Source organism: Corynebacterium suranareeae, from assembly GCF_002355155.1.
GTDB classification, from domain to species: domain Bacteria; phylum Actinomycetota; class Actinomycetes; order Mycobacteriales; family Mycobacteriaceae; genus Corynebacterium; species Corynebacterium suranareeae.
On record NZ_AP017369.1, the window covers coordinates 1036823 to 1093145 of the forward strand.

Consider the following 56323-nt stretch of genomic DNA (forward strand, 5'->3'; position numbering starts at 1 on the left):
CACCCTGGCACGACTGCTGCTCATCGAGCTGTTGTCCTGGCAGTTCGCATCTCCTGTGCGTTGGATCGAAACCCAGGCGCTGGTCATCGACTCTGTCGATCAGATCATCGAGGTCGGTTTGGCTGCATCGCCAACACTGACCAACCTGGCACTGCGCACCATGGATGTCATTGGCAAGTCCCGCCCAGTCTTCAACGTTGAGCGCGACCAAGACACCGTTATGCTCAACGATGTCCGCCAGGCTCCTGTTGCTGAGGTAGAAGAAGAGCCAGAAGCACCTGCTGCAACTCCGGAAGCTCCTGCAGCAGCTGCTCCAGAAGTTGCTGCCGCTCCAGTAGCCGCCGCAGCTCCTGCACCAGTTGGCAACGCACCTGAACTGAAGTTCAACGCTGCAAACGCCATCATGGTTCTCTTCGCTGTGCAGAACAAGATCAACATCGATCAGATCACCGCAGCAGATACCTCTGAGACCCTGACCAACGGTGTATCTTCACGCCGTAACCAGATGCTCATGGATATGTCCACCGAGCTTTCTGTCCCAACCATTGACGGTGCAGCAGATGCTGATGTGGCAACCCTGCAGGGCCGTGTTGTTACCGCAGCTCCTGGCTACAAGCCTTTCGGACCAGTCCTTTCCGAGACAGTTCGTGCACGTCTGCGCGCACTCACCGGTGCTGCTGGCCTGAAGACTTCCTACATTGGTGATCGCGTGACCGGCACCTGGGGTCTTCCAGAAAGCTGGATCGCACACGTTGAGGTGGAATTGCTGCTGGGCACCCGCGAAGGCGAGTCCGTCCGCGGCGGCAACCTGGGTAGCCTGCCAGCTACAGCATCCAGCAAGTCCGATGTCGATGCGCTTATCGACGGCGCCGTGCAAAACGTCGCTGCAGCCAACGGCACCAGCGTTTCCATGTCTTCCGGCGGCGCTGCTTCAGGTGGCGGAGTTGTTGACTCCGCAGCACTTGATGCTTACGCATCCACCGTCACTGGTGAAGAAGGCGTGCTGGCAAATGTTGCTCGCGGCATTCTTTCCCAGCTTGGTCTAGACACCAAGGATGAGGTTGAAGGCGCAGAGATCGACACCGAACTCTACGACGCTGTCGAGGCAGAACTAGGCACCGGCTGGCTCAAGCTTGTCACACCAGTGTTCTCCGCTGAACGCGCCATCTTGTTCGATGACCGTTGGGCTTCCGCACGTGAAGATCTGGCACGTCTGGCAAACGGTGACGATATTGCCGTCGAGCGCTTTGCTGGAACGGGGGAGGTCGTCGTCAAGCAAGCTGCATGGTGGGCTGACCACGTTGAAGACACCGCTCTCGCTGCAACCTTAAAGCAGGTTTCCGAGGTGGCTGCGAAGCCAGCCAACGAGCCACACATCGACGATGTTGCACTGGTTACCGGTGCGGCTCCTGAATCCATTGCCGGTGCTGTAGCAGCTCGCCTGCTGTCCCAGGGTGCAACCGTCATCTTGACTGCATCCAATGTGTCCCAGGCGCGTAAGGAATACGCACGCAAGCTTTATGCTGAGCACGCAACTCCAAACGCAAAGCTATGGATTGTTCCAGCGAACATGTCCTCCTACCGCGATGTCGATGCAGTTATTGATTGGATCGGCAACGAGCAGCGCGTCACCGTTGGCAGCACCGTCACCGTGACCAAGCCAGCTTTGACCCCAACCCTTGCGTACCCATTCGCAGCTCCATCTGTCTCCGGCTCCCTGGCTGATGCTGGCCCACAGGCAGAAAACCAGGCACGTTTGCTGCTCTGGTCTGTAGAGCGCACCATCGCAGGTCTTGCAGATCTTGCATCCCGCGGTGTCGATGGACGCGTCCACGTTGTACTTCCAGGTTCCCCGAACCGCGGAATGTTCGGCGGCGACGGAGCATACGGTGAGGTCAAGGCAGCATTCGACGCCATCCTTGCCAAGTGGGGATCTGAGACCGGCTGGCCACAGTTTGTCACCCTTGCTCAAGCTCGTATCGGCTGGGTTGCAGGAACCGGACTCATGGGCCGCAACGACGTGCTGATCCCTGCCGCTGAAAAGCTGGGCATCCACGTGTACACCCCTGAAGAGATCTCCACTGAATTGGTTGGACTTAGCTCCGCTGAATCTCGTGAAAAGGCTCTGCAAGCACCGATCGATTACGATCTGACCGGTGGACTGTCCGGTGGCGTATCCATCGCAGAACTGGCAGCATCCCTGGAGGCTGACGCAGCAGAAACCACCGTTTCTGCCGAAGACACCATCAAGGCGCTGCCTTCACCTAAGCACCCAGAGCAGCCAGTTGGCGCTCCAGTTGGTGAGGTAAAGACAGACCTTGACGACATGGTTGTCCTCGTCGGTGTCGGTGAAGTGTCCTCATGGGGCTCCGGACGTACCCGCTTCGAAGCTGAATACGGCATCCAGCGCGATGGCTCCGTTGAGCTGACCGCAGCAGGCGTTCTTGAGCTAGCTTGGATGATGGGTCTGATCTCCTGGAGCGAGGATCCAAAGCCAGCCTGGTACGACGCTGACGGCACCGAAGTGCCAGAAGAAGAGATCTACGAGCGCTTCCGCGACGAAGTCATCGCACGATGCGGCATCCGTGAGCTTGTCGACGACGCCTTCCTCGTCGACGGCGGCTCCCTCGACGCAGCTGAAGTCTTCCTAGACCGCGACATCTCCTTCACCGTTACCTCCGCTGAAGAAGCTCAGGCCTACGTTGATGCAGATGCAACCGTGACCGTCGAAGAAGCAGACGGCGAATGGATCGTGACCAAGAAGAAGGGCTCCACCTCCTTCGTGCCACGCAAGGCAACCCTGACCCGCTCCGTAGCAGGCCAGCTGCCAACCGACTTCGACCCAGCCAAGTGGGGCATCCCAGCCTCCATGATCGATGCGCTCGACAACATCGCAGCATGGAACCTGGTTACCGCAGTCGACGCATTCCTGTCCTCAGGCTTCAGCCCAGCAGAACTCCTGCAGTCCATCCACCCAGCTGATGTGTCCTCCACACAGGGCACCGGTATCGGTGGCATGCAGTCCCTGCGCAAGCTGTTCGTCAACCGCTTCCTCGGCCAGGATCGTCCATCAGACATCCTCCAGGAGACCCTGCCAAACGTTGTGGCTGCACACACCATGCAGTCCTACGTCGGTGGCTACGGTCAGATGATCCACCCAGTGGCAGCATGTGCAACCGCAGCTGTCTCCGTGGAAGAAGGCGTGGACAAGATCCTCCTCAACAAGGCAGACTTCGTTGTCGCCGGTGGTATCGATGACATCCAGGTTGAATCCCTGACCGGCTTCGGTGACATGAACGCCACCGCAGACACCCAGGCAATGCTGGACAAGGGCATCGACCCACGCTTCATCTCCCGCGCAAACGATCGTCGCCGCGCAGGCTTCCTCGAAGCAGCAGGTGGCGGAACCGTCCTTCTGGCTCGTGCATCCGTTGCCGCTGAACTGGGACTCCCAGTCTTGGCAGTTGTTGCACACGCACAGTCCTACGCCGATGGTGCTCACACCTCCATCCCAGCACCAGGACTTGGCGCACTGGGTGCAGCACGTGGTGGCAAGAAGTCCGTACTTGCCCGCGAACTAAACAACCTGGGCCTAACCCCAGATGATGTTCGCGTGGTCTCCAAGCACGACACCTCCACCAACGCCAACGATCCAAACGAGTCTGAGCTGCACAACCTGCTGTGGAAGACCATTGGTCGCGACACCGACAACCCAATGTTCGTTGTCTCCCAGAAGTCCCTTACCGGACACTCAAAGGGTGGCGCAGCGCTCTTCCAGATCGGTGGACTTGTATCCATCCTGGAAACCGGCAAGCTGCCTCAAAACGCATCACTTGACTGCGTTGACCCAGAGATGGAAGCAAAGGGCGAAAACTTCGTCTGGCTGCGCAAACCACTGGATCTTGGAGCAGGCTCCATCAAGGCTGGTGTGCTGACCTCCCTCGGATTCGGCCACGTAGCAGCAGTTGTTGTCCTTGCAACCAGCGGCATCTTCGAGCAGGCAATGCGCAACGCAGGCCTTGACGTTGATGCATGGCGTGTACGCGCAACCCAGCGCCTACGTGCCGGTGCAAACCGCCTGGAAGCAGGCATGGTTGGTCGAGCACCACTGTTCGAGCAGGTCGACGGACGTCGTCTGCCAGAACACGGCGCTCACCAAGCAGAGATCAACTTGCTTATCGACGCTGACGCTCGCCTCGGTGCTAACGGCATCTACCAGAGCTAAACGCTAGATAAAAAAGGCTGTATTCCCTTGACGGGAATGCAGCCTTTTTTAGTCGGGTTTTAGATGGGTTCAAACAGCTCTTTCAGGTGCTTATCAACCTGCGGGATGTAATTTTCTGAAAGGTTAAACAGTCCTAGGTGTCCGCCGATGTCTTCAATCACTCGAAGCTCACTGCCGGGGATAAGTTCTTGCTCAGCAGCGCAGTCACGGACAGGGAAGAACATATCCTCACTAATCGGCATGACGAAGGTCTTTGCCTTCACTCGGCCTAAAGCTGCCGCAAGGTCGCCATCAGTATGACGTGAGACATCGCCACGCTGCCACTTCCACGCATTGTGCAAAAGCGTGTTGGGATCCATTGACATAAACAGCGGATCCAAGAAGTCTGCAAGCACAGATTCTTTAGTTTCTAACCCAAGGCGACGCCACGCCTCCTGCTTCCAAAACTCCGTCGAAAAGCCCATTACCGCCCACAGATGTGACTGACGACGAAGCCCATCCGCCACCTCAGTATGCGAAGAATATTCACCACCGTTAAACCCTGGATCGGCCTCGATGGTCTCATTCAAGGTTTGGGTGAAAAGGAAATCATGCGGAGTATTCTTTGCCGTTCCTGCAATCGGTGCAGCGCGGTGAACTTTGTCTGGGAAACGCACAATCCACTCATAGGTTTGTTGCGCACCCATTGAACCACCCACGACAGCAAAGAGCTCGGTGATGCCAAACTCTTGGCGAAGAAGCCTCTCTTGAGCCACGACATCATCACCAATGCGCACCTTGGGGAACTTAGACATCGAAATGCTGGTATCAGTTGTATTGGCAGGGGAGACCGACAAACCATTACCGATTTGGTTGATGGAGATAATGAAATACTTTGATGGATCTAAAGCATGATCGGTGCCAATGTACTGCTGGAACCACGTCTGGTGAGTTCCCGAGTACCACGTCGGAATAAGAATGGCGTTCGACTTATCCTCATTAAGCGTTCCGGCTGTCGCAAAAGCCAACCAGCAATCATCGATCACACCCCCTTCTTCTAGTTCCAGCCGTCCAATGGATGCTGTTTCGTATGGGCCCTGTACCTCTGCGGTGTAAAAACTGTTGTCGAGCATGCAAACTCCTTAAAAATAAGGGATCTAAGTCACACTTAGTGGTGACGCCAATCTACATAACAGTTTTTATTGATTCAAGTGTGCGAAGTATTTTTCCAGGGCGAAGCTGACTCTAGTTTGGGGCTAAATTCTCAGAAAAATCCCATGAACAGCTTTAGGGCTAATGTCTGGGCATTTTGTTCAAGGTGGTCAAGTTTTACGTTGCTAGAAATTGGAGAATAGCAGGTGAGTTGTAAAAAATTCACGCCATTATACCTGACCTTGAGGGTCGATTAGATGTCTTGAGAATGAGTGGCTCTAAAATCCGCTAACCCCTTATCATTTTCCGACATTTATGGAAGGACAAGCTGTGTCATTTCGGGTGGAGGCTCTTATGGCACGGTTTGAGGTGAGGGGTGACCAGGCTCGAAGATCCACTGGCGTTGTCTGTGCAAGCTAATGGCACGAGCTAGAAGTAAATGAGAAATAATGTCCAAAAATTCGGTTAATTAAGTTTTGAGGATCACGCAATGACGTTGCGAGACGATCAATTGAACTAACAACTAGCTGGTCGCCAGCACGTAGGTAGTCGATGCAGTCTTCTAGCCCTTGGCGCTCAGCTCGTGAACGAGCAGAGATTTTGTCCTGAAACTCGCGGTCAACCGGTCCGATTGCTTCTCGCTGGCGTGCGAGATTCTGTTCTGCTGTGGAGACTCGAATATAGGACACCCTCTGTCCTGTGTGCTGCGTGCTTTTAGCAGAAGATTTTGGTGTTTGAGTCTTTGCAGCAGGGGCTGCTTGGTCAGTTTTCTCTTTCGGCCATGCTTCACCAGCGTCGAAGAGAACTTGATCCGGAGGGAAGTCTTCTACGTTGCTCCATTGACCACCGCCTTCATACAGTCTTGCCTTGATGACATGCTTACGGACTCTGTGCACGCTCAAGAATCAGTTAGGCTGTTTCCCGAACGTTAGCCACGTCGCCGCATCGGGTGTGCGTTGATATTTCTCCCAGAGTTTGCCATTGTCATCGAGCACAGATGCTGAATCGACGAGTTTTGCGGTGGGGTCCCACGTCTGACCATTATCGGTGGAGAAACTCACTCGGGTGTTTTTGGGTCCTTTGCGGATGATGAGGGCACGGTGTGTGGGCTGTCCGTGCGACCCCAGTAATGTTCCGTAGCGCTTCATAGTTCACTGTCTCGTTAGGGTTAATAAGATATGGATACAATGTATCAAAATTAGGCTTTAGGGCATGGTGAGACAGTAGTTGCTGGATCGGACTGCCTGTCTCACATGGGTATACCCCAGAGCAGCAGTGGGACGGACCCTAAACAATGCAGTCGTGGTAACCCCAAAACACCTGTTTCTCGGCAGATGGGGGCACCCCTCTAGGGCATGACGCAACACAATTCGTCTCCCGGTGACCTCCTGATTGGGTACTGCCGAGTCTCCACTGCCGCCCAGAACCCGGATCGCCAACTGGAGACCAGCGGACCGGTCGACCGTGTCTTCATTGATAAGGCCTCCGGCAAGAGCGGCGCACCACGCCGAGGACTCGAGGATTGCACCGACTGCCCCCGCGATGGCGACGAACCTCGGGTTACCTCGATGGGCCGGCTCGCCCACTCCCTGATTGATCTTCGCCAGCTAGTGGCGGCGCCTGCTGGAGCTAGGTATTCCGCCGTGCTTTGCGCGGACCGAAGTGCCGGTGTCAGGCACATCAAAGTCCTGAATGCTTGTCGGCTCGAAGGGATCGGCCATGGCATAGCGCTCGATGCGTCGCTGCCAACTGCGATCTTCCCGTCTGGCCCGGCGGGTGCTCCCAGTTTTCCTGCCGGACTTTGACTCTGACCGGGTGGGTTTAGAGGATTTTCTATGTGGCGTGTACTGCTGCGGTGCGTGCTGGTGGGCCTTGTCCGCCAGAGTCAGGCGGGGCTTAGCGGGACGGGGGTTACTGCTGGAAGGATTTTTCAGCTCCGTCCCATCCGGGAACACAAAGGCGACACCGTCATATGAGGGACGACACCACTGATCGCCCTTTTTCCGGGGTGCTGTGCAAACGCTCGGAGGTCAGCAAGAAATTGGACCTTCTTACCGCATTCATGGCAATAGGCACGACCTTTTTTCACGAAGGTTCTTCTGCGGATCCCGGGCCCTAGAGACATAGATCAAACTATAAGAAATATTGACATCTCTCGCACAGTTTATATTTACATTCCTCTCTAAGTGTGGCTCTTTATCTAGAATTTCTACGCCAAGACTATCTCCGCCCTCCAGCTCCCCCGGCAATCCGGGAGGCCACCGTTGCTCCCCTAAAGGGCCTGAGTGTGACTCGAACGGCGGACTCTAATGGCCAACACAGAGCTTTCTGCCGCAAAGAAGCATTGCTTTCTGACATGATTGACTCATGGCGAAGACACTGTTTCGGGATACCTCCTTTGGCCTGCTGCACCTGGTGTCCAGCATCGAGCGTGGCGATATTGCCCTGCCCGAACTACAACGCCCCTTCGTGTGGAAAAACGCCTCAGTCCGGGATCTCTTTGACTCGATGTACAAGGGATTTCCCGTCGGCAACCTCCTGATGTGGGAAACCGGCGCAGATGCCAACGCCCGACAGATCGGCACAGGAGACAAGGAATCCCGCGCACCCCGGTGGCTAGTCGTGGACGGTCAGCAACGCCTGACGTCGCTGTTTTCTGTTTTCACCGGGCAAGAGGTCGTCCGCGAGGACTACAGCACCTCTCGCATCGTGCTGTCGTTTCGCCCCCGCGACGAGTCCTTTGAGGTGGCCGGCGGGATCACCCGCAATGACCCCGAGTATCTGCCCGATATCACCCTTTTGTGGTCGGATGACTATAAAAAGGTCAAGCGCGAATTCTTCCGCCGGCTCCAGGACGCCAAGGGTGAGCTCTCCGACGATGAGGTCGACGCGATGGACGATGTGCTCGACCAGGTGCGCAGCCTGCAGAGCTTTCCCTTCCATGTCATCGAACTCGATGCCGCCATCGACGAAGAACAGCTCGCCGAGGTCTTCGTGCGGATCAACTCCGGTGGTGTGAAGCTCAACCAGGCGGACTTCATCCTCACGATCATGAGCGTGTTCTGGGACGAGGGCCGCAAGGAACTCGAAACCTTCGCCCAAGCCTGCAAAACCCCGGCCAAAGGCACCTCCTCGCCGTTTAACTGGATGATCGCACCCCAGCCCGACCAACTCCTGCGGGTGTGTATTGCCCTGGCATTTCGCCGCGCGGTCATGCGTCACGCATACTCGGTGCTGCGCGGCAAGGACCTGGCCACCGGGATAGTCTCCGCTGAGGCGCGGGAGTCGCAGTTCGCTCGGCTCCAGGAGGCCCAGAAGCACGTTCTCGATGTCACCTTCTGGCATGAGTACCTCCGCTGTCTGGAGCGGGCGGGATTCCGCGGTGAGAAGATGATCACCAGTGAAAACGCCGTGATCTTCAGCTACGTCATGTGGCTGGTCGGGCGCATCGATTACCAGGTGCCGGTCGATGAGCTGCGCGAGGTCATCGCCCGCTGGTTTTTCATGGCACACACTACCCGCCGGTATACCGGCTCGTTTGAGACCCAGGTCGAACGCGACCTGGCCTCACTAGGGACCGTCACGGGCGCCGATGGTTTCATTCGTCATCTGGATCAGATCATCCGGGAGCAGCTGACCAACGACTTCTGGACGATCACGATGCCCAACGAACTCGGTACCTCCGCCTCGAGGAGCCCCGCCCTGTCGGCGTATCTGGCCGGGTTGAACATTCTCGATGCGGAGTCGTTGATGTCCACCGGCCGGGTCCGGGACCGGTTGGACCCGGCCGTTACCTCTACCAAGGGTATTGAACGCCACCACCTGTTCCCCAAGGCCTACCTGTCGAAGAAAATAGGCATTTCTGATCCCAAGAAGATCAACCAGATCGCCAACATGGCCCTGGTCGAGTGGAACGTCAATATCGACATCTCCGATAGTGCGCCCTCGGAGTACTGGCCGAAGGTCATCGAGGCGAAGGGCCATCTCACGGAGGACAGGATCGCTGAGCAGCGCAGACTTCACGCACTCCCGGACAGCTGGCCTGAGATCGATTACAAGGAGTTCCTTGAGCAGCGTCGACATCTGATGGCGGCCGTTACCCGCGAAGCATTCGAAAAGCTTGCTTCCGAACAATAAAGCAGGGTAGTAGGTCACATCGTCTCAGCCTGAAGAAACGAGCTAAGGAACTCGGGTCTTGCGACGAGTACGGGGTTAGCCAGATGCACCCGTGCTATCGGGTGTAGGTGATGTGGTTACTCCACTGTTTCCTCAGTCGGAGAGTTCTTTTTGAACCTGGATGTCACGGGGGAAATGCGGACCGGAGAAGATGCTCATGGCTCTGATTATTTCACGTCGCTCTTCCTACTGCGCCAACTTTGCAACAGCACCTTGCTTTCGGCAATCTTGCTTGTGGGTGTGATCGGTAAATTCATGGCCGAGCTGGGTGAACTTACCGTCCTGTTCAAAGCGGGACTGGGCTGCCCGACATGCATGTAGACACGGATGTCACTGTTACTGGCGAACGTGAGCTCCGGATTGATGGTTATGGCCCCTGCGAGTGGCTCTTTGGTGCGGATGGTCAGTGGGCCACCCGATAGGTACCGGCTCCGATTCGAGCCGACTGGACCCAATCACTTTACGAGTGTTAAAGTTATTGTATGGATGTAAACAGCATTTCTATTCATAATGCAACCCGTATGGTCGCCGTGGGTGAGAAGGCTGCTCATGACGCGCGGCGGACCACTCGCTGGTTCCGTGTCTTTGTGATCATGCAGGTGGCCTACGCTTTGGCGCTCACCCTGTCGATCGATGTCGCTGGTGTAGACTACTGGAAGGCCTTCGCGCCGTTCGTGCTGGTGACGCTGTGTATCTGGATGATCGCGTTCCAGTACCGGAGGACGGTTCCGCGACACGGGCTACGGAACATGGGGATCGCGGTGGCGACGTGGTTTGTGCTGTACACCCTGATGTTCGATCCGGCGCTGCAGTTGTTTGGGCTGTCGTCGCCATGGTGGTGGGTGCTGGCAGGCGTGGTTGCTGTCACTCCGATCCTCGCGTGCCTATTCGCAAGCTCACGCCGATGACCACACCCAAAACGACAAGGTCACAACAATCTGAGTCAAAGTATGGGGGTCATCCACGCAAAGACCTCGATGCCCTCGTCCATTCCCCTGTGCGGTTTTCGTTGCTCGCCGCGTTACAGAATTTGGAGGATGTGGACTTCCGGTTCATTGCAGACCTTCTCGAGGTGAGCGACTCTACTCTCTCCCAGACGCTCACTGTGCTGGCAGATGCAGGCCTTGTGACGGTGCGCAAAGAAGCAATGGGTAGACGGACTCGTACCTGGGTCGGTATCACCGCCACCGGACGCATTGCGTTTGAACGGCACCTGGAGACATTGCAAGCCATCGTCAGCACCGGCACAGTGGAGCAACCATCGGAGGAAACCACATGAACACGAGCATTCGAGTACGCGTCGCAGACGCAGATGATCTTGCTGCTGCTGCCGACACCCTCGCGGCTGCGTTCGAGCACTACCCCTGGACCCGCTACGTGATCCCGCAGGAGCACTATCATGAGCGTTTGCGTGCCCTGCAAAAGCTATACCTGGAGTATGCCCAGGCGAACGGCATCGTCGGCGTCGCAGGCCACTGCGATGGTGTGATTGCGCTCCTTCCCCCTGATGCACCTGAACCAGAGCCGGGGATGGTCGATGAGGTGATGCGCCTGCATGGTGACAGGATCGGCAGGCTCCAACAGGGCGACCCGCCCGCGGGTGCGTGGCGTGTGGAGACCCTGGGCGTGCGCCCGGAACGACAAGGGCAACGGCTGGCATCGACACTCCTTGTCTTTGCGCTGGCCGAGGCAGTCCGCCGGGGCGGCGAACAGGTCGTGCTCGACACCTCCGATCCGCGAAACGTCCGCCTCTACGAACGCCACGGCTTCCACACCACGACCCACTCCGATAACGGTGATGGCCCGCTAATATGGACCATGACCGCGACCTTTGAAAACTCCACGACAAGGGAAGCTTCCCTATGACAACGGCTGCCACAGTGTTAGAGGAGTATCTAGCTGTCGCGAATATGCACGACTTTGACCAAGTGTAGAAGATCGTCGCTCCCGATGCGGTCAATTTCTTCGGGGATGCGAGCTGTGTAGGTCTGGCTGAGGTGCGGACCTATTTCACGCGCACCTGGGCAATGAATCCTGTCGAGTAGTATTGGGCCGAAAACACCAAATGGGTCACGCGCACACAGGACGCTGCTGTGCCAATCTACGCATACCACTGCAAAGGCACGATCAACGGAGTGCAGTGTTCCGGCGCCGGGCATGCCATCAACGTCTCCGCATACACTGGTCACAGATCGCAACTCACACACGAACACCTCAACCCAATGCCTCTCACTCGAATAGTCCAGCTGGGTACGGAGGTCGGAGAATGGGAAGGCTATATTTCGTGCCCCATCCCGAAGCTACACGCCACATCGACGGTCTCGTCGGCGGCTGGCACGACTCCGAACTCACCGCCACAGGCAGAGAGGGTATCGGCGGGGTCGGAGCTTCGTTGAGAAACAGGATCCCTTCTGGTGAACACACTGAGCTGTACTCGTCAGACCTGAAGTGCGCTTCGCAGACCGCAGAAGCTATCAGTGGGCACCTGGGAATCCCGCCTGCCTTCGACGCACCCTTACGTGAGAAGTCGTACTGAGTTGCCGAAGGCAGGTCGCAGGCCTGGCTTGATGAGCATTGTCGGACTCCACCAAAAGACGAGGAACGTATGAGCCACGACAAAATATCGAGGGGGCCGAAACTATGTGTGCACTCGGCACCTGCATCTATGAAGTTGTCTAGCTTCAGATCGTCTGTGAGGGCCGTTAGCTATTAATTATGTGCTCCGTAAGGAAATAAACGTTGAAGGTTGAACTGTCATTCTAACAACAGTTTCTGTCGCCCCTCTTATAGCTTCAGCGAGAGCGTCACGCCATTTGAAAAATAAGTTCTTGTGGCGATCCGTGCTTATTCCCAGTGCTTTTTAAAAGACAGTTACGGAGCTATTCAATTGATCTTTAATAACCCTGCAGCAGTCGATTATGGTGCCTTTTAATTGCCAGGTAATCGCCTCGTTATTGACCGATAGGGGGCAATAGGAATTATGCAGTATCGACAGTTAAGCAAAATTTTTCATGCAGCTCATCATGCACAGGCTCGCGAGCTCGTAGAAACTACTTATCGTGAGCGGCTCAATCGTCCCGAGACAGTAAATACCGGCGTGCTGGTGGGTGGTTTTCCGCTGTTTTGTGTCGTTGACGAAGAAGTCGAAGCGTTAGTTTCTGAGCTGAAGCGGCTCGATGCACAGCTGTCGCAGCAGATTAATGGGCAGAAATTGCATGATCTCGCCGGCGAGGAAGTCGTTGCGAGTAACGGTGCTGTTGCAAAGTTGGGGCAGGTCAGATCTAACGCTGAAGACAGCTGTTTGGCATTTGCTAAACTTTGCGAATTGGGTGTTTTTGATTGGATGTTTTAGATACTGGTTGGATTCATTGTGGATTGGATCACAGCTACTACGTTAGACGGTTTGGTAGTTTTCTAGAATCTCTTCCGGCTCGACATCATAGAACCGCCTAAAACTGTTCGTCTTTCGCTCTGTACTTCGCTGAACTCTTCCGAATTCTGACGTGAGAAGCTTTCACGGTCAAGAGCTTTTTCATCTCCTGTGCGAATCCTTTTAGCACGAAGTGCCGAAGTAACGTGCCCATTGTAGGCTTTGATCTGGTACCCATCTAGATCGGGTTCGCATGGTTCCCCAGTAGCGGTGAAAGTGTGAGGTAAAAAATTCATTATCGATCTGTCGAAGAAAATGCTTTTATAACAATTAGGACAATAGCCTCTGCTGCCGATATTAAGTTTGATTTCTGGTTTCAAGCGTGGCGCTCGTTTACTGGAGCGGTTTCTTTTGGCTAAGGGTTTCTTACGTGAGCCACGGTTCTTAGTCATATTGCTATCGTAATCAGTCTGGTATTTTTACAACCAGAGGATCGGACTCGTAAAACCTAGCTAGATTGTGCCCAGTCTGGTTAAGTCTAAGTATTTCAAGATTGGTTATCGCTTTAAAGATCGAAACTACTATTTCGTTCGAAGCTGGCAAAGGAACTGCTTAAACATTAAACAATTCCAATGGAACCAACTATTCAAGCGCAGTAGTAACAAAGAGCATTTCAAGAAGCGGTTGGCATTGCTACCTGCGACTGACCCGTCTAGTCCATGTATTTGGAACTTGTCGCTTTGGTTGATTTTCAGCTAGAAATGCTGCGGCATCCTCGCGCTTGCTAAAACTTAAACGTGCATTCTCGCCCAGCTCCTCGCGGTCTAAGAGATTAGCTACGCGCCTGTGGCTCTTTGGAAATAGCTCGGTGCTCAAATCAGCGAAGATCAGATCTCGAACACCGAAACGACCGTTAATTGGTTGCTGATGTGACGCCGGATCATTTGCGTCACATGTAATAGCGAGGTGCCACTTTTTACAAGAACACTTTTTCAGGTCTTCTGTCTCTGCAAAGAGTGCGGGTAATTGTGCGCGGTTCAGTGTTCCAGATGGGATCTCAGATGCTAGAGCTTGTTTATGGACAGTGCCAATCCACTTATTGGTGGAGGTTAAGATAATGTCAGCTGCTCCTGGGACAACGTCCGTGAAACGGTACATTTTTTCAGGAGTTGAGTTGTGTGTATGGTGCAATTTTTGAGCGGTTCCTTTCAATAAGTGGGATAACCTGAAGCGGATATAGTCTCGTACTTTCTATACCGCTACAGTCATTGGACTCTTCTCTCGGATTGGCCCCTATAGAATTCTCCACTGTCTAGAGGATAGCCTCGATCGCATCAAGCCTTAAGCGATTAAACCGCTGCTTTGGACGAGCTTAACAGGTTTACATCAGACAAAGTTCAGTAATCGCGTGGAGGAGAAAAAGATGCCGCAGATAGTTTTTAACATCACCCCGGAACAGGAGCGGGCTCTGAAAGGTTGGACGGTCCACATATTCGCCAGGGAACTGGCGGTGTCTTATTTGCCGTGGAAGTCGTGGACGACAGAGAAGTGAATGCTTACACAATCGCGGTTGACGGGACGCTCGTCTCCGAGAGACTGGAAGGATTTGGTCAGGGCTGGTCTCAGTTTTAGATCGAGGTATCAGACGTTGGTACGGTCGTGTCTAAGCATCGGCAACAGGGTATTGAGAATGATTGCGCCGTGAGCACCCGGTGATCTACCCCCGAATCACCTTTTTGATGTGTTGATTTAGGGTCTTGGACTTAACCCAACAGATTTGGGCATTAAAAGACCAGGTTAAACAGGGTAACCGAGTTTGCAATGGATCCACCCTGGGGCCGTCATGCAGACCCCTGGGGCGGGTGTTTAGCCCTAGTTCTAGCTTCCATTTCTTCTTAGGATGAAGCCATGGAAAACAAACCTAACACGAATGACAGATACCTCACCTATGGTGTTTCATTCGATCTCCACATCTCACGATTTCCAGTAAAAAATGAATCACTGTTGGCGCAGGAAGATATTGATGCCTTGTCGACAAACTCGGTGATCAAGCTTTCGAGCGAGACCCGTGAAGCCGTGCAAGACCTGATCAAGGCGGTTCTGAAGTTGAAGAACCGCCCCCAACCCGATGAATTTCAGATTTCAAACGTGGACATGATGCTCAAAGGATTAAGCGAAATAATGACTGATAATGACTACCTGGCAAAGATCGTGAATAACGCGCAGATGCTCCCCGGTATCGATTTTCTGGCCAACCTGCTGGGTAAAGATGGCGAGGAAGTTGACAGCCCTGATGCAGACTTCGACTACACTGCTGATGTCATCAGAGGTGCTCTGGTTGTAGCAAGCCTTCAAATGATTGATGAGCTTTTCAGCGATCTGCGCCTGTTGGAGCGTAAGTACTCAGACGATGTGAACGAAGCAATTTTGATCGAAGACACGATGGTCCTTTGTGGCTTGCCACGACGGTATGCACATCGCTATGACATCTTGTTTACACAGCGATTTCTCATGGCTGTTGCCGATGTGAGTTCATCCATGACAAACGGATGGATTCCTTTGCCAACAGTCGCACACCAAATGGCGTTTAATCTCCTCCTCAATAATGCTGAAGCGGTGGTCGACGCTCTCGCAGCCTCAGATGATCGGATTGTGCCTATTTGGCGGGAGATTATGGACACGGCTCTGTTTCGAGATAGGGACTTCGAGCTGCTGTACGATCCGAGGTTCGATGGCGTGGAAGACGTTCACGACAGTGTGAAGCGGTACGAGAACCTCAATTTCGATGACTGGTTCACTCCTCTTTTTGGTCCGGGATCCTTGCCATCGCCATATCCACGGAATGATACCTAGTGCTTTTCATCTTGGGTGAATATTAAAGACCCTGTTAGGCTTTAGTCACTACAAATATTTGTAGTGACTTGGTCTACCAGGGTTTTCTTACTTTTTAATCCGTCTCATTTCTATTTTGATAGAAGCTTTTTACTGATTCCATCGTGGTTTCGTAATCTTCTACGAACAGGATTTCGTACTCAAACCAGAATTGTGGTGACGATCTAAGGCTCACTAACAACTCCGAAAGATCAGGGAAGACCCGATTTGGAAATAGTTGAGTCGTTTGAGAGAAGTTTATTTCGTCACAAATTATCGAAATGATATTGCTAATCCAATGAGCATGCTCAAAGCATCGTAAAACGACATTGGCTGAATCCGGAAACAATGGCGCTCCGTAGTTGAATTCAAATCGGTTTACGACCGCCGCTTCTATAAAATCTGCACCTGTCGTATTCGCGATATTTTGAAGGGCTTCAGCCATTGTCTCGGGGTAAGCGCATCTCTCGATAAGCCAATCAGGTGGCTTACCAACGCTGCTCGCGAGCTTAAACCAATGATCGGTTACGCTCCTCAGAGGTTGCTTATTATCCGCTGTGCCTTTAGACAGAGACTCAAGGTGCTCATATCGCCCGGGCCCATTCGAATAGTGGGTGAGCAATTCTACCAGCGCCGTAGTGAAATCTGATGGGTTCTTAACAGGGGTAATTGGTCGACTATTTCTGTTAAAAGACAGAGCACTCAAGTCTATTTCGTCCACCTGTTTAAACAATTTATCGATATTGTGGCCAAAACTTTTAACAGGTTTAAACGTGTCGAGATTTAAATAGTCCCAGGCGGAAAGTGCTAACTTGCATAGTCTCTCAAGAGCTGTTGTCGTTGAAAGAAGACCTTCGTACAGGTGAAAATTATAGGCGCGGTGGCTTTCCCAGCAATCCCATTTCTTGGGGGGTAGGGACTCTGCTGAGCTGTAAAGCGCCGTGGTTAAACTGAGCAACACCAAATTGGCACTCTTGCGCAAGTGCGGTCCACTGTTCGTCCTTAAACAAAGTGTCTTCTCACCTCAAAATGATTGTGTGGTTTCAGAATCTTATTGAACGTCTTGTTGGCTGTGCGATGTCGGCTTGTTTCTGATACCCCATGTCAAGCTCTTCATCAGGTAAAAAGCCATTTCAAAAAGGGTACTTAAAAGAGTACTTCCGTGATTTCAAGAGAATTTAAAAAAGGAAGAACCCCCATTGATGCAGGTCAATGGGGGTATTTTGTGCCCTGGAGAGGAATCGAACCTCCGACACCCGCTTTAGGAGAGCGGTGCTCTATCCACTGAGCTACCAAGGCGTACCGAACTAGATTACAACACGCGTCACGGGATGAAAAAGTGGGGGGTTACTTTCGATCTGGAAGGTAAGGTGGAGGATATTACTTTCCGGTCCTTAAGGAGTGACATTGACCAGGTATAAGCCTTCATTTCATGATGTGCAGCGTCGTCCGATTGTGGTTCACCAGATCACCAAGGACAATATTCCAGTATTAGCTGTTGATGAGATTCAAAGTGATGGTACGCCTCGCCGCATTATGTTGCTGAATAAATATGATGCAAAGCAGTTAAGTGCTGCGTGTGATCGGTATTTGCAGGAAACTTATTCAGCTTCCTTCGCGGGAGTTAATACGGATTTATCGCCAGATGATATGGCAAAGCTATTTGGTGATGATTAAATAAAAAAAGAGCCGAAAGGCTCTTTTTGTTTTTAGGCTAGGGCTTCAATCTTGGCGATGACCTCTGCAGCTGGGGGATTAGTTGCATGCGTGCCATCGGAGTAGCGCACGGTCGGGACGATGCGGTTGCCGTCGTTGACTGATTTGACCCATTCGCCGGCTTCTTCGTCCTGGTCGACATCGATGATGTCGTAGTCTTGGCCTTCGAGGCCCTTCAGGAGAGATCGGCAGTAAGGGCACCAGTCGGTGGCGTAGATGGTTACATTACTCATGGTTTTGCTCCTTAAACCTTGGTGTAGCGCTGGAACTTGTAACGATACTCGCCTGAGGTCATCCATTCAGATTCGTGAGAAAGCTGGAAGTTGTCCGGGATTTCGGGTGCGTAGACGGGAGTTTGAACATCGAAGGTGGCGTCGATAAGCGTTATTTCTAACACGTCGGCACTGCCGACGGTGGCCTTGTAGACTTCGCCGCCGCCCATGATCCAGCCGCTTTGCGGCACTTCGGTGACCACTGTGCCGCCGGTGGACCATTCGCCGGGCTCGCGTGAGGATAAAATGAAATTCTCGCGCCCGGGAAGTGGCTTGAAAGGGAGGGATTCCCAGGTGCGGCGACCCATGATGACTGGTTGGCCCATGGTGGTTTCCTTGAAGTGTTTGAGATCTTCAGGGATGTGCCAGGGCATGCCGGTGCCGTCGCCGATGACGCCGTCGCGTCCTTGTGCCCAAATCGCACCGATCATACGGAGACCTTGCCGCGGATAAGTGGGTGTGGATCATAGCCGGACACAGTGATGTCGTCGAAGCTGTACTCAAACATGGACGCTGCCTTGTTGAGCTCCAAAGTGGGGTAGGGGCGCGCTTCGCGGCTCAGCTGCTCTGCGACCTGTTCCTTGTGGTTGTCATAAATGTGGCAGTCACCGCCGGTCCAGATGAACTCGCCGACCTCTAGGCCTGCCTGCTGGGCAAACATGTGGGTAAGCAGCGCGTAAGAGGCAATGTTGAAAGGCACACCCAGGAACATGTCCGCGGAACGCTGGTACAGCTGGCAGGACAGCTTGCCATCAGCGACATAGAGCTGAAAGAGCAAGTGGCAAGGAGGAAGAGCCATGTTTTCAAGCTCGGAAACATTCCACGCCGAGACAATATTGCGACGTGAATCAGGGTTCTTCTGCAAGGTTTCTAAAGCACCTGAGATCTGGTCAATGTGGCGACCATCAGGGGTTGGCCAGGAACGCCACTGGACGCCATAAACAGGGCCTAATTCACCATCTTCATCAGCCCATTCATTCCAAATGCGGATGTTGTTTTCCTGTAGCCATTTGACGTTGGAATCACCACGAAGGAACCACAGAAGTTCCCCCACAACAGAATGGAAATGAACCTTTTTGGTGGTCAGAAGGGGGAAACCCTCATTGAGATCGAAGCGGATTTGTTGCCCGAACAAAGAGGTTGTGCCGGTGCCGGTGCGGTCGTCCTTGTGGGACCCTTCTTCTGAGATTTTTCGAAGAAGGTCTTCATATGGCGTTGGAACAGTCATGCTCGCAATCTTAGAGGTGCGGCTTAATAAGTTCCATTCGCATCGTAGTACTTAGCGCACATCGCGAGGATGTCGTCGGCAAGCTCGGGGCGGCAGATCAAAATATCTGGCATGTAGGTGTCTTTGTTGTTGTAGGTCAGCTCGGAACCGTCAAGGCGTGAGCAGTGCAGTCCTGCAGCTTTGCAGACACCGACTGGGGCTGCGGAATCCCATTCGTATTGTCCACCGGAGTGAATGTAGGCATCATAATCACCAAGCAGAACGTGCATGGCTTTAGCACCGGCAGATCCTAAAGCCTTGGTTTCAAACCCAAGCTGCTCTGCGCAATCAAACGCAACCTTTGGTGGGCGGTTGTGGGAGATAGCAATGACTTTGGAATAAGGGCCGGTCACTGCGCGAGCATCAGCGGAGTGGAACACCACACCCAGGTCGGGAAGCCCAACTGCGGCGTGGGTGGGGATGCCGTTTTCCACCAAAGCGATGTGTACTGCCCAGTCTTGGCGGCCGGTGGCAAACTCTTTGGTGCCATCGAGGGGATCGATAATCCACACGCGGTCTTTGGAAAGACGTTCTGGATTGTCGGCGGCTTCCTCAGATAAGAAACCATCATCGGGGCGGTGCTGTTCAAGTACTCGAGCAATCCAGCTTTGTGCGAGTTCATCACCGGCATCGCCGAGATTTCGACCTCTTAAGACTCCAACGTTGCGGACACCTTTGAGGATTTCTCCGGTTCCTTGGGCGAGACGATGGGTGAGAATCGAATCATCAATCTGAGCAGTCATGTTCTCAATTCTAGATGTTTGGTTACATTAGAGCATGGATAAAAGCATTCTTTCCCGATTCCGGCCTCAAGTAGCGCAGTGGTTCCGGGATGTTTTCGCATCACCCACGCCTGTTCAGGAAGGCACGTGGGAGGCAGTTTCTGAAGGCAAGAATGCGCTTGTTGTGGCCCCGACGGGTAGTGGTAAAACCTTGGCTGCGTTTTTGTGGGCATTAGATTCGTTGACAGAACAAACAGGTCAACAGGTTTTAGACACGGGAACACCGGTGCCGGTTCGTGGTGGGAAAGTGAAAGTGCTCTACATTTCCCCGCTCAAAGCCCTGGGCGTGGATGTGGAAAATAACTTGCGGGCACCATTGACAGGTATCGCTCGAACGGCCTCTCGGATGGGGTTGGATGTGCCCAATATCACTGTGGCGGTGAGGTCGGGGGATACCCCATCGGCGGAACGTGCGCGTCAGGTGCGTAAGCCTCCAGATATTTTGATCACCACCCCGGAGTCAGCATATTTGATGCTGACCTCCAAAGCGGGGGCGATTTTATCTGATGTGGATGTGGTGATTATTGATGAAATCCACGCCATGGCTGGCACCAAAAGGGGAGTACACCTTGCTCTAACATTGGAGCGTTTGGAACAACTGGTGGGCAAACCTGTCCAAAGAGTGGGGTTGTCTGCCACCGTTCGTCCTTTGGAAACAGTCGCTGGATTTTTAGGTGGTGGCCGGCCTGTGACCATCGTGGCACCCCCAGCTGAAAAGAAGTGGGATTTAACAGTCACGGTTCCGGTTGAAGATATGTCAGATCTCCCCGTGCAGGAACCTGGATCGACCATTGGGGAATTAGTCATTGATGATCCCTTGGGGCTAACCGGTGAATCTGCGCTGCCCACCCAAGGATCGATTTGGCCGTATATCGAACAACAGGTCTACAACCAGGTGATGTCGGCGAAATCGACCATTGTGTTTGTTAACTCCAGGCGTTCAGCGGAACGTTTAACCAGCAGGCTAAATGAGATCTGGGCGCTGGAGCACGATCCGGAATCTCTATCACCGGAGCTGCGGAGAAATCCTGCGCAAATAATGGTCTCTCAAGATGTGGCGGGTAAAGCTCCGCAGGTTATTGCACGTGCACACCATGGCTCTGTGTCCAAGGACGAACGCGCCACCACGGAAACGATGCTGAAAGAGGGCAGGCTGCGGGCAGTTATTTCAACGTCGTCTTTGGAATTGGGCATCGATATGGGTGCTGTGGATCTGGTGATTCAAGTTGAGTCACCGCCGTCAGTGGCAAGTGGTCTGCAACGCGTGGGGCGTGCGGGGCATACGGTGGGGGCGACGTCGATAGGCTCTTTTTATCCCAAGCACCGCTCGGACCTGGTGCAAACCGCGGTGACCGTGCAGCGGATGAAGGAAGGGCTGATCGAAGAGATCCACGTGCCGAAGAATGCATTAGATGTGCTGGCGCAGCAAACGGTTGCAGCTGCCTCGATCAAAGATGTGCAAGTTGATGAATGGTACGAGACTGTTCGCAAGGCGTACCCATACCGGGATCTGGCCCGCGAAGTTTTCGATTCTGTTATTGACCTGGTCAGCGGCGTGTACCCGTCGACCGATTTCGCTGAGCTTAAACCCCGCGTGGTCTATGACCGGGTGGCAGGAATCTTAGAATCCCGCCCCGGAGCGCAACGCGTGGCCGTGACCAGTGGTGGAACCATCCCGGATCGTGGAATGTTCGGAGTGTTTTTAGTCGGCGATGGGCCTCGGCGCGTAGGTGAGCTCGATGAGGAAATGGTCTATGAATCCCGCGTCGGTGATGTGTTTACGCTCGGCGCTTCGAGTTGGCGGATTGAAGAGATCACCCGCGATCAGGTGCTGGTCACCCCCGCGCCGGGGCATACGGGCAGGCTGCCTTTTTGGACAGGTGACGGCGCAGGTAGGCCTGCTGAATTGGGCAAGGCTCTAGGCGCTTTTCGACGCACCACCCTAGCCAATCCGGCAAGCTCCGGGTTAGATGGCTGGGCACACGATAACCTGATTGCTTTTTTGCAGGAACAAGAAGAAGCCACGGGTGTGTTACCTGATGAAAAAACCTTGGTGCTGGAACGTTTCAAAGACGAGTTAGGTGATTGGCGAATCGTGCTGCACACCCCATATGGGCGGGGAGTAAATGCAGCATGGGCGTTGGCGGTGGGCGCAAAAATCGCTGAAGAAACTGGCATGGACGCCCAAGCTGTCGCTGGCGATGATGGCATCGTGCTGCGGTTGCCCGAAGGTGATGAAGACCCAAGTGCAGCGATGTTTATGTTTGAGGCAGAAGAGATCGAAACGCTGGTGACTGAGCAGGTAGGAAACTCAGCACTGTTTGCCAGCAGATTCCGTGAATGTGCCGCGAGGGCTTTGTTGTTGCCGAGACGAAATCCTGGCAAACGTGCACCCTTGTGGCAACAACGACAACGAGCAGCACAGCTGTTGGATGTGGCGCGAAAGTATCCCAGCTTTCCGATCATTTTGGAAACCGTGCGCGAATGCCTTCAGGATGTTTATGATCTTCCGGCGCTGAAGAATCTTATTGAAGATTTGCAACTTCGAAAAGTGCGGATCGCGGAGGTGACCACGCAGCAACCAAGCCCGTTTGCGTCGTCTCTGTTGTTTAACTACACCGGCGCATTCATGTACGAAGGCGATAGCCCACTTGCAGAAAAACGCGCCGCCGCATTGGCGTTAGATCCGGCACTGTTGGCAAAACTGTTGGGAGAGGTAGAGCTTCGGCAGCTGCTAGATCCCGACATCATTGAAGAGGTCCACCAGCAACTGCGCAGAAAAGGAGACCGGGCTGCTCGAAACAATGAAGAATTAGCAGACTCTTTGCGGATCCTTGGACCGATTGCCTTGGAAGAATTAGGCGAACACATCACCTTTGAACATCCCGATCTTGGTGATCGCGCCATGATCGTGCGCATCAACGGCAAAGAACACCTAGCCCAAACGTTGGATGCCCCGCTGCTTCGTGATGCTTTAGGAGTTCCCGTGCCACCCGGTGTGCCAGCGCAAGTAGAAACCATCACGGATGCATTAGCGCAGCTAGTTAACAGGTGGGTGCGCACCAGAGGGCCTTTTACCGCAACTGATTTGGCAGAAGCCTTCGGTCTGGGAATTTCCACAGCGATCACAGCCCTTCAGAGCGCACCGGTGACAGAAGGAAGATACAGGCAAGGAATCCAAGACCAGGAATACTGTGCGACGGAAGTGCTGTCGATTATCAGGCGTCGAAGCCTTGCTGCTGCCAGGCAACAAACCAGACCTGTCTCCCAAACAGCGTTTGCGAGGTTCCTGCTTGATTGGCAACAAATCGCACCAGTGGGATCGACACCCGAACTAAGGGGAGTAGATGGCACCTACACGGTGATCGAACAATTAGCAGGCGTTCGCCTACCCGCCAGTGCATGGGAAGATTTAGTTCTGCCGCACCGGGTTGCTGATTATTCACCAACACACCTCGATGAACTGACGTCTAATGGGGAAGTGCTTATCGTGGGTGCTGGCCAAGCGGGAAGCCGAGATCCGTGGATTACGTTATTGCCAGTCGATTACGCAGCGCAGTTGGTGGGGGAGGCGTCGACAAGCATGAGCCCACTGCAAGACGCCGTACTAGAGCAGCTGCGCGCGGGAGGTGCCTTCCTGTTCTCAGATATTCTCGAAGAGAATTTCGGCTACACCGCAGCCCAGCTGCAAGAAGCGATCTGGGGGCTGGTGGAAGCCGGCCTGGTCAGCCCTGACAGCTTCGCGCCGATCCGCGCGCGCCTGGCGTCGGGGACCACAGCGCACCGGGCGAAACGTCGACCAGCAAGATCCAGGCTGCGCACCCGCACCAGCTTCCACACCGACGTCCCACCCGATATGCGCGGACGCTGGACCTTAGCCGTCCAGCCAGCCGACGCAACCAGCAGATCAGTCGCGCACGGCGAAGCATGGCTCGACCGATACGGCGTGCTCACCCGCGGCAGCGTCGTTGCTGAAGACATCGTCGGAGGTTTCGCGCTTGCCTACAAAGTGCTTTCCGGCTTTGAAGAAAGCGGCAAAGCGATGCGCGGCTACTTCATCGACGGACTCGGCGCCGCCCAATTTTCCACCCCCGCCATCATCGACCGTCTCCGCGGCCACGATGATTCCCCCGACGTCGAAGGCTGGCCATCCGGCGCCACCGACCCGGATGTCTACCTCATCGCCGCCGCCGACCCCGCCAACCCCTACGGCGCCGCACTTTCCTGGCCAGAGCAGGGGCCCAGCCGCGCTGCAGGAGCCATGGTTGTGCTTTGCGACGGCCTCCTCCTCGCCCACCTCACCCGTGGCGGGCGAACCCTGACGGTGTTTGAAGCAAACATCCCCAAAATTGCACAAGCCCTTGCAACCTACGATCGCCTAACCGTTGAAAAAATAAACGGCGACAACGTCTTCGACTCCCCACTGCTTGAAGAATTTCGCAAAAATGGAGCTTCCATCACCCCGAAGGGAATGCGATTTAGACAACCAACCGCACGAGAAACCCCAGCCTATGATCCTCCGACTTTTGATCCTCCGACCAGGCCTTTTCGCGGAGGCTTCGGGCGACGATAACCTGGTGATATGCCAGAAGGTGATTCCGTATTCCAACTCTCCCGCAAACTCCAATTCATGCGCGGAAGAGAAGTGCTGGAAACCTCGCTGCGTGTACCATCCGTGGCACTTCATGATTTCACCGGCCAAACCGTCCACCGCGTCTGGCCCTACGGGAAGAATCTCTTCATGCAGTTCGGTGAAGAGATCCTGCACACCCACCTCAAAATGGAAGGAACGTGGGCGGTTCACCGAAAAGGGGATAGATGGCGAAAACCAGCACACACCGCACGAGTGGTACTTGTGCTGTCAGAAAACATCGAGGTGGTGGGGCATTCTCTTGGCTTCGTGAGGGTTTTTCCCACAAACCGCTACCTCGAAGAAATCTCCCACCTCGGCCCCGACGTTCTTGCCGAACACTTTGACATCGACACTGCACGGAACAATATTGCATCGAATCCTTCTCGAACAATCGGAGAAGCACTCCTTGATCAATCCAACCTCGCTGGAGTGGGAAATGAATACCGGGCTGAAATCTGTTTCCTCATGGGCATCCATCCCGCCACACCCGTCTCGGCAGTTGACGTAGAAAAAGCCCTGAAGATTACCCGAAGACTCATGTGGGAAAATCGAAATTCTCCGATTCGCGTCACAACGGGAATACGTCGCGCTGGGGAATCAACATATGTGTTCGGGCGCAACAACAAACCCTGCAGACGATGCCGAAGCACAATTGTAAAAGCCGAACTGGGGGAGCGAATAATCTGGTGGTGCCCGAGGTGTCAGCCGTTAGAATCGTGAAGCATGAGACTTCTACTTAATCTGATTTGGCTAATTTTCGGTGGCTTCTGGTTGGGCTTAGGTTATGTCCTGTTCGGGATAATTGCGTGCATATTCATCGTGACCATTCCTGCAGGTATCGCAAGCTTTAGGATGGCCAACTACGCACTGTGGCCGTTTGGTCGGACGGTTGTTCGTAATCCAAAAGCCGGAGGGTTCTCCGCATTCAACAATGGTCTGTGGTTTGTGATCGCTGGCCTGTGGTTGGCCATCGGACACATCACCACTGCAGCAGCCCAAGCAATCACCATCATTGGTATTCCACTGGCGATCGCTAATGTGCGCATGATTCCCGTGACCTGTTTTCCATTTGGTAAAGAAATCTACAACAGCGACCGCATTCCCCACGGCTATGAGCCAATGATTAAGTTTTAGTTTTCCGTTTCCACAAATGGAACACAACATACAGCAAAGCTAGCGCGATGATTGCGTAAATGATCGTCGAATAGCGTTCAAACCACAACGACACCGTCTCCCACTCCGCACCCAACCACACGCCAGCCCAAATCAAAATGGCATTCCAAATGGTACTGCCCACCGTGGTGAGAACTCCGAAGAAAAACGGATTCATTTTGTCAACGCCCGCAGGGATCGAAATCAGACTTCGGACCCCCGGCACCAACCGCCCGAAAAACACCGAATACTTTCCATACTTTTCGAACCACGATAAGGATTTATCCACATCGGTTGCGTCGACAAGCCACATCCAGTCGGCGACCTGCCGCAACCGTGCCGCCCCGATGACACGCCCCAGCCCGTAAAGCAAAAATGCGCCAGTGACTGAACCGATCACCGACCACACCAGCGCGGCCCACACATTCATACTGCCTTGCGTGGTGGTGAAACCAGCCAGAGGCAACACAACTTCACTTGGGATAGGCGGAAAAACGTTCTCCAAAAACACCGCGACACCAACCCCCACAGCACCAAGGGTTTCCATCATGGAAATAACCCATCCGACGATCATGCGCGCCCTCGCATTGTTTTAACAATTACGGCACGAGACACCAACGGGTACGCAACAATCAACCCCCACGCCCACTGCACCTCGAACACCCAATTCAACACGGCGAGCATCGCCAAAAACAACAACGACGCGATCACGCACAAGCTATCCGAAGAATTTTGCGGCATGCAGCCATCCTAGCTTTCAAAAAGCTTTTCGACGTACACCTGCCTCGTCGCAAAGTATCCGCCCCCAATAACGAAGACTGTGGCGACGGCAAAAAGCACAAAGATAACTTGAAAGCTTCCAGTTGCATCCACAATGAAACCAGTTAAAAGCGGACCAAAGCAGGCAATCGTGTATCCCAACCCCTGCCCAAAAGAACTTAACGCAGATGCGCCTTCACTGGTTTCAGCACGAATATTAATCAGAGTCAACGCCATTGGGAAAGCTAGCGGTCCAAACCCCGACAGCGTAGCCCACAACCATGGCGCAGCTTCGGGAACCAGACAAAGACCACCATTACCAATAAGAAAGATGACACCAGCAATAACAACCATCGGGAAGCAGTTATTAAACCGTGTCACCAGCCAGGGCCCCAAAATATTGAGTGGCAAACCCAAGATCGACCACCACCCCAACAAAACGGCCCCGAGTTGAGGATCACCCACCATCTGCGGCATAAACCCCATCAGGATATACGTCGAAAACGAAGTAAAACCAAACATCAACCCGAGCCCCACACCAACCGAAGACTTCCACACAGGAAGAGAAACCTTCGACGGCGCCGCAGCAACCCTGGCACCCTGCAAACTCAACAGCGGAATCCACGAAATCGCCGCAACCAACCCCAGCAGCGCCCACGAACCGAGCGACACCCTCCAGCCCGTCAACCCTACATGTGTAGCCCACTGAGAAATCGGCACGGCAAGCGTCGGAGCAAGTGCCTGAACAATCTGGAATGACACCAGATAAGTTGTCGACATTCCACCAACATGACGAGGAAAATACTCCCGAACAGCAATCGGAAGCAATACATTGGTAACTCCGATCGCAAACATCGCGAACACAGTACCGACCATCAACAGCGAAGCAGGTCCAGCGACACGAATAATCTGACCGGCAGCAGTCAACAGCATGGCAAACATCAACAGTTGGGAAGTAGTGAACTTCCTCTTCATCGCCGGAAGCACAAAAGCAGCGGTTGCAAACATAGCGGTTGGAATCATGCCTAACACACCAATGACAGAAGCACTGACCCCTAAATCATCTCTAATCTCAGAAACCAGCGGAGCTAACGCAGTGATAGCTGTGCGGAGGTTGAATGAGGTTAAGACGATAGCAGTCAGTGCTATGAGGCGAGGATTCTTCACGCCCCTGATCATATAAGTAGTATGCTACCTATTTTCGCGATACCACTTAATCAGTGCATCCGTTGAAGAATCCCCTGAGTTAACTTCCTCTTCACCAGACACTGCCGGTGCTAGATCATTAGCTTGCTGTTTGCCCAGTTCAACACCCCATTGGTCGAAGGAGTTGATATCCCAAATAACTCCCTGGACCATGACGATGTGCTCATATAGAGCTATCAACGCACCAAGAATAGAAGGGGTGAGTTCTTCCGCCAAAATGGTGGTCGTTGGTCGGTTACCCGGCATCACTTTGTGGTTAACGAGTTCCGCTGAAACCCCTTCAGCAGCAATCTCTTCAGCATTCTTACCAAACGCCAAAACCTTGGTTTGAGCGAAGAAGTTACTCATCAGCAAATCATGCATGGTGCGCTCACCAGCAGGAAGGTCCTGCTTAGGACGAGCAAAACCAATAAAGTCAGCTGGAACAAGGCGAGTACCTTGGTGGATCAGCTGGAAGAATGCATGCTGACCGTTGGTGCCAGGCTCGCCCCAGTAAATCTCACCAGTACCAGTCGACACAGGGGAGCCATCCCTGTGAACAGATTTACCGTTAGATTCCATTGTCAGCTGTTGCAAATATGCAGCGAAGCGGCTGAGGTCTTCAGAGTAAGGGAGAACCGCATGAGTTTCTGCACCGTAAAAATCTGAGTACCACACCCCAAGAAGTGCCATCAGGACAGGAATGTTCTCTTCGAACTTGGCGGTGCGGAAGTGTTCGTCCATTGCGTGGAAACCACCGAGGAAACGCATGAAGTCACGTGGCCCGATGACAGCCATGAGTGAGAGACCAACGGCGGAATCCACAGAATAGCGGCCTCCCACCCAATCCCAGAAGCCGAACATGTTGTTGGTGTCGATACCGAATTCTGCGACCTTTTCAGCATTTGTTGAAACAGCAACGAAGTGCTTCGCCACCGCTTCCTCACCCAATTTCTCCACCAGCCAAGCACGAGCTGCCCGAGCATTAGACAGGGTTTCCTGCGTGGTGAAAGTCTTCGAGGCAATAACGAACAATGTGGATTCCGCATCGAGGTCTTCCAATACAGAGACAAGGTCTGCAGGATCGACGTTGGAGACAAACTCAGCAGAAATACCCGCAGTGGCGTAGGAGCGAAGAGCCTTCGTGGCCATTGCAGGGCCTAGATCAGAACCACCGATGCCAATGTTGACGATTTTCTTAATGGTGCGGCCTGTGTGACCCAACCAGTTACCAGAGCGAAGTGCGGTGGCGAAGTCTCGCATACGGCCCAAGACCTCGTGCACATCAGCAGCGACATCTTGACCATCGACGCTTAAGTCAGCCTCTGCAGGTAGACGCAACGCAGTATGGAGCACAGCACGATCTTCAGTATTGTTCAGGTGCTCACCGGAAAACATTGCGTCAATTTTTCCACGCAGGCCAGATTCTTCGGTCAGTGCGAGGAGGCGGGTGAGGGTGGAATCGTCAACCAAGTTCTTCGACAGGTCAACATGTAGACCAGAGGCGGAAAATGTGTATTTCTCCGCGCGGTTTTCTTCCTTGAAAAGTTCGCGCAGGGTGGTTGTCTTGAAGTTTGAGTAATGTTCGGTCAGGTCTTGCCAAGCCTGAGTGGTCGAAATGTCCGCCATGAATACTCCTTGATTGTCGTTAAATAACATCTTCAGGTTAGCTTGCTTTTGTGGCCAAGCGCATCGAAGTGTGTTCAAAGTGGGAAACACGACAATGGGGAGTGAATTTATTTGGCTGCTTTTCGACGAAAAACCCCACCCTTCAGTTTATTTTGCGTCCTCCTTAACCCAACGCTTGTGGTGGCGAGCTCTATGTTGGGCGACTGTTTGAGCCCACCTCGCATTTTTGGGATTGAGTGGCCCGTTGGGTTCTGATACTGCCCAGGTTCCGTCTCCCATGAGCCACACGATGATGCCGGAGAATGGATCGAGGAGGTAGGTGACTCTTCCATCGGTTTTCATGTTGTGGTGATGTTGGCAGAGGCATCCGAGGCCACCGAGGCAAGTTGTTCCTCCTTCTTCGTATGGGACTCGGTGGTCAGCCTGGGTTTTTAGTGCTGGTACGGAGCAGCCTGGGAATCGGCATGTTCCGTCACGGCCAATCAGTGCATCGCGTAGGGCAGCTGGCGGGTCGTGTTTATCGGTGCTGATTTTTGCAGCTTCATCCATGTCTTGGTGTTTTGTTGCTTCTTCTGACCAGAATGTTCCTGCTTTGGCATCGAGCCAGCCGATTCCGCTTGCCCAGACGGGTGCATCTGCGAGGTCTTTTGCGGTGTAGAGATTTAGGACGACGTGGACTTGGATATTGTTCCTCATGATGTCGCTGAATGCTTCACCGAAGCTGAGGTCGTTTTTCTTCGCGTGTTGGGTTACAGCGTTGTTGATGATGTGGCCGTCAACTGCATCGACAGAAGCTCCAATTTCGGCGGTTCCATCGGGGCTGAACTTAACCCCAAAAGAAGCATCGTCTTGGGATCCCCGTGAGCCTGTGGCTCTGGCGTCGTCAAGCATGTCTCTTATCTCTTTAATCTTGCGTCCTATGGACGCAGGGCTTGGCAGGACCTGGTTGGGGCTGGTGGCGGTGAGGTAATCGGTGAGTAGTTTGTCTGCGTCTTCGAGGTGTTTGGGGTTGATGCCTGCGAGTTCGTTGCTGATGGTGATGAGGCGGGAGAGGTCTAGGTGGTAGAGCTTTTCCTGCAATGCTTTGAGTTCGGGTAGGTCTGAAAGGGTGGCGAACGCAATGGATATGCGGGAGACCTGGGCTTTTGTTAGACCTGTTGCAATGGCAAGGCTGGAGACGGCGGTGGAGTGATCATCGTCGTCTTTGGGCAGCTGTGTTTGCCAGAAGCGATGTTCCAACTGCCTAAGTTTTGTTTTTTGGATTGCTAGGGGACTGTCGGGATTGTTGACTGCGAAGAAATTCTTAAACATGGGTCACCTCCTCCCCGTAACCTATCCGCCTTTCAACCCCAGAGAAACCGTCGACAGAAAAACCTGTGGATAACTTCCCTCCAACACGACAAAAACCCTGACCAAAACTAAAAGCCCTGGTCAGGGTAGGTAAAAATTTTTCTAACTGTGGATAACTTTAGCCGAGCTTGCCTCGACCCATGCGGAGTAAAATTCCAGCAAGGGCCGGGCCTTCCTCACCGATTTCTTCACGGAATTGGTTAATAATCGCTACTTCTCGGGTGTGTACTAAACGTGTTCCGCCCGAGCTCATGCGTGTTTTTCCGATGGTTTGGGAAATTTTGGTGCGACGTTTAACTGCGTCGAGGATTTCACGGTCTAGGCGGTTAATCTCTTCGCGATATTTTTGGATCTCCGCATCTGACAAGGGGTCGTCCGTGCCAGAAGGCATCCTGATCTCGAAGTTGTCACCGGTGTTAGTCATGGAAACTATTCTGCCACGTTCGCCTGTCGATTATGCGTGTCCACCCCACCTAGTAGGTTATTGGGGTAATGAATACTTCTCCTTTTACCCCAAATTCCTCTGATCTTGTTGATGGCCTCAATGAGCAACAACGTGCAGCTGTGGAGCATATCGGTTCTCCGCTGTTGATTGTTGCTGGTGCCGGTTCTGGAAAGACTGCTGTGTTGACCAGGCGTATTGCTTATTTGATGCGTTTTCGTGGTGTGCATCCGCAGCAGATTTTAGCTATTACCTTTACCAATAAGGCAGCTGCTGAGATGCGTGAGCGTGTTAGTCAGCTGGTTGGTCCTGTTGCTGAGCGCATGTGGGTGGCTACATTTCACTCGGTGTGTGTGCGTATTTTGCGTCAGCAGGCACAGCTGGTGGAGGGGCTGAATACCAACTTCACTATTTATGATTCTGATGATTCCAGGCGGTTGCTGACGATGATCGCGAAGGATCTGGAGTTGGATTTAAAGAAGTTCTCGGCTCGGACACTTCTGGGGGCTATTTCTAATTTGAAAAATGAGCTCGTTACTCCGCAGAAGGCGTTGGCGGATGCAGAACAGACCCGTAATCCTTATGAAACTGTGGTGGCTAAGGCTTTCGCGGAGTATCAAAGTAGGCTTCGTCGGGCTAATGCTGTTGATTTTGATGACCTGATTGGGGAGACGGTTCGGATTTTCCGTGAGCATCCTGCGGTAGCGGAGTATTACCGGAGGCGTTTTCGCCACGTCTTAATTGATGAGTATCAGGACACCAACCATGCGCAGTATGAGCTGATTTCAGCGCTTGTTGGTAAGCCTGACCAAGACCCTTCTGAGCTGTGCGTGGTGGGTGATTCGGATCAGTCTATTTATGCCTTCCGTGGCGCAACGATTCGTAATATTGAGGAGTTTGAGCGGGATTTCACTAATGCTCGAACCATTTTGTTGGAGCAGAATTACCGTTCCACTCAAACTATTCTTTCTGCTGCTAATGCGGTGATTTCGCAGAATCAGAACCGTCGGCCGAAAAACCTGTGGACCGCGTTGGGTGAAGGCGAGCAGATTATTGGTTATGTTGCCGATAATGAGCACGATGAGGCCCGTTTTATTGCCAGTGAGATCGATAATTTAGTTGATCACGGCATGAATTACTCGGACATCGCGATCATGTACCGCACAAACAACTCTTCGCGCGCCTTGGAAGATGTGTTCATGCGCACGGGAGTGCCCTACAAAGTTGTGGGTGGCACCAAGTTCTACGAACGCAAAGAAATCCGCGATATCATCGCCTACCTGCGCGTTTTGGAAAACCCTGACGACACCGTGAACCTCCGACGCATCATCAACACCCCCAAGCGCGGCATCGGCGATCGCGCGCAGGCGTTCATCGCGCTGCACAGCGAGAACAATCAGATCAGCTTCGGGCAAGCGCTTCTCGACGCCGCCCTCGGCAAGGTCGACCTGCTTGGAGCGCGCGGCAAGAATGCAGTGATTAAGTTCAATGAGCTTTTCGACGCCCTCCGCTCCGAACTCCCCACCATGGTCAATGAGGTCACCGGCCTGCCAGACATCGGCCAAGTCATCAGTCGCATCCTCGACATCACTGGCTACAAGGCAGAACTTGAGGCATCCAACGACCCTCAAGATGGCGCTCGCCTGGACAACCTCAACGAGCTTGTTTCTGTTGCTCGTGAGTTTTCCTCTGATGCAGCCAACCGCATGGAAGAAGTCCCTGAAGGGGAACCTCAGCCAGGAAGTCTGCAGGCTTTCTTAGAGCGCGTATCCCTTGTTGCAGATGCCGACCAAATCCCTGATTCCGACAACGGCGTAGTCACCCTCATGACCTTGCACACCGCCAAGGGCCTGGAGTTTCCCATTGTGTTCTTAACTGGGTGGGAGGATGGACAGTTCCCACATTTGCGTTCACTAGGAGATGCCAAAGAACTCGCCGAGGAACGCCGCCTGGCTTACGTAGGAATCACTCGTGCCCGCAAACGCCTTTACATGACTAGAGCCATGCTGCGCAGTTCTTGGGGTAATCCCGTGACCAACCCTCCGTCGCGTTTTCTGCAAGAAGTCCCAGCAGAGCTGATTGATTGGCGACGCGAAGAACCCCAAATGTCTTCAGCATGGGCTCCTCGACCAACCAGAAGTATCCCATCAAGTATCCCCACCAAAACTCGCACCAACAATAAACAATTGGAGCTGTCGGTGGGGGACCGTGTTAATCATGACAAGTACGGACTGGGAACAGTGATTGCTTCGGATGGCAGCGGCCCACGAGCCACTGTCACCATCGACTTCGGTTCCTCCGGAAAGGTCAAATTGATGCTTCTTGGCGGGGTTCCGATGGAGAAACTATAGCCCCAATTACGGCACACACCAGTGGAGCAATAACAATAAGCCCCACTATCAGTGTCCATGACACAGTCATGTGATCGAGCGTGCCGTAATTCAAAATTGTTCCATCAACAATTTCATCAGTGGTGCCTGTCAGCAGCGCTGCAATCCATCCGGAAACTAAGCCCATGATGCCTCCGACAAGGGCAAGTAGTGCTGCATTTAAGGCATTGACTTTGTAGATTGTTCCAGGGGTTGCTCCGATGGCAATCAAGGTGTGTTGTTGACGTTTGCGATTAGCCAGCACGATCACAAGGGAAACGACCACAATCGCCACCACAGTTAGTACAGCACTGGAAGCAAGTGAAGAATCATGCGCGTCGTGGCTGAAATGCGCATCTCTTGAGCGGTTGACTTCCTGTCGGGTTTGATCATCTAGCTCTTGGGGAAGCACGATTGTTCCCAAGAATTCTGTTTGTCCTCCGATTTCTTCAAAGGTTTCTGGGCTTAATAAAACGTGTGAGTACAGCGGCGGTAAAACAGCAGCGGTGTCTAGCGTGTGGGTTTCATCACCTGGGTATATTGCGTATTCTTGCGGCCCGGAATTATAGGTTGATGGCGCGTAGATGTCGGCTTGTTCGTGGACACCAAACATGTCTAAAAGCTCAGGCGTGGCGATGATCGGTCCGCCAAAAAATGAGGTCAGTGCAGGCACATAGTTGGCCGAGTAGAAATCTACATCTAGTTCATAGATGCCAAGGCCATGGTTGTCGCCGTACACCTCAATTTTTTGCCCCATGAGTCCAGGGATTTGTGTGTCACCGCGTAAGAATACGGCCTCAGGATACACCGAGGCGGTAGCTTCTCTACCGCTGGCTTGGGTTGCAAGTCCAGTTGTTTGCATAAAAGTGCCAAGCATAATCACTGCCGCCAGCGCACCAATCGCAGGAATGGAGTGCATTGATCGGCGCAGCATATCGCGCGTAGCTAACTTGAACGTCAAACCAGGCAGGCGCCCAAGCACCCACAACACCGCAGGCACTGAGGCTGGCAGGGCGATGACGGCCGCCAGGAAGCATAATTGCTTGACGACGCCTCCCCACTCTCCATCACCGATAAACAAGGCGATTACCGCAGCTGCAATTAGGACGATTGGCCCGATGAGCATTCGAGAGCTCCAGCGGATGATTTTGTCGGAGACTCCTCCGTAGATTCCGTTGATGATGCTTGATCTACTGACAAAAACTGCCGGTAAGAATGCAGCAATCGTTGAAGCGATGATTGCCAGCGCCCAAAAACCTACAAGAATTAACCAGGGAGTGGTGAGGGAGAATTCGGGATAGGTGTATTTCCACCAGCCGTAGATGCCAATTTGTCCCAGAACTAAACCAATGGATGCCCCAACAAGACCTGCAAAGAGCCCATATGTAAGCACTGCCCACCGAATGTGTCTAGGTGTGGCACCCTGTGAGGCAAGCAGTGCGAAGGTTCTTGTTTGCCTCGAGGCGGAAATTGTAAATACTGGCGAAATTAGCATTAAGGCAACGACGGCGAGAATTGTCGTCGATAAGAATCCCATGATGTAGCTTGGGATCAAATTTGGGTCGACGGATATGGGGCCTCGCCGATAGTCATTAACTTCAAAGCCAACTGCTTCTAGTGCTTGTCGGTTTTCTTCGGTGAAATTCGATCCGGGAAAGTACCAGGTGCCGGAAAAAGTTTCCGATTCGAAGAAATTTTCAAGAGGAAACAGAGTGCCTTCGGGCAATAAAATATTCGTAGGAGAAATCGATTGAACTTCCACGGGAATGCCGTGAATGGTGACGGTATCTCCGACTGTGGCACCTAAAGCATCAAGTACAGAGGTTGGAAAAGATGCTTGTTGTACGTTTGCTGATTGCACAACGAAGAAATTAACCATTTCATCACCAAAGGAGACTTCTGGATAACCATTGACAAAGAGTTCCGTGTGAAAGTCTTCCGGAAGGTTTTCGTGGAGGAGTTGGTAGGCTCCCTCCCCGTCGTAGTGTGCTTGTACCTGCGAACCAGGATAGCTATCTGCATTGTTGATTGATTGATCATAGGTTAGAAAGAAACTCACCAGGAACATCGGTACGGCCACTAACAAGATGGCTGCCAGCGATCGCCATGGGTGTTTAATGGCATCGCGCCGGGTGGGGCGGGTTGCTGCTAGAAGTGTGGTCACTGGATTTCACCGTCCCTAAGCATGATTGTTCGGTCGGCCCACGCGGCGAAGCGGGGTTCGTGGGTTACTAATAATCCTGCGGCTCCGGAATCTACGCGTTGTCGAAGTACTCGGAGGACGGCGTCGCCGGTGGAGGTGTCGAGGGCGCCGGTGGGTTCGTCGGCAAGCAATATTTTTCGGGGCCCAATAAGAGCTCTGGCGATGGCGACGCGCTGGGCTTGGCCGCCGGAGATCTCTTCGGGGAAGCGGTTGTCGAAGCCTTCTAACCCGACTTCGCGCAGCGCGATTGCTACTGCTTCGCGGTCGATGATGCCGTCGAGTTCTAGGGGAAGGCCGACGTTTTCTCCGACGGTGAGGGTGGGGATGAGGTTGTAGTTTTGGAAAATAACTCCGATGTGGCGACGCCTGGTTTCAGCTGCGCGTTTGGCGTTGAGGTCTGAGGCGCTGGCACCGTCGATAAGCACATGGCCAGAAGTTGCGCGCTGCAGGAGGCCGGCGACGTTGAGCAAGGTGGATTTGCCTGAGCCGGACGGGCCCATGATGGCAACGAGTTCGCCGGGGTTGATGGCCAGCGAGACGTTGTTGAGCGCGGAGACGCGACGTGGGCCTTCTCCGAAGGTGCAGGAGATGTTTTGAAGTTCAAGGGGGAAAGGCGTGTTTGTCATTTACTGCTCCAATGCTTCAATTCGGTCTAGCCAACGTGCCTGGGCTTCTAGTTCGAAGATTCGCTTTTCGACGAGGAGCCGCTGGGTGTTTCTGGTTTCGGCGAGATCGCGGCTGGATTTGTTGAGTGTGCGTAGTTCCGCCATGACTGTGTTGCGTTGAATGTCTAAAAGTGGAATCAAATTGAGGCCACGTGATTCAGCGATGGCGATTTTGGTGACTAATTCATCGCGTTCAGACAGTGTGACCGTGACGGGACTTTCGAACCACTGTGTGGCGTGTTCGCGACCTAAATCGGTGGGCTGGAAAGTGTCGACGGTGCGGCCGTTGGAACTGATGGTGGTGCCTGCGGTTTCCACCAGACCGTCGCGTTGCAGGCGTTGGATGGTTTGGGTGACTTGGCCGATGTTGAGCTGCCAAATCCCCATTGTTTCTTCAAACTTGGTTTGCAGCTGACTTGCCGAAGTTGGTTCGTCGAGCATGAGCACCAAGAGTGCATGTTTTATGGACATTGTTCCCCAATCAAGAGTTGGATACCCAGTAACTTACTGGGTATGTTTCGGGAGCGCAAGAGGGCGACCACAAAGGGCCGCCCAAAAGTTATTTAAAGTGTAATGCCACGCTCAGCAAGCCAAGGTGCTGGATCAACTGCACCGCCACCAGCAGGGTAGACCTCGAAGTGGAGGTGGGAGCCGGTGGAGAATCCGCGGCTGCCCATTCCTGCAATGCGGTCACCGGCTTTAACGGTCTGACCCACAGTTACCTCAACGGTTTCCATGTGGCCGTACACGGTGATGGTGCCATCTGCGTGCTGCAAACGAACCCAGTTGCCGAAACCGGAAGCAGGGCCGGCATCAATAACGGTGCCGTCCATGGCTGCAAGGATTGGCGTGCCAATAGCGTTAGCAATATCTACACCATTGTGGTTGGTGCCCCAACGAGCGCCAAAACCGGAAGTGTAGGAACCTTCAGCAGGGCGAACAACCTGTGGTCCGCGTGCATCAAGGTCAGCCTGAATGCGATCCGCGTTGTACTGGATGGTCTTTGCGATCTGATCGCCCAAGTTCACAACAGGCTTGAATTCGGCGATGGAGAGAATCTGTGGGGCGGAGCTACCGGTAATAAGATCAGTAGCGTTGTTCGCGGTAAGTTCGTAATCAACCTCGACTGGCTGATTGGAAGCCTGTGCTGCAACTGCTCCGCCTGCTCCTGCAGTGGACACGGCACCTGTAGCTACGGCAACGAAAGCGACACCACCCTTAGTTACTGGGGAGGTAGTTTGCTTGCGGTGCTTGCCACCTCGTGTGTGCTTCTGCAATTTCGCCTGCTTCCAATTTTTGCCACAATACTTTTCAACAACCCAATACTTTGTATTACGCTATCGAAGTTTAATTGTGACCATCTTGTTATCTACCGGAAGTAACACTAGCCAAACAATCTCGATGGAGCAAGTGAAAAGCCAAATTTTGATAACTTTTTAGCCAATTGTGTAAAAAGTAACATTATTCTCTAAGCGTTTGTCTTCGACGTGCCATCGACAAAACTACTGCCATTAGTGGCAATGTTGTTAATTGATGAGCAAGAAAAATAGTTCGCAGACACGGCCCGGGCAAATCCGTCGACGCCGGCCAAAACCGCAGGCACCTGCGCAAACACCGAAAAAGGAAGTCAAGCAATCCAAGTTGCTGCGCTTTTTGCCGACGGTGCTGATTCCACACGGCGTGGCATTACTTTTGGTTATTATTCTCGCCGTTGCCTCCTTAATGTTCACAAATTCTTCAATGGTGAATCTTTCGGCAACGATTGCACAGCTGTGGCTCACGCTGAACCTCGGCGCAATCTCCGGCAGTGGGGAAGTGATCTCGGCCCTTCCGACCCTGCCCGGCCTCATTTTCCTCTGGGCACTCGCCGTTCGCATTCACCGCGCCGTGAAAGTCCGAGTCAGCATCGCAGACCTCGGGGTGCTTGCAGCGCTTGTTGTCGGCATTCCGCTTACGCTCACCATCATCGCGGCATTCATGCTTTTCGACGCCTCCAGCGTCCTCAACGTCAACGTCGCCCCGGCAGTACTACTTCTGCGCACCTTACTGTTTCATCTAAGCGCTTTATTCCTCGGCATGGGGCCAAGGCTGTGGCAGGCGTTAGCGCGCCGCTACGGCGCCCCAGAATGGCTTATCGACGCCATCACCCAAGCCTTCCGCTTCCTCATTGCATTCGCGACTGTCTCTGTGGTCATTGTGATAGCTATGGTTGCCATCAACCACAGTGCTTTTACAGCAACGCTTAGCGGATACGACGATACGACCTCAGTGTTAGCGCTGATCACGATGAGCATCCTTTATCTGCCCAATATCGTGATCTTTGCGATGGGTATCCTCATCGGTTCGCCTCTGTACTTTGGTGATGCCTCCATCAGTGTGTTCAGCGTGCACACCGTGCCACTGCCCCCACTACCGATCCTTGCTGCATTGCCTAGCGAAGCCCCTTCTTGGGCAGTATCCGTGTTGGTGATCCCCGCAATCATTGCAACGTGGGTATGTGTGAGAAACCCAATGAAGCTCGCCGTTAATGCCACCGCCGCTGCTATTGCTGCCGTCTGCTTCCTTGTTCTTGCTGTATTCGCTGGCGGCACTCTAGGCGTATATAACTATGTCGGCCTTAATGTGTTTGCCTCACTTGGCTTGGTTTTGGGTTACTTCCTCATCGTCGGTTTGCTGATCGCTGGCATTGATAAGCTACGTAACCCGGTTGTGGTGAAAGAAGTAGAGCCTGAACCTGTTGTGCCTGAAGTGGAGGAAGCAGAAGCAGAACCCGAGCCTGCTAAAACTGAAGACGAGGATGCAGAACCGGTAGAAGAAGCTGAGGAAACTGAGGAAGAAATAGAGGAAGAACCAGATCTCGAGCAGGAAGAACCTGAAGAAGAAAGTAAGTCAGAGGAAACCAATGATGGTTCCGAGGCCGAAGAACGTTAACATATATTTTGTGAATTCTGACTCTACGACCACCATCGTCGTGCTAGCTTCCGGAACAGGTACCCTCCTTCAAGCACTCATTGAAGCGCAAGGTAGCTATTCAATCGTGGGCGTTGTCTCTGACGTTAAGTGCCCAGCTCTTGCCAAAGCCACTGATGCAGGTATTAAAACCGCAGTTGTTCCGCTTGGATCAGATCGTGCGCAATGGAACCTTGAGTTGGCTGATGCAGTAGCAGAACACGACCCAGATCTGGTGGTCTCAGCAGGATTCATGAAAATTTTGGGCGAGGGATTTCTTGCTAAATTCCCATCCCGCATTATCAACACACACCCAGCCCTGTTGCCTTCATTCCCGGGAGCTCATGCTGTCCGCGATGCTTTGGCATATGGAGTGAAAGTTTCAGGTTCGACAGTGCATCTCGTTGATGCTGGTGTGGATACCGGACCAATTATTGCTCAACGAGCGGTCCAGGTAGAAGTGGATGATGATGAATCCAGCCTGCATGAAAGAATCAAGCAGGTTGAGCGTAAACTCATTGTAGAAGTCCTGAACAGCGTGGAATTTTCGCGTCAGGGTGGCGTACAACTCAACTGGAGAGGCTAATCCTTCATGAGCGATGATCGTAAGGCAATTAAACGCGCACTAATTAGCGTGTATGACAAGACTGGCCTGGAGGATCTAGCCCAGGCACTTCACCGCGAAAATGTGGAAATTGTGTCCACTGGTTCCACTGCGGCGAAGATTGCTGAGCTGGGCATTCCTGTGACCCCGGTTGAGGAGCTCACCGGATTCCCAGAGTGTCTTGAGGGCCGGGTTAAAACCCTGCACCCCAAGGTACATGCTGGCATCTTGGCAGATACCCGCAAAGATGATCACCTGCGTCAGCTGAAAGATCTTGAGGTTGCCCCTTTCCAGCTTGTTGTGGTGAATCTTTACCCATTTGCAGAAACTGTTGCCTCTGGCGCTGATTTTGATGCGTGCGTTGAGCAGATCGACATCGGAGGACCTTCAATGGTTCGAGCAGCAGCCAAGAACCACCCATCCGTCGCGGTGGTAGTTTCTCCAAACAGCTATGAAGATGTTCAAGAAGCGTTGAAAACCGGTGGTTTTACTCGTGCTGAGCGCACCAAGTTGGCTGCCGAGGCCTTCCGCCACACCGCAACTTATGACGTCACTGTTGCAACCTGGATGAGCGAGCAGCTCGCAGCAGGAGATACTGAGCTGGAGTTCCCAGGTTGGATCGGTTCCACCAACACGTTGGCTCGTAGCCTTCGTTATGGTGAAAACCCTCACCAGTCTGCAGCTTTGTACGTGGGTAACTCTCAGGGGCTTGCACAGGCTAAGCAGTTCCACGGCAAGGAAATGAGCTACAACAACTACACCGACTCTGATGCTGCCTGGCGTGCAGCCTGGGATCATGAGCGTCCTTGTGTCGCGATCATCAAGCACGCTAACCCTTGTGGCATTGCTGTTTCCGATGAGTCCATTGCAGCTGCGCACCGCGAGGCTCATGCATGTGACTCTGTGTCTGCCTTTGGTGGTGTGATTGCGTCCAACCGTGAAGTCAGCGTCGAGATGGCTAACCAGGTTGCAGAAATTTTCACCGAGGTCATCATTGCTCCTTCTTATGAAGAAGGTGCTGTGGAGATCTTAAGCCAGAAGAAGAACATCCGTATCCTTCAAGCTGAAGCCCCAGTACGAGAGGGATTTGAAACTCGTGAAATCTCCGGTGGTTTGCTGGTCCAGGAGCGTGATTTGATCCATGCCGAAGGCGATGATTCTTCCACCTGGACCTTAGCTGCCGGTACTGCAGTTTCTGATGAGGTACTGAAGGATCTGGAGTTTGCTTGGACTGCAGTTCGTGCTGTGAAGTCTAACGCTATTTTGTTGGCCAAGAATGGCGCTACTGTTGGCGTTGGTATGGGACAGGTTAACCGCGTTGATTCAGCTCGTTTGGCTGTTGATCGTGCAGGTAAAGATCGCGCTGCTGGATCCGTTGCAGCTTCTGATGCATTCTTCCCATTTGCTGATGGCTTTGAAGTTCTTGCAGAAGCAGGCATCACCGCTGTTGTTCAGCCTGGTGGATCCATCCGCGACAACGAGGTCATTGAAGCCGCGAATAAAGCCGGCGTGACCATGTACCTTACTGGTGCGCGACACTTCGCTCACTAATTCTTTTTTAAAAAAGTGTTGAAAGGCAGACCACAAGGTCTGCCTTTTCGCGTATGAATGAGTACATGTCTGAACTTATTTGTGGTCCTGCCATCTTGTTCGCACCAGCCGGTCGTGCGGAGATCATTCCAAAAGCGGTGAAAAAGGGCGATATGGTCATTATCGACTTGGAAGATGGTGCAGGTGATATCGACCGAGACGTGGCTTATCAAAATATTCGGCAAGCTGAGCTTGATCCACAGCGCACCATCATCAGAATTGTCGGACCGAGTGACCCCAATTTCGGTGCTGATGTGGACATGGTGAAGTCCACTGACTTCAATCTCGTGATGGTGCCAAAGCTTTTAGAACGTGTGCCAGAGGAGCTGGCAGGTCTTGATGTCATCGCCATGATTGAGACCCCACAAGCAGCCGTTAACATTCCAACGATTGCAGCTGACCCTAAAGTTGTCGGTATGTTTTGGGGTGCAGAAGACCTCACACACCTTTTAGGCGGTACCCATTCGAGGTTTTTAGCTGACGAACCACATGCGGGGCGATACCGTGACACCATGCGGCTGACCCGCGCACAGATGCTGTTGCATGCAGCAGCTCATGGGAAATTCGCCATTGATGCCATTCATGCAGACTTCCACGACAGTGAAGGATTGTTTACAGAAGCCATTGATGCAGCACGTTCTGGTTTTGCTGGAACTGCATGTATTCACCCTAAACAGGTGGACACGGTGCGCCAGGCCTATCGGCCGGAAGCTTCGCAATTGGAGTGGGCGAAAAGGGTAGTGGCGGAAGCAAAAAACCATCCAGGTGCTTTTAAACTGGATGGTCAGATGATAGATGCTCCGCTGGTTGCTCAGGCAAAGATGGTTATTTTGCGTCAGCCTGTTTAATCAGTTCGAGGGTTTTTTCTACCCGGTCGGCTGGCAGTTGGGCGCCGAGGACGGCGAGGGAGGCGTCGGCAAGCATAATTGCGACGTCCGGCAGGCTGTCTTCCGAAAGCGGGCTGGGGATCTTGCCGTCATTGCGACGCATTTCAATCGCCGACATGGTGATGTGGAAGGGGAGTTCCGCACGGGGATCATCGCCAACAATTTCTGAAGCCAGGCCGTGGAAAATGTTGGTCAGTGCTTCACGCTGACGGTGGTACTCCGCGAATTCATCCGAACCGACGATGGGGAGTTGGTACAGACGGCCAACATTCCATTTGGTTGACAGCAGCAAACGCACCTCGGAGGCAACAATAGCCCACAGGCGAAGCTCCGGTCCTGCATCCAACGTGCTGAGATCTTCAGCGAGCACCGTGGATGGCTCCACGGTGGATTTCAGCAACGTGAGAAAGATTTCCGTCTTGGAGGGAAAATGGTAGTACAGGGATGCTTGGCGGATACCTACAGCGTCAGCGATTTGATGCGTGGAGGTTGTTGCAAAGCCTTGACGGGTAAAAAGCTCAGCAGAGGCATCAAGAATCTCTTCACGAGGGTTCTTGCCAGCCCGTCGCGGAGCTGATCTCCGGGGGCGTCCCACTGCTCCTGCCATAGCGTAATTCTACTTCCTTCAAGTTTGGGGGTTTGATCTCAAGAGATTGTAGCCAGTAATTGTTCCAAGTACCTATTTTGTACCAATTTCACGTGCTTCAATGGAGCGCAACACCTCCGAAAGGAGGCGTGCAGCCGCCCCGAACGTGGCGCGTTGGAGTGCGGGAAGCTCCCACGCTGTCGCCTGCTGATCGTGAATTCGATCCATCCACCGTTTCGACTGCAAGCTTAAAGCGGAGTTCCACACCTGGGTTAAAGCATCGGCTTCATCGTTGGTCAGTACCCCACGGGCGTCAATCAAACGCTGTGCGGTAGTCGGAGCCAGGGAACCTGCTTTGTGTGCTGCCCAACGCGCGATCTTAACCGTTGGAATCATGAGGTTTTCACGAATATTAACCACCATGTCCAACGAGGGCAGACCTTCATAGGTTTCTACAGCCGGAGGCCTTGAATCGAGTGCATCTTGCAGCAGTGCTTGATCATCCACTGCGGCGATGGCTGCAACCCAGGTGCCTGCGTCTAAATAAACCGCAGGATCTTCACCAGCTCGTGCACGCGCCTCCCATTCAGCGCGGGTGGCAGCGCCAATGGGCTCGGCAATAAACCCGGTGTCTGTTAAAAGGGCAGCGATTTTATCGTTGGGGTTTTCTTGGCTATCGACGACCGCTAGCCAGCGCACTGGTGAGGTCGGTAGCGCGTCTCCACGCCCGACTGGTCCAGTGAGAACCACATGCGCATCAAGACCAGGGGAGTGCAGAACATCAGTGATGATTTGTGACAGCCATCCGGCGAGTTCTGCTGGATCTTCACCATGATTCAAAGCGTTTCCCAGCAGTTCAAGTGATTCTTTCAGCACACCGCGTACGGTGGCGAAATCCTGTGCATGAGGGGCATTTTGTGCAAGCTCTGTCAAAGAAGGGTGAAGCACGTGCAAGTTCCTTTCGCTAGTAGTTTTAAAACTACACTGCGCGTGAGACATAGAAAGAACCACCCACACTAAAAATTTCAAGTGTGGGTGGTTCTTAAAGAAGTCGCTGTTACGTTATTCCCAGTCTTAGCGGCTGGTGAACGGCAGGAGAGCCATTTCGCGTGCGTTCTTCACGGCGGTTGCAACCTCGCGCTGCTGCTGCGGGGTTAGGCCGGTGACACGACGGGAACGGATCTTGTGGCGGTCGGAGATGAACTGACGAAGGGTGTTGATGTCCTTGTAGTCCACCTTCTCGATGCCCGCTGCCTTCAGCGGGTTCTTCTTTGGGCGGCGGGTCTGCTCAAGGCGGACGCGCTTAGCGTTGTTACGCTGCTTCATTGGTAAAACTCCCTTACCAGCTGGACTTACGAACGCCCGGCAGCTCACCGCGGTGAGCCATCTCGCGCATACGGACACGGGAAAGACCGAACTTACGGAGGTAGCCGCGTGGGCGACCATCGTGTGAGTCGCGGTTACGAACGCGAACAGCAGCAGCGTCACGTGGCTGGCTGTTTAGTTCGAACTGTGCATCCAGACGATCCTCATCAGAGGTGTTTGGGTTACGGATAATAGCCTTGAGTTCAGCGCGACGCTCCGCGTAGCGGGCGACGATTTCCTTGCGCTTCTCGTTCTTGGCGATCTTTGACTTCTTAGCCATTGATTATCGCTCCTCGCGGAATTCGACGTGCTTACGGACTACTGGATCGTACTTCTTGAGAGTGATACGGTCCGGGTTGTTGCGCTTGTTCTTACGGGTGACATAGGTGTAACCAGTGCCAGCAGTAGACTTCAGCTTGATGATGGGGCGGATATCATTACGTGCCATCTTTAGATCTTCTCCCCACGTGCGCGGATCTGAGCAACAACAGCTTCGATGCCGTCGCGGTCAATGACCTTCAGACCCTTGGTGGAAACGGTCAGGGTGATGGTACGGCCCTCGGAAGGGACGTAGAACTTACGACGCTGCACGTTGGGGTTCCAACGGCGGGAAGTGCGTCGGTGCGAGTGTGAGACGGTCTTGCCGAAACTCGGCTTACGTCCCGTTACCTGGCAATGTGCCGACATAACTTACTTTCTCCTAGCCGCCCACATTCAGTTAGAAGACGCGCCGCACCGGGTGACCGGGGCGCGAGCATGCCAGCTGACGGGGCGATAACGAATATTTACGACAACAGCAAGGGACAAGTTTACATACTGAGCCCCAAAACACCTAATCGCCTATTCAGTCGCAGGTTTAAGCCTTATGTTCCGCGTCATTGATTGTCGATCTTAACGTGTTCTCGTGCATGTTCAACTGCCAATGCGAGGTCTTCAAAAAGGTGGTTCTCATGCCTTAGTGACCTGATGGCACCAAGGACGCCGAGCACATGGATGTGTTCTTTTCGGACACCTTTAATTAATACAGTGACGTTTTTTCTCTCCAAGGTATTAACTAGCTCGGTGAGTTGATGGGCGCCGGTGGCATCGATCATTTGAATGTGGGAGAGGCGCAGAATGACAACTTCTAGATCGTTGTAATCGAGGATTTGTTGGGCGAGACGTTCAGCAGCACCAAAGAACAATGCGCCCTCGATACGGAAAAGGCCGATCTTTTCGTCGTGAAGCATGGCCGGTTCGGGCAGGGACTCCCGGAAGACGCCGGCGTTGATGCTCATGCGTCGCAGGATGAAAAACGCCGCCACGGCGATGCCGATGCCCACTGCAATAACCAGGTCAACGCTGATGGTGACGATCGCCGTGATCACAAACACGATTGCATCCGCACGCGTTGAGCGCATAACGCGCGAGGCAACCTCAAAGGACACCATGCGGCTTGCGGTCACCATGAGCACGCCGGACAGCGCTGCCAGCGGGATGACGGCAACAATGCTAGCTGCAACGTATACCACGCCCAGCAGCACCAGCGCGTGGATAATCGACGCCATCCGCGTGCGCCCGCCAGAGCGCACATTGACCGCCGTACGCGCAATTGCGCCTGTTGCCGGCATGCCGCCAAAAAAGCCTGCGCTTATCGACGCCAACCCCTGACCGACCAGCTCTCTATCCGCGTTATACGGTCCCGTATCCGCCATCGATGCTGCCACTCGTGCTGACAGGAGAGACTCGATCGCTGCCAATGCTGCAACGGCAAAGGCAGGTCCCAACAAGCTGGTAAACATCTCCAGATCCATAGCGGGAAGATGTGGTGCAGGAAGTGAATTTGGAAGTTCACCAATGAGGTCTACTGGAAGTTTGAGCAAGGCAACCCCAATGGAGACAACAAGGATTGCGATAAAACTCGCAGGAAGCTTTGGGGCAAGTTTTCCTAAAATAATCATGATTGCTGCGGTGACAACAATGATTAATAAGGGTAGGACCGCATCTTTGGTGGCATGGGAAACAGTATGGATTGCGGCAAGAAGAGCGTTTGTGGGTAATTCTCCTGTGTAGCCAAACGCTGCCGGGACTTGCTGGAGAAAAATGATCACGCCAATGCCGGCAATAAAACCTTCAATCACCGGCCAAGGAATATAACTGACTGTGCGCCCCAGCCGAAGTGCACCTGCAGCAAGGACAATCACACCAGCCATCAGACTTAAAAGAGCAACTGCGCCAACGCCGTATTGCGCGACGATTGGCGCTAGAACCACAACCATAGCTCCCGTTGGGCCAGATACTTGAACGTTGGAACCGCCGAAAATAGCCGCAACTAAGCCAGCGATAATCGCTGTTACCAATCCGGCCTCAGCGCCGACGCCGGAACTTACGCCAAAAGCTAATGCCAGTGGTAGGGCTACGATACCCACGGTCACACCTGCTGCGATGTCCATCTTCCAGGACAGTCGAAGTAGGCGGTAGTCATCTCTTGATGGAAGTAAATCACGCATGTCCATCCGCCATTCTTGTGAGTAGTTTCCGGCTAACTTTCAGAAAATCAGCAACTTCTGGGTATGCCAGCCGGTAATTGACCACCAAGCCATCGCGTTGGGAAGTAACCAGTCCAAATTTCCTCAATACTTTAAGGTGCTGGGAAACATGAGAGGCTTCCAAGTCCATTTCTTTGGTGATGTGACTTACTGGAACCTCATCATGTGCCGCAATGATCTCTAGTGCTCTAACGCGATAGGGATGTGCCAAACCTTTAAAAAGGTCAGCTTTGCGCTGATAAATTGGCAAGTCCTTGGAGCTCAACATAATTCCTCCACGACTAGGCTATATGACAAATCCATCATATAGTGATTGCGCTATTTTGGCTTGTGTGGCAAGAATTTGAAGGTGAAATTTTAGTTACACCTCTAACGGGTGTAAGGTATTGGAGGTTCATTGCCAAATCATGGCGATGCATACTTACCGAACCCAACTCGGGCACGATCTGCAATTACGTGGAACCGACCTGAAGTTTCAATCCTGAGGGAATCGAGAGTAAATGAAAAAGGATATCCACCCCGACTACCATGCGGTAGTCTTCCAGGACGCAGGTACTGGCTTCCAGTTCCTGACCAAGTCCACCGCTACCAGCGACCGCACCGTGTCCTGGGAAGATGGTAACGAGTACCCACTGATCGTCGTTGACGTCACCAGCGAGTCTCACCCATTCTGGACCGGCGCTCAGCGTGTCATGGACACCGCTGGTCGTGTTGAGAAGTTCGAGCGCCGCTTCGGTGGCATGGCTCGCCGCAAGAAGAAGGCATAGGAGGGAAAACAATGGCAGTTCCAAAGCGCCGTATGTCCCGCGCAAACACCCGCATGCGCCGTTCCCAGTGGAAGGCTGACAATGTCGCCCTTCAAGAGGTCAAGATCGACGGTCAGACCGTTCGCATCCCACGCCGTCTGGTCAAGGCAGCACAGCTCGGTCTCGTGGACGTAGAGCAGTTCTAAACCTAAAATTCTTAATATGCGCTAACGTGCATATAAGGATTTATTAAGAGCCAGTTATCTCCCCTGTATAGGGTGAGGTAACTGGCTTCTTTGTGTCTCGAAAGTGTTAGCATAATCGAAACATATTCCAACGTGTAGTCTTCCCAATTGAAGCGAAGCGGTGGCGCGTTCTGGAAAGCGAAAAGGGTATATATGAAAATTTTGGTTGTCGATGATGAGCATGCCGTACGTGAATCATTACGCCGTTCCTTATCATTCAACGGGTATACCGTACTCCTCGCAGAAGATGGTATTCAAGCCTTAGAAATGATTGAAAAGGAACAGCCAGTTCTGGTCATCCTCGATGTCATGATGCCTCGTATGGATGGTCTTGAAGTGTGTCGTCACCTGCGTAGTGAAGGCGATGACCGCCCGATCCTCATCCTGACAGCCAGAGATAATGTTTCAGACCGTGTAGGTGGTCTTGATGCAGGCGCTGATGACTACCTCGCTAAACCCTTTGCACTTGAAGAACTGCTGGCACGTGTCCGGTCTCTTGTACGTCGCTCTGCAGCGGAAGCGAATCAAATTTCCAATGCAGAATACGCAGAAATAACCTGTGGTGATCTAAGCCTGAATCCAGAGACCCGCGATGTGAGTCGCAACGGCAGGTACATCAGCCTTACCCGAACTGAGTTTGCACTGTTGCACTTGCTGATGAAAAACCAACGTAGGGTATTAACTCGTGCCCAAATCTTGGAAGAAGTATGGGGCTATGATTTCCCAACCTCTGGCAATGCACTTGAAGTTTATATCGGCTACCTTCGACGCAAAACAGAGCAGGAGGGGGAAAACCGACTAATTCACACCGTGCGTGGAGTTGGATACGTCGTGCGAGAGACGGCTCCGTGACATTAAGGCGCGCCAGTTCGGGAAACAACGAGAACCCCATTGCTGAAACTGAAGAAATCGAAGGTTCCATGTCGTTACGCTGGCGGCTTGCACTGCTCAGCGCAACACTCGTGGCATTTGCCGTTGGAGTAATCACAGTTACCGCTTATTGGTCGGTCTCGAGCTATATCACCAATTCCATCGAGAGAGATTTGGAAGATCATGCTGAAATCCTGCTTGACCGGGCGAAATCTCCTGGCTTTTACGCCAACGTAGAAACTGAGATCGATGCTTTTGGTGATTATGCGCGAGGTGTTCGTGTTGCGCTGATCCCACCAGGTTGGGAATACGTGATCGGTGAGTCCATTGCACTTCCCGAAGCAGATTTCCTGAACCAAAAAGAACCTGGTTCTTTGTTGATCAGCACCACCGTGGAACGAATCTTGGTAAAACGAGATGATACTGGTGCGGTGGTAGTACTGGCCAAGAATATGGTCGAAACAGAAAGACAATTGACCACACTCGGCGTGATCTTGCTTCTCATTGGTGGCTGTGGAGTATTGGCATCAATTCTTTTGGGTTTCGTCATTGCCAATGAAGGGCTCAAACCTTTAGCCAAACTGCAACGGGCAGTAGAAGATATTGTGCGCACAGATGAGTTGCGTTCTATCCCTGTCGTAGGAAATGACGAATTTGCCAAGTTGACCCGAAGCTTTAATGACATGCTGCATGCTTTGCGGGAATCGAGAAAGCGTCAATCCCAATTGGTGGCTGATGCCGGACATGAGCTTAAAACTCCGTTAACCTCTATGCGGACAAATATTGAGCTGCTGTTGATGACTTCCAAAAATGGGGGACATAGCATTCCCAAAGAGGAATTAGACAGCTTGCGTCATGACGTTTTAGCCCAGATGTCTGAAATGTCTGATCTCATTGGGGATTTGGTTGATCTAGCACGTGAAGAACGCACCGAAGTTCTAGAAACAGTAGATCTAAACCAAGTGCTGGAAATTGCACTTGACCGAATTGAAAGTCGTCGTCTTACTGTAAACATTGACGTCTCCGAAACTGTGCAGTGGGAGATGCAAGGCGATGATTTCTCTTTGACCCGTGCGTTGGTCAATGTTTTAGATAACGCCATTAAGTGGTCGCCAGAACATAGTACAGTGCGAGTTTTGTTGACTCAGTTGGACAATGAAACAGCTCGCATTGTTATTGATGATTCTGGACCCGGAATTGCTGAATCAGAGCGGGAATTGGTTTTGGAGCGTTTCTACCGGTCGGTGAGTTCACGGTCGATGCCCGGATCAGGCCTGGGGTTGGCGATTGTGCATCAGGTCGTGCACCGTCACGGTGGAAAATTGGTAGTGGGAGAATCAGACGATGGAGGGACTCGCATCATCATCGATTTACCCGGGGAACCTATTCGCAGCAGGTTCGAAAATGTAGATGATTAAACCACTACAGAGCTCACAGCAAGTGTTCAGACTACTTAGAGTGCCAGGCCAGAGATAAGGTTCATAATCAAATCATGACAAATCAATTCCCCACAAATAATGGTGAGAACCCAGATCGCGCCTCAGCTGAGACGAATTCCTTCGAACACGTGCGTAGTTCCTATCCGCAGTGGGGCAACACCACCTCGAATCAAAATCCATATCCCAACGCCAGCTTTAATGCGGAACAGTCTGCTCAGCCGGAAAATGAACAACAACCTCCAGCATGGACAAGTTGGGATAACCAGCCACTAAGTACTGATGTAAAACCCGCTAAAGAAAAGCGGAAAGTTGGTGTGGGTACCGCACTAGCATTGATGCTTGTCGGTTCAGTTGTTACAGGCAGCGTGGTTGGAATTGCAGCAACGCAATTTGGATCAGATTCTTCCACTCCTTTTAACGCCCTAGAGCAGCCGAGTGTTCAGCGCACCACTAATGCAGAGCCTGGTTCAGCAGAGCAGGTTGCATCTGCGGTGCTTCCTTCGGTGGTTTCAATTCAAGCCATTACGCGAACCGCTGCTTCCGAAGGTTCTGGATCGATTATTTCCTCAGACGGATACGTTATGACGAATAATCACGTTGTTGCGGGCGTTGAACAAAGCGGCGTTCTTGAAGTGAGCTTTTCAGACGGCACTACTGCGCAGGCTGATTTCATTGCAGGGGATCCCTCTACAGATATCGCAGTTATCAAAATTAGGGATGTGTCAGATTTGCCCGTCATGAGCTTTGGTGATTCTGATTCCTTGACCGTGGGGCAAGATGTGATGGCTGTTGGCTCACCATTGGGCTTAAGCTCAACCGTGACCACTGGTATTGTTTCCGCAATCAATCGTCCGGTTCGTGCCTCTGGTGAAGGTGGCGAGTCTTCATTAATTGATGCAATCCAAACCGATGCTGCAATCAACCCTGGTAATTCAGGTGGCCCGCTGGTGGACATGGAAGGCAACCTCATCGGAATGAACTCAGTGATCGCGTCTATTTCAAGCACTAGCGATACGGCGGGTTCGATTGGTCTTGGTTTTGCTATCCCGTCTAACTTTGCCAAGAGAGTGGCGGATCAGCTGATTTCTACCGGTCAGGTAACTCAACCCATGTTGGGTGTGCAAGTAGGTACTGATAATTCTGTTTCAGGTGCAGTAATTGCGAGCGTCCAAGATGGCGGACCGGGTGCTGAAGCAGGATTACAGCCGGGAGATGTGGTGACCAAACTTAATGACCGCGTTATTGACGGCCCAGATTCCTTGATTGCAGCAGTTCGCTCCCATGACTTTGGTGAAACTGTTACTTTGACAATTACTCAGCCAGATACCTCGCAGAGTCGAGAGGTAGAGGTTACTCTGACGAGTGAGTAGTTTTAAAAGAGATTAAAATAAACAGTCAAATTTGAGTGAGGGACTATGAGCAAGGATCCGTTGGGAAGTCTTACTGATGTTGTAGAAACACGAGTTCCGCTTCCAGATGTTGAGCCGGATCCGGAATTTCTGATGGCTACTGAACAGGAATTCTCGGTGACCTCACAGAAGCGAGCCCTCGTTGTCTTGGTTGAAGATCACGTTGCTGAAACCGATGGCACCGGAAGGTTGGTTACAGAACTGCTTTTAGAGGCCGGTTTTAATGTCGATGCTGTGGTTAGTGTGAGGTCTAAGAAATCTCAGATTAGGCAAGCGATTGAAACGGCCGTTGTTGGAGGAGCAGATCTTGTTCTCACAGTCGGTGGTGTAGGCGTTGGCCCAAGGGATAAAACCCCTGAGGCTACTAGCGCAGTGTTGGATCAAGATATCCCCGGAATAGCCCAAGCACTTCGTGCCTCTGGTTTGGCTTGTGGTGCAGTGGACGCCAGTGTGTCTCGAGGTGTAGCTGGCGTGTCTGGTTCCACAGTGGTAGTTAATCTTGCGGAATCTCGCTCAGCTATTCGTGATGGTATGGCAACGTTGGCTCCTTTGGTTGATTTTGTCGTAGGTCAGCTGCGCACCTCAGTTGCTTAAAGTCGGTGGATTGTGAGCAAACAACGTAGAAGAGCGTTTCGGGTGTCTGATTCAGCAGACTATGATCGCACCGCCGATAGTCCTGTAGATAAATCAACTCAAGATGATCAGCGTGAAGTTGCGCTGGATCCCGAACAAGACGATCAGCCGACAGGCATGGAGTTTTGGAAGGAACAACAGCCACCGCATCACGGCTAAAACTTAAGCTAAAGCTTGAGCTAAAACTTTAAAAGCGACTGAGCACCATGCTCAGTCGCTTTTTTCACACAAAAGTCTTCCTACTGGAGGCGCTTTTGCTCCTGCAGTAGATCGCGGATCTCAGTGAGAAGTTCTGCTTCGATGGAAGCTGGTGCTTCCTCTTCTTCCTCAACACCCTTACGCTTTGCAAGGGTTTCGTTGAGCTTGTTCATTGGAGCAACAAGGATGAAGTACACGATAGCTGCGATGATGAGGAAGTTGATCGCTGCGGTGATAACAGCTCCGAAGTCAACAAAGGTAGCTGCATTGCCGGCACGGATGTGGAAGCCGAGTCCTTCAACGTCAGTGCTTCCGACGGAGGCAATCAGTGGGTTGATGATGTAGTCGGAGAATGCAGTCACGATCGCAGTGAAAGCGGTACCGATGACCACGGCAACTGCAAGCTCAATGACGTTTCCGCGGAGGATGAAATCTCTAAAACCTTTAAGCATGGTTGTTACTCCTGACAATGTTGTGGACAGTGTGAACGACAAATGCACTGTAGCGGAAAGTACACTTTTTTGAATAGAGAACTATTTTTCACTGTGGTGATTTTTAGCTCGATCTCCGGTGAGTACTACCGCTAGTGGAGTGTTGAGGGATTGTGCCGCTACGTTCTCGGCGAGGGATTTTGGAAGTGCTATCAATATTGTTGATGGGTCGGTACCTCCAGCAAGAATGACCTTTCCACCTGCAGCGATTTTCTCTGGGAGACCGGTGTCGGAGTCTTGGGAAACAACTGAGATAGTGTCTCCGTGCTGAAGTAGGGGGATAACGGAAGGTTCAGCCAAACTGAGTGGAACCATGTTGATTTCCTCTGTTGAAGATTCTTCAGTGACATTCGACACAATGGAGTTTATCAATTCTGTCCCGACGAATCGAGGTTCTGTGGCAATTTCACCTGAACTAAGTGTTGAGGCGGCAACGAGACCGACCACATCGTCTACTGAGGAAAAAGAATTGTTTGGTAGATAGGTGTCGGGAACTGCTCGAAGGCCTACATCTGTTGAAGTGACTGTTGAGCCTGCAGGAATGTCTTGAAGCACCACGACAGCTAATGGATCTTTTTTCAGCCAGGACTGCGCCACTAACAAAAGAGCAATTCCAATTAAGATGCTGGCGAGAATTCTTCTGAGCGCCAGTGTGCGGTGCCAACTTGGTGTACTAAAAGTCTTTTTGAGGTCCATATAGTAGTTGGACTGTTTTTTAGGCTCCTAGGTTCCGCACACCAGCGGGGGTAATTATCACATTGACGGGTAGATCATGTTCTTCAACGTTAATGTCATCACGGATTTCACCGTTGAAAAGCAAAGTAACCACGTCAGCCTTGACTCCGGTGGCAAGTGCTCGATCGTAGAATCCTCCACCTTTTCCTAATCGGATGCCATCGGGGGTACAGGCCAGTGCGGGTGCGATAACAAGATCGCAGAAGTTTAGGGCTTCTGGGCCTAGGCGCGTTCCGCTGGGTTCTTGGATGCCATATGCGCCGGGTTCTAAGCTGGTGGGGCCTTCGTATAAAGCCCAGTCGAGTCGGCGGTCTTCGAGGGAGACCGGCAAAATCAGGGCGGAGGTGGCGGCGTGGAGGGCGTCGAGAAGCAATCTGCCACCTGGTTCGGTGCGGACCGGCACGTAGGCGGCAATCCTTTTTGGCTGCTTTGAGCGGATGTAATAAGAAACATTGGCAATGATGGCGGCGTTTTCCCGTGTGCGAGAGGCTTCGTCCATGTTGGTGCGTGCTTCCAGCAGCTTTGCGCGCAGTTCCTGCTTAGTTTGGCTCATAAATATAAGGATAACCGTTATTTTCGGAGGGGCACGGCGTTTGGGGAATCGGCGGCAGGTACTCTTGTACGCATGAGTTTGCCTATCGATGAGCACGTGAACGCGGTTAAAACCGTTGTGGTGCCTGCTGCAGGACTGGGAACCAGATTCCTTCCGGCCACGAAGACTGTACCCAAGGAGCTTCTCCCGGTTGTCGATACCCCTGGTATTGAGTTGATTGCTGGTGAAGCCGCTGAGCTGGGCGCAACCCGGTTGGCAATTATTACGGCACCGAATAAAGCAGGGGTACTTGCTCATTTTGATCGTGCTTTGGAGCTGGAGGGAACTCTGCTCGAGCGTGGCAAAACTGATCAGGTGGAAAAGGTTCGTCGTGCAGCTGAATTGATAGAGGCTGTTCCTGTTACTCAAGAAAAGCCTTTGGGGCTCGGTCACGCGGTTGGTTTGGCGGAGTCTGTGCTCGATGATGATGAAGATGTGGTAGCGGTCATGCTGCCTGATGATTTGGTGCTTCCTACCGGCGTGATGGAGCGCATGGCGCAGGTGCGAGCACAGTTTGGCGGCTCTGTGCTGTGTGCGGTTGAGGTTTCTGAGGCAGAGGTCAGCAATTATGGCATCTTTGAAATTTCAGCTGAGACCTCAGAACTCGATGTGAAAAAGGTTGAAGGCATGGTGGAAAAACCTGCCATCGCTGATGCGCCATCAAGGTTCGCAGCAACGGGACGCTACCTTTTGGATCGAAAGATTTTCGACGCCCTGCGCCGCATTACCCCCGGCGCAGGTGGTGAGCTTCAGCTCACCGACGCGATCGATTTGCTTATCGACGAAGGCCATCCGGTTCATATCGTGATCCATCAAGGCAAGCGCCACGATCTGGGTAACCCTGGTGGCTACATCCCAGCTTGTGTAGATTTCGGACTTTCCCACCCTGTTTATGGTGCCCAACTGAAACAAGCAATTAAGCAAATTTTGGCGGAACACGAGGCTGAAGAGAATGCTGCAGAATTTGCTGTAGAAAGTGTTGTCGTCGATTCTCAAGTAAAATAGCTGCCTGGTTCCGATTAGGAGGTCCGTAGTGCGATCAGTCGAACAACAGCTATCCATTGTCACCGAGGCAGCGGTAGCTCCAGAGCCAGTGCGTATTGCAATTGCAGAAGCACTGGGTTTGATGTGCGCGGAAGAGGTTCAAGCCACTCGAGCTTTGCCGGGTTTCGCGCAAGCGGCGATTGATGGCTATGCGGTTCGTGCAGTTGATGTTGGTGGTGAAAAGTCACTGAGTCATCAGCTGCCCATTGCGCCTCCAGAAAAATCTTTGCCTGTGGTAGGTGAAGTAGCTGCGGGTTCTCAGCAGCCGTTGCGTTTGCAGCCTAAGCAGGCTGTGATGGTTCATACGGGTGCACCGCTTCCAATGCTGGCTGATGCAGTGCTGCCCATGGCGTGGTCGGATCGTGGTCGAAAGCGAGTTACTGCGCAAAGACCTGTTCGATCGGGGGAGTTCGTCCGCAAAGAAGGCGATGATATCCAACCGGGTGATATTGCTGTTAGTGCTGGTGCCGTCTTGGGTCCGGCGCAAATTGGGCTGCTTGCGGCAGTGGGCCGTTCCAAAGTGTTGGTGTATCCACGTCCGCGCATGTCGGTGATTTCTGTGGGGCCGGAGCTGGTTGATATTGATCGGCAACCTGGTCTTGGCCAAGTGTTTGATGTCAATTCCTATTCTTTGGCAGCGGCCGGTAGGGAAGCGGGTGCTGATGTTTACCGTTATGGCATCGCAGCCGGTGAACCTCGTCGCATCAAAGAAATCATTGAATCTCAGATGCTGCGCTCAGAAATTATCGTGATTACCGGTGCAGTCGGTGGTGCGGGATCTTCAGGGATTCGCCAAGTGCTTGATGAGCTCGGTGAGATTGACACTGAACGTGTAGCTATGCACCCTGGATCAGTTCAAGGATTTGGGCTTTTGGGTGAGAACAAAATCCCGTGTTTCCTCCTGCCGTCTAACCCTTTGGCGTCGTTGGTAATTTTTGAGACCTTTGTCCGACCACTCGTACGGTTGAGTTTGGGCAAAAGTAATGCTGCCCGGCGGGTGGTTCGGGCTCGTGCGCTCAATCATGTGGTGTCGGTGGCTGGGCGAAAAGGTTTTATTCGTTCCAGGCTGATGCGCGATGCAGAAACTCAGGATTATTTGGTTGAGGCTTTGGGCGGGGCAACGGGTGCGCCTTCGCATCTGCTGGCTGGTTTATCTGAGGCAAACGGCATGATTCGTATTCCAGAGGATGTCACAGAGATTCGCCCAGGCGATGT

58 protein-coding genes, 1 tRNA gene and 1 pseudogene (2 of these 60 cut by a window edge) are annotated in these 56323 nt (G+C 52.8%); 27 read left to right on the plus strand and 33 right to left on the minus strand.

Annotated features, from left to right (window positions below):
* Positions 1-4225 carry the 3' end of a type I polyketide synthase gene (locus N24_RS04915; protein ID WP_096454849.1) on the plus strand. Its footprint begins 4685 nt before the window's first position, so the window shows 4225 of its 8910 coding nt (coding positions 4686-8910); its start codon lies beyond the left edge, outside the window; its stop codon occupies positions 4223-4225.
* Between the two features lie 59 nt (positions 4226-4284).
* On the opposite strand, the gene N24_RS04920 is transcribed toward N24_RS04915, so the two are convergent.
* The 3 genes from N24_RS04920 to N24_RS16540 form a co-directional block, all read right to left on the minus strand.
* Positions 4285-5337, minus strand: coding sequence for an alpha/beta fold hydrolase (locus tag N24_RS04920; protein ID WP_096454851.1), 1053 nt, complete (start codon positions 5335-5337; stop codon positions 4285-4287).
* A gap of 435 nt (positions 5338-5772) precedes the next feature.
* The gene (locus N24_RS16535; protein ID WP_231911063.1) at positions 5773-6252 is read right to left on the minus strand and encodes a recombinase family protein; all 480 of its coding nucleotides are present in this window, start codon (positions 6250-6252) and stop codon (positions 5773-5775) included.
* Between the two features lie 9 nt (positions 6253-6261).
* A complete protein-coding gene (locus tag N24_RS16540) occupies positions 6262-6504 on the minus strand; it encodes a hypothetical protein (RefSeq protein ID WP_231910877.1) in 243 nt (80 codons plus the stop codon).
* Between the two features lie 207 nt (positions 6505-6711).
* On the opposite strand from N24_RS16540, the pseudogene N24_RS16700 reads away from it, so the two are divergent.
* The 5 genes and pseudogenes from N24_RS16700 to N24_RS04955 all read left to right on the plus strand — a co-directional run.
* Positions 6712-6912, plus strand: a pseudogene (locus N24_RS16700) (recombinase family protein); the annotation flags it as partial.
* Between the two features lie 811 nt (positions 6913-7723).
* Positions 7724-9493 carry a GmrSD restriction endonuclease domain-containing protein gene (locus N24_RS04935; protein WP_096454855.1) on the plus strand — a complete coding sequence of 590 codons (1770 nt, stop codon included), beginning with the start codon at positions 7724-7726 and terminating at the stop codon, positions 9491-9493.
* Positions 9494-10014: 521 nt separating this feature from the next.
* On the plus strand, positions 10015-10440 hold the full coding sequence (locus N24_RS04945; protein WP_096454859.1) for a hypothetical protein: 426 nt from the start codon (positions 10015-10017) through the stop codon (positions 10438-10440).
* Positions 10437-10811 carry a transcriptional regulator gene (locus N24_RS04950; protein ID WP_096454861.1) on the plus strand — a complete coding sequence of 125 codons (375 nt, stop codon included), beginning with the start codon at positions 10437-10439 and terminating at the stop codon, positions 10809-10811. Before N24_RS04945 ends, N24_RS04950 begins: the two co-directional genes overlap by 4 nt.
* Entirely contained in the window at positions 10808-11398 is a 591-nt protein-coding gene (locus tag N24_RS04955; protein WP_096454863.1) for a GNAT family N-acetyltransferase, read from the plus strand. Before N24_RS04950 ends, N24_RS04955 begins: the two co-directional genes overlap by 4 nt.
* Positions 11399-11427: 29 nt before the next feature.
* Here N24_RS04955 and N24_RS16225 read toward each other — a convergent pair whose 3' ends face one another.
* On the minus strand, positions 11428-11721 hold the full coding sequence (locus tag N24_RS16225; RefSeq protein ID WP_157736400.1) for a hypothetical protein: 294 nt from the start codon (positions 11719-11721) through the stop codon (positions 11428-11430).
* 95 nt (positions 11722-11816) lie between these two features.
* Between N24_RS16225 and N24_RS16230 the strand changes: the two genes are divergently transcribed.
* Positions 11817-12068 (plus strand): histidine phosphatase family protein, encoded by a 252-nt coding sequence (locus N24_RS16230; protein WP_157736401.1) that lies wholly within the window; start codon positions 11817-11819, stop codon positions 12066-12068.
* A gap of 444 nt (positions 12069-12512) precedes the next feature.
* Positions 12513-12884, plus strand: coding sequence for a hypothetical protein (locus N24_RS04965; RefSeq protein ID WP_096454867.1), 372 nt, complete (start codon positions 12513-12515; stop codon positions 12882-12884).
* 62 nt (positions 12885-12946) lie between these two features.
* Here N24_RS04965 and N24_RS16235 read toward each other — a convergent pair whose 3' ends face one another.
* Positions 12947-13354, minus strand: a complete 408-nt coding sequence (locus N24_RS16235) for a hypothetical protein (RefSeq protein WP_157736402.1) — start codon at positions 13352-13354, stop codon at positions 12947-12949.
* A gap of 241 nt (positions 13355-13595) precedes the next feature.
* Positions 13596-14060, minus strand: coding sequence for a hypothetical protein (locus N24_RS16545; protein ID WP_231910878.1), 465 nt, complete (start codon positions 14058-14060; stop codon positions 13596-13598).
* A gap of 750 nt (positions 14061-14810) precedes the next feature.
* Here N24_RS16545 and N24_RS04975 point away from each other — a divergent pair.
* Positions 14811-15755 (plus strand): hypothetical protein, encoded by a 945-nt coding sequence (locus N24_RS04975; RefSeq protein WP_096454869.1) that lies wholly within the window; start codon positions 14811-14813, stop codon positions 15753-15755.
* 94 nt (positions 15756-15849) lie between these two features.
* Here N24_RS04975 and N24_RS04980 read toward each other — a convergent pair whose 3' ends face one another.
* Together N24_RS04980 and N24_RS04985 are read right to left on the minus strand one after the other, a co-directional pair.
* Positions 15850-16755 carry a hypothetical protein gene (locus N24_RS04980; RefSeq protein ID WP_157736403.1) on the minus strand — a complete coding sequence of 302 codons (906 nt, stop codon included), beginning with the start codon at positions 16753-16755 and terminating at the stop codon, positions 15850-15852.
* Positions 16756-16999: 244 nt separating this feature from the next.
* Positions 17000-17072 (minus strand) — tRNA-Arg (locus N24_RS04985).
* A gap of 108 nt (positions 17073-17180) precedes the next feature.
* Between N24_RS04985 and N24_RS04990 the strand changes: the two genes are divergently transcribed.
* Entirely contained in the window at positions 17181-17450 is a 270-nt protein-coding gene (locus tag N24_RS04990; protein WP_096454873.1) for a hypothetical protein, read from the plus strand.
* A 32-nt stretch (positions 17451-17482) separates the two neighbouring features.
* On the opposite strand, the gene N24_RS04995 is transcribed toward N24_RS04990, so the two are convergent.
* From N24_RS04995 to N24_RS05010, 4 genes are read right to left on the minus strand one after another with little or no spacing between them, the layout of a single operon-like run.
* Positions 17483-17722, minus strand: coding sequence for a mycoredoxin (locus tag N24_RS04995; protein WP_096454875.1), 240 nt, complete (start codon positions 17720-17722; stop codon positions 17483-17485).
* 11 nt (positions 17723-17733) lie between these two features.
* Positions 17734-18192: a dihydrofolate reductase gene (locus N24_RS05000; RefSeq protein WP_096454877.1), complete on the minus strand. Its 459-nt coding sequence runs from the start codon at positions 18190-18192 to the stop codon at positions 17734-17736.
* Complete coding sequence (locus N24_RS05005; protein ID WP_096454879.1) at positions 18189-18989, minus strand: thymidylate synthase; 801 nt, start codon at positions 18987-18989, stop codon at positions 18189-18191. The genes N24_RS05000 and N24_RS05005 overlap by 4 nt, the downstream gene beginning before the upstream one ends.
* A gap of 23 nt (positions 18990-19012) precedes the next feature.
* Positions 19013-19771 carry a 3'(2'),5'-bisphosphate nucleotidase CysQ gene (locus N24_RS05010; RefSeq protein WP_096454881.1) on the minus strand — a complete coding sequence of 253 codons (759 nt, stop codon included), beginning with the start codon at positions 19769-19771 and terminating at the stop codon, positions 19013-19015.
* A 34-nt stretch (positions 19772-19805) separates the two neighbouring features.
* Between N24_RS05010 and N24_RS05015 the strand changes: the two genes are divergently transcribed.
* The 3 genes from N24_RS05015 to N24_RS05025 are packed head-to-tail and all read left to right on the plus strand — an operon-like array spanning position 19806 to position 25577.
* A complete protein-coding gene (locus N24_RS05015; RefSeq protein ID WP_096454883.1) occupies positions 19806-24383 on the plus strand; it encodes an ATP-dependent helicase in 4578 nt (1525 codons plus the stop codon).
* A 9-nt stretch (positions 24384-24392) separates the two neighbouring features.
* Entirely contained in the window at positions 24393-25163 is a 771-nt protein-coding gene (locus N24_RS05020) for a DNA-formamidopyrimidine glycosylase family protein (RefSeq protein ID WP_096454885.1), read from the plus strand.
* Between the two features lie 3 nt (positions 25164-25166).
* Positions 25167-25577, plus strand: a complete 411-nt coding sequence (locus tag N24_RS05025) for a YccF domain-containing protein (RefSeq protein ID WP_096454887.1) — start codon at positions 25167-25169, stop codon at positions 25575-25577.
* On the opposite strand, the gene N24_RS05030 is transcribed toward N24_RS05025, so the two are convergent.
* The 6 genes from N24_RS05030 to N24_RS05050 form a co-directional block, all read right to left on the minus strand.
* Positions 25567-26169 carry a DedA family protein gene (locus N24_RS05030; RefSeq protein ID WP_096454889.1) on the minus strand — a complete coding sequence of 201 codons (603 nt, stop codon included), beginning with the start codon at positions 26167-26169 and terminating at the stop codon, positions 25567-25569. The genes N24_RS05025 and N24_RS05030 overlap by 11 nt on opposite strands.
* Positions 26166-26336, minus strand: a complete 171-nt coding sequence (locus N24_RS16340) for a hypothetical protein (protein WP_167382036.1) — start codon at positions 26334-26336, stop codon at positions 26166-26168. The genes N24_RS05030 and N24_RS16340 overlap by 4 nt, the downstream gene beginning before the upstream one ends.
* Before the next feature lie 9 nt (positions 26337-26345).
* Positions 26346-27521 (minus strand): CynX/NimT family MFS transporter, encoded by a 1176-nt coding sequence (locus N24_RS05035; protein WP_096459753.1) that lies wholly within the window; start codon positions 27519-27521, stop codon positions 26346-26348.
* A gap of 24 nt (positions 27522-27545) precedes the next feature.
* Positions 27546-29168 (minus strand): glucose-6-phosphate isomerase, encoded by a 1623-nt coding sequence (gene pgi / locus N24_RS05040; protein ID WP_096454891.1) that lies wholly within the window; start codon positions 29166-29168, stop codon positions 27546-27548.
* Between the two features lie 147 nt (positions 29169-29315).
* A complete protein-coding gene (locus N24_RS05045) occupies positions 29316-30479 on the minus strand; it encodes an HNH endonuclease signature motif containing protein (protein ID WP_096454893.1) in 1164 nt (387 codons plus the stop codon).
* Positions 30480-30636: 157 nt separating this feature from the next.
* Positions 30637-30942: a chorismate mutase gene (locus tag N24_RS05050; protein WP_096454895.1), complete on the minus strand. Its 306-nt coding sequence runs from the start codon at positions 30940-30942 to the stop codon at positions 30637-30639.
* A 68-nt stretch (positions 30943-31010) separates the two neighbouring features.
* Here N24_RS05050 and pcrA point away from each other — a divergent pair, with 68 nt between their 5' ends.
* The gene (gene pcrA / locus N24_RS05055) at positions 31011-33311 is read left to right on the plus strand and encodes a DNA helicase PcrA (protein ID WP_096454897.1); all 2301 of its coding nucleotides are present in this window, start codon (positions 31011-31013) and stop codon (positions 33309-33311) included.
* Here pcrA and N24_RS05060 read toward each other — a convergent pair.
* From N24_RS05060 to N24_RS05075, 4 genes are all read right to left on the minus strand, one after another.
* Complete coding sequence (locus N24_RS05060) at positions 33268-35493, minus strand: ABC transporter permease (RefSeq protein WP_096454899.1); 2226 nt, start codon at positions 35491-35493, stop codon at positions 33268-33270. The genes pcrA and N24_RS05060 overlap by 44 nt on opposite strands.
* Positions 35490-36158 carry an ABC transporter ATP-binding protein gene (locus tag N24_RS05065; protein ID WP_096454901.1) on the minus strand — a complete coding sequence of 223 codons (669 nt, stop codon included), beginning with the start codon at positions 36156-36158 and terminating at the stop codon, positions 35490-35492. Before N24_RS05065 ends, N24_RS05060 begins: the two co-directional genes overlap by 4 nt.
* Entirely contained in the window at positions 36159-36668 is a 510-nt protein-coding gene (locus N24_RS05070) for a PadR family transcriptional regulator (RefSeq protein ID WP_096454903.1), read from the minus strand.
* A 92-nt stretch (positions 36669-36760) separates the two neighbouring features.
* Entirely contained in the window at positions 36761-37474 is a 714-nt protein-coding gene (locus N24_RS05075) for a M23 family metallopeptidase (RefSeq protein ID WP_096454905.1), read from the minus strand.
* Positions 37475-37838: 364 nt separating this feature from the next.
* Between N24_RS05075 and N24_RS05080 the strand changes: the two genes are divergently transcribed.
* The 4 genes from N24_RS05080 (at position 37839) to N24_RS05095 (ending at position 42188) form a co-directional block, all read left to right on the plus strand.
* The gene (locus tag N24_RS05080) at positions 37839-39128 is read left to right on the plus strand and encodes a cell division protein PerM (RefSeq protein ID WP_096454907.1); all 1290 of its coding nucleotides are present in this window, start codon (positions 37839-37841) and stop codon (positions 39126-39128) included.
* Positions 39103-39732 (plus strand): phosphoribosylglycinamide formyltransferase, encoded by a 630-nt coding sequence (purN, locus tag N24_RS05085; protein WP_197702425.1) that lies wholly within the window; start codon positions 39103-39105, stop codon positions 39730-39732. Before N24_RS05080 ends, purN begins: the two co-directional genes overlap by 26 nt.
* A 6-nt stretch (positions 39733-39738) precedes the next feature.
* Entirely contained in the window at positions 39739-41301 is a 1563-nt protein-coding gene (purH, locus tag N24_RS05090; protein WP_096454911.1) for a bifunctional phosphoribosylaminoimidazolecarboxamide formyltransferase/IMP cyclohydrolase, read from the plus strand.
* A gap of 65 nt (positions 41302-41366) precedes the next feature.
* A complete protein-coding gene (locus N24_RS05095; RefSeq protein WP_096459756.1) occupies positions 41367-42188 on the plus strand; it encodes an HpcH/HpaI aldolase/citrate lyase family protein in 822 nt (273 codons plus the stop codon).
* On the opposite strand, the gene amtR is transcribed toward N24_RS05095, so the two are convergent.
* The 8 genes from amtR to N24_RS05135 all read right to left on the minus strand — a co-directional run bounded on the left by amtR (position 42166) and on the right by N24_RS05135 (position 46974).
* Positions 42166-42834 (minus strand): TetR/AcrR family transcriptional regulator AmtR, encoded by a 669-nt coding sequence (gene amtR, locus N24_RS05100; RefSeq protein ID WP_096454913.1) that lies wholly within the window; start codon positions 42832-42834, stop codon positions 42166-42168. The genes N24_RS05095 and amtR overlap by 23 nt on opposite strands.
* Before the next feature lie 72 nt (positions 42835-42906).
* Positions 42907-43761, minus strand: coding sequence for a putative nucleotidyltransferase substrate binding domain-containing protein (locus N24_RS05105; protein ID WP_096454915.1), 855 nt, complete (start codon positions 43759-43761; stop codon positions 42907-42909).
* Positions 43762-43887: 126 nt separating this feature from the next.
* Positions 43888-44139 carry a 30S ribosomal protein S18 gene (gene rpsR, locus N24_RS05110; RefSeq protein ID WP_003858407.1) on the minus strand — a complete coding sequence of 84 codons (252 nt, stop codon included), beginning with the start codon at positions 44137-44139 and terminating at the stop codon, positions 43888-43890.
* A 13-nt stretch (positions 44140-44152) separates the two neighbouring features.
* Positions 44153-44458 (minus strand): 30S ribosomal protein S14, encoded by a 306-nt coding sequence (gene rpsN, locus N24_RS05115; RefSeq protein ID WP_003858409.1) that lies wholly within the window; start codon positions 44456-44458, stop codon positions 44153-44155.
* 3 nt (positions 44459-44461) lie between these two features.
* Entirely contained in the window at positions 44462-44626 is a 165-nt protein-coding gene (gene rpmG, locus N24_RS05120) for a 50S ribosomal protein L33 (RefSeq protein ID WP_006063179.1), read from the minus strand.
* Between the two features lie 2 nt (positions 44627-44628).
* Positions 44629-44865, minus strand: a complete 237-nt coding sequence (rpmB, locus tag N24_RS05125; RefSeq protein ID WP_066565013.1) for a 50S ribosomal protein L28 — start codon at positions 44863-44865, stop codon at positions 44629-44631.
* A 188-nt stretch (positions 44866-45053) separates the two neighbouring features.
* Positions 45054-46667: a SulP family inorganic anion transporter gene (locus N24_RS05130; protein ID WP_167382038.1), complete on the minus strand. Its 1614-nt coding sequence runs from the start codon at positions 46665-46667 to the stop codon at positions 45054-45056.
* Positions 46660-46974, minus strand: a complete 315-nt coding sequence (locus N24_RS05135; protein ID WP_096454917.1) for an ArsR/SmtB family transcription factor — start codon at positions 46972-46974, stop codon at positions 46660-46662. Before N24_RS05135 ends, N24_RS05130 begins: the two co-directional genes overlap by 8 nt.
* Before the next feature lie 232 nt (positions 46975-47206).
* On the opposite strand from N24_RS05135, the gene N24_RS05140 reads away from it, so the two are divergent.
* The 7 genes from N24_RS05140 (at position 47207) to N24_RS05170 (ending at position 52207) form a co-directional block, all read left to right on the plus strand.
* Entirely contained in the window at positions 47207-47473 is a 267-nt protein-coding gene (locus N24_RS05140) for a type B 50S ribosomal protein L31 (RefSeq protein WP_015650714.1), read from the plus strand.
* Between the two features lie 11 nt (positions 47474-47484).
* Positions 47485-47658 (plus strand): 50S ribosomal protein L32, encoded by a 174-nt coding sequence (gene rpmF, locus N24_RS05145; protein ID WP_003858448.1) that lies wholly within the window; start codon positions 47485-47487, stop codon positions 47656-47658.
* 192 nt (positions 47659-47850) lie between these two features.
* On the plus strand, positions 47851-48549 hold the full coding sequence (locus N24_RS05150) for a response regulator transcription factor (protein ID WP_096454919.1): 699 nt from the start codon (positions 47851-47853) through the stop codon (positions 48547-48549).
* A gap of 68 nt (positions 48550-48617) precedes the next feature.
* On the plus strand, positions 48618-49985 hold the full coding sequence (locus N24_RS05155; protein WP_096459764.1) for a HAMP domain-containing sensor histidine kinase: 1368 nt from the start codon (positions 48618-48620) through the stop codon (positions 49983-49985).
* A gap of 74 nt (positions 49986-50059) precedes the next feature.
* Positions 50060-51376, plus strand: a complete 1317-nt coding sequence (locus tag N24_RS05160) for a S1C family serine protease (protein ID WP_096454921.1) — start codon at positions 50060-50062, stop codon at positions 51374-51376.
* 45 nt (positions 51377-51421) lie between these two features.
* Positions 51422-52009 (plus strand): MogA/MoaB family molybdenum cofactor biosynthesis protein, encoded by a 588-nt coding sequence (locus N24_RS05165; protein ID WP_096454923.1) that lies wholly within the window; start codon positions 51422-51424, stop codon positions 52007-52009.
* 42 nt (positions 52010-52051) lie between these two features.
* Positions 52052-52207 carry a hypothetical protein gene (locus N24_RS05170; RefSeq protein ID WP_231910882.1) on the plus strand — a complete coding sequence of 52 codons (156 nt, stop codon included), beginning with the start codon at positions 52052-52054 and terminating at the stop codon, positions 52205-52207.
* Positions 52208-52287: 80 nt separating this feature from the next.
* Here N24_RS05170 and mscL read toward each other — a convergent pair whose 3' ends face one another.
* The 3 genes from mscL to N24_RS05185 form a co-directional block, all read right to left on the minus strand.
* Positions 52288-52698, minus strand: a complete 411-nt coding sequence (mscL, locus tag N24_RS05175; protein WP_096454927.1) for a large conductance mechanosensitive channel protein MscL — start codon at positions 52696-52698, stop codon at positions 52288-52290.
* Between the two features lie 81 nt (positions 52699-52779).
* A complete protein-coding gene (locus N24_RS05180) occupies positions 52780-53334 on the minus strand; it encodes an SAF domain-containing protein (RefSeq protein WP_096459767.1) in 555 nt (184 codons plus the stop codon).
* Positions 53335-53452: 118 nt separating this feature from the next.
* Entirely contained in the window at positions 53453-54025 is a 573-nt protein-coding gene (locus N24_RS05185; RefSeq protein ID WP_096454929.1) for a 5-formyltetrahydrofolate cyclo-ligase, read from the minus strand.
* Positions 54026-54097: 72 nt separating this feature from the next.
* On the opposite strand from N24_RS05185, the gene N24_RS05190 reads away from it, so the two are divergent.
* Together N24_RS05190 and glp are read left to right on the plus strand one after the other, a co-directional pair.
* Positions 54098-55069, plus strand: a complete 972-nt coding sequence (locus N24_RS05190) for a UTP--glucose-1-phosphate uridylyltransferase (RefSeq protein WP_096454931.1) — start codon at positions 54098-54100, stop codon at positions 55067-55069.
* A 28-nt stretch (positions 55070-55097) separates the two neighbouring features.
* Positions 55098-56323, plus strand: the 5' portion of a protein-coding gene (gene glp / locus N24_RS05195; protein ID WP_096454933.1) for a molybdotransferase-like divisome protein Glp. Its footprint extends 34 nt past the window's final position; only the first 1226 of its 1260 coding nucleotides appear in the window; it begins with the start codon at positions 55098-55100; its stop codon lies off the right edge, out of view.

Excerpts from the sequence above, each read along its gene's own strand:
- N24_RS04920 (WP_096454851.1), bottom strand. The coding sequence starts at position 5,337 with ATGCTCGACAACAGTTTTTACACCGCAGAGGTACAGGGCCCATACGAA.
- N24_RS16540 (WP_231910877.1), bottom strand. The coding sequence starts at position 6,504 with ATGAAGCGCTACGGAACATTACTGGGGTCGCACGGACAGCCCACACAC.
- N24_RS04935 (WP_096454855.1), top strand. The coding sequence starts at position 7,724 with ATGGCGAAGACACTGTTTCGGGATACCTCCTTTGGCCTGCTGCACCTG.
- N24_RS04945 (WP_096454859.1), top strand. The coding sequence starts at position 10,015 with ATGGATGTAAACAGCATTTCTATTCATAATGCAACCCGTATGGTCGCC.
- N24_RS04950 (WP_096454861.1), top strand. The coding sequence starts at position 10,437 with ATGACCACACCCAAAACGACAAGGTCACAACAATCTGAGTCAAAGTAT.
- N24_RS04955 (WP_096454863.1), top strand. The coding sequence starts at position 10,808 with ATGAACACGAGCATTCGAGTACGCGTCGCAGACGCAGATGATCTTGCT.
- N24_RS04965 (WP_096454867.1), top strand. The coding sequence starts at position 12,513 with ATGCAGTATCGACAGTTAAGCAAAATTTTTCATGCAGCTCATCATGCA.
- N24_RS16235 (WP_157736402.1), bottom strand. The coding sequence starts at position 13,354 with ATGACTAAGAACCGTGGCTCACGTAAGAAACCCTTAGCCAAAAGAAAC.
- N24_RS16545 (WP_231910878.1), bottom strand. The coding sequence starts at position 14,060 with ATGTACCGTTTCACGGACGTTGTCCCAGGAGCAGCTGACATTATCTTA.
- N24_RS04975 (WP_096454869.1), top strand. The coding sequence starts at position 14,811 with ATGGAAAACAAACCTAACACGAATGACAGATACCTCACCTATGGTGTT.
- N24_RS04995 (WP_096454875.1), bottom strand. The coding sequence starts at position 17,722 with ATGAGTAATGTAACCATCTACGCCACCGACTGGTGCCCTTACTGCCGA.
- N24_RS05000 (WP_096454877.1), bottom strand. The coding sequence starts at position 18,192 with ATGATCGGTGCGATTTGGGCACAAGGACGCGACGGCGTCATCGGCGAC.
- N24_RS05005 (WP_096454879.1), bottom strand. The coding sequence starts at position 18,989 with ATGACTGTTCCAACGCCATATGAAGACCTTCTTCGAAAAATCTCAGAA.
- N24_RS05010 (WP_096454881.1), bottom strand. The coding sequence starts at position 19,771 with ATGACTGCTCAGATTGATGATTCGATTCTCACCCATCGTCTCGCCCAA.
- N24_RS05015 (WP_096454883.1), top strand. The coding sequence starts at position 19,806 with ATGGATAAAAGCATTCTTTCCCGATTCCGGCCTCAAGTAGCGCAGTGG.
- N24_RS05020 (WP_096454885.1), top strand. The coding sequence starts at position 24,393 with ATGCCAGAAGGTGATTCCGTATTCCAACTCTCCCGCAAACTCCAATTC.
- N24_RS05025 (WP_096454887.1), top strand. The coding sequence starts at position 25,167 with ATGAGACTTCTACTTAATCTGATTTGGCTAATTTTCGGTGGCTTCTGG.
- N24_RS05030 (WP_096454889.1), bottom strand. The coding sequence starts at position 26,169 with ATGATCGTCGGATGGGTTATTTCCATGATGGAAACCCTTGGTGCTGTG.
- N24_RS16340 (WP_167382036.1), bottom strand. The coding sequence starts at position 26,336 with ATGCCGCAAAATTCTTCGGATAGCTTGTGCGTGATCGCGTCGTTGTTG.
- pgi (WP_096454891.1), bottom strand. The coding sequence starts at position 29,168 with ATGGCGGACATTTCGACCACTCAGGCTTGGCAAGACCTGACCGAACAT.
- N24_RS05045 (WP_096454893.1), bottom strand. The coding sequence starts at position 30,479 with ATGTTTAAGAATTTCTTCGCAGTCAACAATCCCGACAGTCCCCTAGCA.
- N24_RS05050 (WP_096454895.1), bottom strand. The coding sequence starts at position 30,942 with ATGACTAACACCGGTGACAACTTCGAGATCAGGATGCCTTCTGGCACG.
- pcrA (WP_096454897.1), top strand. The coding sequence starts at position 31,011 with ATGAATACTTCTCCTTTTACCCCAAATTCCTCTGATCTTGTTGATGGC.
- N24_RS05065 (WP_096454901.1), bottom strand. The coding sequence starts at position 36,158 with ATGACAAACACGCCTTTCCCCCTTGAACTTCAAAACATCTCCTGCACC.
- N24_RS05070 (WP_096454903.1), bottom strand. The coding sequence starts at position 36,668 with ATGTCCATAAAACATGCACTCTTGGTGCTCATGCTCGACGAACCAACT.
- purN (WP_197702425.1), top strand. The coding sequence starts at position 39,103 with ATGGTTCCGAGGCCGAAGAACGTTAACATATATTTTGTGAATTCTGAC.
- purH (WP_096454911.1), top strand. The coding sequence starts at position 39,739 with ATGAGCGATGATCGTAAGGCAATTAAACGCGCACTAATTAGCGTGTAT.
- N24_RS05095 (WP_096459756.1), top strand. The coding sequence starts at position 41,367 with ATGTCTGAACTTATTTGTGGTCCTGCCATCTTGTTCGCACCAGCCGGT.
- amtR (WP_096454913.1), bottom strand. The coding sequence starts at position 42,834 with ATGGCAGGAGCAGTGGGACGCCCCCGGAGATCAGCTCCGCGACGGGCT.
- rpsR (WP_003858407.1), bottom strand. The coding sequence starts at position 44,139 with ATGAAGCAGCGTAACAACGCTAAGCGCGTCCGCCTTGAGCAGACCCGC.
- rpsN (WP_003858409.1), bottom strand. The coding sequence starts at position 44,458 with ATGGCTAAGAAGTCAAAGATCGCCAAGAACGAGAAGCGCAAGGAAATC.
- rpmG (WP_006063179.1), bottom strand. The coding sequence starts at position 44,626 with ATGGCACGTAATGATATCCGCCCCATCATCAAGCTGAAGTCTACTGCT.
- rpmB (WP_066565013.1), bottom strand. The coding sequence starts at position 44,865 with ATGTCGGCACATTGCCAGGTAACGGGACGTAAGCCGAGTTTCGGCAAG.
- N24_RS05130 (WP_167382038.1), bottom strand. The coding sequence starts at position 46,667 with ATGCGTGATTTACTTCCATCAAGAGATGACTACCGCCTACTTCGACTG.
- N24_RS05135 (WP_096454917.1), bottom strand. The coding sequence starts at position 46,974 with ATGTTGAGCTCCAAGGACTTGCCAATTTATCAGCGCAAAGCTGACCTT.
- N24_RS05140 (WP_015650714.1), top strand. The coding sequence starts at position 47,207 with ATGAAAAAGGATATCCACCCCGACTACCATGCGGTAGTCTTCCAGGAC.
- rpmF (WP_003858448.1), top strand. The coding sequence starts at position 47,485 with ATGGCAGTTCCAAAGCGCCGTATGTCCCGCGCAAACACCCGCATGCGC.
- N24_RS05150 (WP_096454919.1), top strand. The coding sequence starts at position 47,851 with ATGAAAATTTTGGTTGTCGATGATGAGCATGCCGTACGTGAATCATTA.
- N24_RS05155 (WP_096459764.1), top strand. The coding sequence starts at position 48,618 with ATGTCGTTACGCTGGCGGCTTGCACTGCTCAGCGCAACACTCGTGGCA.
- N24_RS05160 (WP_096454921.1), top strand. The coding sequence starts at position 50,060 with ATGACAAATCAATTCCCCACAAATAATGGTGAGAACCCAGATCGCGCC.
- N24_RS05165 (WP_096454923.1), top strand. The coding sequence starts at position 51,422 with ATGAGCAAGGATCCGTTGGGAAGTCTTACTGATGTTGTAGAAACACGA.
- mscL (WP_096454927.1), bottom strand. The coding sequence starts at position 52,698 with ATGCTTAAAGGTTTTAGAGATTTCATCCTCCGCGGAAACGTCATTGAG.
- N24_RS05185 (WP_096454929.1), bottom strand. The coding sequence starts at position 54,025 with ATGAGCCAAACTAAGCAGGAACTGCGCGCAAAGCTGCTGGAAGCACGC.
- N24_RS05190 (WP_096454931.1), top strand. The coding sequence starts at position 54,098 with ATGAGTTTGCCTATCGATGAGCACGTGAACGCGGTTAAAACCGTTGTG.